At 73.1% G+C, this 55,362-nt stretch carries 55 protein-coding genes (1 of these 55 cut by a window edge); 26 read left to right on the top strand and 29 right to left on the bottom strand.

Annotated features, from left to right (window positions below; genetic code table 11):
• From ACIP37_RS00410 to ACIP37_RS00340, 15 genes are all read right to left on the bottom strand, one after another.
• Nucleotides 1-1,310, bottom strand: partial view of an immune inhibitor A domain-containing protein gene (locus tag ACIP37_RS00410; protein ID WP_400809974.1) — the 5' portion only. Its footprint begins 1,048 nt before the window's first position; only the first 1,310 of its 2,358 coding nucleotides appear in the window; the start codon lies at nt 1,308-1,310; its stop codon lies beyond the left edge, outside the window.
• Between the two features lie 341 nt (nt 1,311-1,651).
• On the bottom strand, nt 1,652-4,171 hold the full coding sequence (locus ACIP37_RS00405) for an ATP-dependent Clp protease ATP-binding subunit (RefSeq protein WP_350878400.1): 2,520 nt from the start codon (nt 4,169-4,171) through the stop codon (nt 1,652-1,654).
• Between the two features lie 650 nt (nt 4,172-4,821).
• The gene (locus ACIP37_RS00400; protein WP_350878401.1) at nt 4,822-5,172 is read right to left on the bottom strand and encodes an Lsr2 family protein; all 351 of its coding nucleotides are present in this window, start codon (nt 5,170-5,172) and stop codon (nt 4,822-4,824) included.
• A 91-nt stretch (nt 5,173-5,263) separates the two neighbouring features.
• Nucleotides 5,264-5,800: an amino-acid N-acetyltransferase gene (locus ACIP37_RS00395; RefSeq protein ID WP_350878402.1), complete on the bottom strand. Its 537-nt coding sequence runs from the start codon at nt 5,798-5,800 to the stop codon at nt 5,264-5,266.
• 10 nt (nt 5,801-5,810) lie between these two features.
• Entirely contained in the window at nt 5,811-6,248 is a 438-nt protein-coding gene (locus ACIP37_RS00390) for a BlaI/MecI/CopY family transcriptional regulator (RefSeq protein ID WP_363589010.1), read from the bottom strand.
• Between the two features lie 262 nt (nt 6,249-6,510).
• On the bottom strand, nt 6,511-8,067 hold the full coding sequence (lysX, locus tag ACIP37_RS00385) for a bifunctional lysylphosphatidylglycerol synthetase/lysine--tRNA ligase LysX (protein ID WP_079135798.1): 1,557 nt from the start codon (nt 8,065-8,067) through the stop codon (nt 6,511-6,513).
• 94 nt (nt 8,068-8,161) lie between these two features.
• Entirely contained in the window at nt 8,162-8,902 is a 741-nt protein-coding gene (locus ACIP37_RS00380) for a hypothetical protein (RefSeq protein WP_363589008.1), read from the bottom strand.
• 156 nt (nt 8,903-9,058) lie between these two features.
• Nucleotides 9,059-9,844, bottom strand: coding sequence for a type III pantothenate kinase (locus ACIP37_RS00375; protein WP_363589006.1), 786 nt, complete (start codon nt 9,842-9,844; stop codon nt 9,059-9,061).
• A 30-nt stretch (nt 9,845-9,874) separates the two neighbouring features.
• Nucleotides 9,875-10,846: a carboxylating nicotinate-nucleotide diphosphorylase gene (nadC, locus tag ACIP37_RS00370; RefSeq protein WP_063348830.1), complete on the bottom strand. Its 972-nt coding sequence runs from the start codon at nt 10,844-10,846 to the stop codon at nt 9,875-9,877.
• Between the two features lie 4 nt (nt 10,847-10,850).
• Entirely contained in the window at nt 10,851-12,524 is a 1,674-nt protein-coding gene (locus ACIP37_RS00365) for an L-aspartate oxidase (protein WP_363617793.1), read from the bottom strand.
• Between the two features lie 16 nt (nt 12,525-12,540).
• Nucleotides 12,541-12,990, bottom strand: coding sequence for an aspartate 1-decarboxylase (gene panD / locus ACIP37_RS00360; RefSeq protein ID WP_363587738.1), 450 nt, complete (start codon nt 12,988-12,990; stop codon nt 12,541-12,543).
• A gap of 78 nt (nt 12,991-13,068) precedes the next feature.
• A complete protein-coding gene (panC, locus tag ACIP37_RS00355) occupies nt 13,069-13,974 on the bottom strand; it encodes a pantoate--beta-alanine ligase (RefSeq protein WP_363587740.1) in 906 nt (301 codons plus the stop codon).
• Complete coding sequence (locus ACIP37_RS00350) at nt 13,974-14,903, bottom strand: DUF2520 domain-containing protein (RefSeq protein ID WP_363587795.1); 930 nt, start codon at nt 14,901-14,903, stop codon at nt 13,974-13,976. The genes panC and ACIP37_RS00350 overlap by 1 nt, the downstream gene beginning before the upstream one ends.
• A 211-nt stretch (nt 14,904-15,114) precedes the next feature.
• Nucleotides 15,115-15,804, bottom strand: coding sequence for a response regulator transcription factor (locus ACIP37_RS00345; protein ID WP_350878413.1), 690 nt, complete (start codon nt 15,802-15,804; stop codon nt 15,115-15,117).
• Between the two features lie 37 nt (nt 15,805-15,841).
• Complete coding sequence (locus ACIP37_RS00340; RefSeq protein WP_363587743.1) at nt 15,842-17,068, bottom strand: sensor histidine kinase; 1,227 nt, start codon at nt 17,066-17,068, stop codon at nt 15,842-15,844.
• 128 nt (nt 17,069-17,196) lie between these two features.
• On the opposite strand from ACIP37_RS00340, the gene ACIP37_RS00335 reads away from it, so the two are divergent.
• Both ACIP37_RS00335 and ACIP37_RS00330 read left to right on the top strand, forming a co-directional pair.
• Nucleotides 17,197-18,213, top strand: coding sequence for an SAM-dependent methyltransferase (locus tag ACIP37_RS00335; protein WP_363587745.1), 1,017 nt, complete (start codon nt 17,197-17,199; stop codon nt 18,211-18,213).
• Nucleotides 18,210-19,379, top strand: a complete 1,170-nt coding sequence (locus tag ACIP37_RS00330; protein WP_363587747.1) for an NADH-quinone oxidoreductase subunit D — start codon at nt 18,210-18,212, stop codon at nt 19,377-19,379. Before ACIP37_RS00335 ends, ACIP37_RS00330 begins: the two co-directional genes overlap by 4 nt.
• Nucleotides 19,380-19,429: 50 nt before the next feature.
• Here ACIP37_RS00330 and ACIP37_RS00325 read toward each other — a convergent pair whose 3' ends face one another.
• Entirely contained in the window at nt 19,430-20,266 is an 837-nt protein-coding gene (locus ACIP37_RS00325) for a hypothetical protein (RefSeq protein WP_363632237.1), read from the bottom strand.
• Between the two features lie 267 nt (nt 20,267-20,533).
• Between ACIP37_RS00325 and ACIP37_RS00320 the strand changes: the two genes are divergently transcribed.
• The 6 genes from ACIP37_RS00320 (at nt 20,534) to ACIP37_RS00295 (ending at nt 27,352) form a co-directional block, all read left to right on the top strand.
• Nucleotides 20,534-21,385: a glycerophosphodiester phosphodiesterase gene (locus ACIP37_RS00320; protein WP_363587749.1), complete on the top strand. Its 852-nt coding sequence runs from the start codon at nt 20,534-20,536 to the stop codon at nt 21,383-21,385.
• Nucleotides 21,386-21,481: 96 nt separating this feature from the next.
• Nucleotides 21,482-22,444, top strand: a complete 963-nt coding sequence (locus ACIP37_RS00315) for a Ppx/GppA phosphatase family protein (protein ID WP_363587751.1) — start codon at nt 21,482-21,484, stop codon at nt 22,442-22,444.
• 608 nt (nt 22,445-23,052) lie between these two features.
• Entirely contained in the window at nt 23,053-23,880 is an 828-nt protein-coding gene (locus ACIP37_RS00310) for a sugar phosphate isomerase/epimerase (protein WP_363587799.1), read from the top strand.
• Nucleotides 23,881-23,926: 46 nt separating this feature from the next.
• Nucleotides 23,927-24,694, top strand: a complete 768-nt coding sequence (locus ACIP37_RS00305) for a class I SAM-dependent methyltransferase (RefSeq protein WP_400809982.1) — start codon at nt 23,927-23,929, stop codon at nt 24,692-24,694.
• A 211-nt stretch (nt 24,695-24,905) separates the two neighbouring features.
• Nucleotides 24,906-26,750 carry a dihydroxy-acid dehydratase gene (gene ilvD, locus ACIP37_RS00300; protein ID WP_363587755.1) on the top strand — a complete coding sequence of 615 codons (1,845 nt, stop codon included), beginning with the start codon at nt 24,906-24,908 and terminating at the stop codon, nt 26,748-26,750.
• A 71-nt stretch (nt 26,751-26,821) separates the two neighbouring features.
• Nucleotides 26,822-27,352 carry a hypothetical protein gene (locus tag ACIP37_RS00295; RefSeq protein WP_363587757.1) on the top strand — a complete coding sequence of 177 codons (531 nt, stop codon included), beginning with the start codon at nt 26,822-26,824 and terminating at the stop codon, nt 27,350-27,352.
• Between the two features lie 3 nt (nt 27,353-27,355).
• On the opposite strand, the gene ACIP37_RS00290 is transcribed toward ACIP37_RS00295, so the two are convergent.
• Nucleotides 27,356-28,720, bottom strand: coding sequence for a hypothetical protein (locus tag ACIP37_RS00290; protein WP_363587759.1), 1,365 nt, complete (start codon nt 28,718-28,720; stop codon nt 27,356-27,358).
• A 132-nt stretch (nt 28,721-28,852) separates the two neighbouring features.
• On the bottom strand, nt 28,853-29,302 hold the full coding sequence (locus ACIP37_RS00285) for a hypothetical protein (protein WP_159398487.1): 450 nt from the start codon (nt 29,300-29,302) through the stop codon (nt 28,853-28,855).
• A 165-nt stretch (nt 29,303-29,467) separates the two neighbouring features.
• On the opposite strand from ACIP37_RS00285, the gene proC reads away from it, so the two are divergent.
• The 3 genes from proC (at nt 29,468) to ACIP37_RS00270 (ending at nt 32,331) form a co-directional block, all read left to right on the top strand.
• Nucleotides 29,468-30,295, top strand: coding sequence for a pyrroline-5-carboxylate reductase (gene proC / locus ACIP37_RS00280; RefSeq protein ID WP_063348845.1), 828 nt, complete (start codon nt 29,468-29,470; stop codon nt 30,293-30,295).
• A gap of 22 nt (nt 30,296-30,317) precedes the next feature.
• Complete coding sequence (locus ACIP37_RS00275; RefSeq protein ID WP_363632228.1) at nt 30,318-30,968, top strand: HAD family hydrolase; 651 nt, start codon at nt 30,318-30,320, stop codon at nt 30,966-30,968.
• A gap of 166 nt (nt 30,969-31,134) precedes the next feature.
• Nucleotides 31,135-32,331, top strand: coding sequence for an MFS transporter (locus ACIP37_RS00270; RefSeq protein WP_400842941.1), 1,197 nt, complete (start codon nt 31,135-31,137; stop codon nt 32,329-32,331).
• 40 nt (nt 32,332-32,371) lie between these two features.
• On the opposite strand, the gene ACIP37_RS00265 is transcribed toward ACIP37_RS00270, so the two are convergent.
• Nucleotides 32,372-32,887 carry a hypothetical protein gene (locus tag ACIP37_RS00265; RefSeq protein ID WP_363587765.1) on the bottom strand — a complete coding sequence of 172 codons (516 nt, stop codon included), beginning with the start codon at nt 32,885-32,887 and terminating at the stop codon, nt 32,372-32,374.
• Nucleotides 32,888-33,007: 120 nt separating this feature from the next.
• Between ACIP37_RS00265 and ACIP37_RS00260 the strand changes: the two genes are divergently transcribed.
• From ACIP37_RS00260 to ACIP37_RS00240, 5 genes are all read left to right on the top strand, one after another.
• Complete coding sequence (locus ACIP37_RS00260; protein ID WP_363587767.1) at nt 33,008-34,204, top strand: acetoin utilization protein AcuC; 1,197 nt, start codon at nt 33,008-33,010, stop codon at nt 34,202-34,204.
• 226 nt (nt 34,205-34,430) lie between these two features.
• Nucleotides 34,431-34,640 carry a helix-turn-helix domain-containing protein gene (locus ACIP37_RS00255; protein ID WP_063351305.1) on the top strand — a complete coding sequence of 70 codons (210 nt, stop codon included), beginning with the start codon at nt 34,431-34,433 and terminating at the stop codon, nt 34,638-34,640.
• A 189-nt stretch (nt 34,641-34,829) separates the two neighbouring features.
• Nucleotides 34,830-34,928: a 30S ribosomal protein bS22 gene (locus tag ACIP37_RS00250; protein ID WP_003948845.1), complete on the top strand. Its 99-nt coding sequence runs from the start codon at nt 34,830-34,832 to the stop codon at nt 34,926-34,928.
• Between the two features lie 146 nt (nt 34,929-35,074).
• Nucleotides 35,075-36,187, top strand: coding sequence for an NAD-dependent epimerase/dehydratase family protein (locus tag ACIP37_RS00245; protein ID WP_363587801.1), 1,113 nt, complete (start codon nt 35,075-35,077; stop codon nt 36,185-36,187).
• Between the two features lie 7 nt (nt 36,188-36,194).
• On the top strand, nt 36,195-37,202 hold the full coding sequence (locus ACIP37_RS00240) for a lysophospholipid acyltransferase family protein (protein WP_363587769.1): 1,008 nt from the start codon (nt 36,195-36,197) through the stop codon (nt 37,200-37,202).
• A gap of 103 nt (nt 37,203-37,305) precedes the next feature.
• On the opposite strand, the gene ACIP37_RS00235 is transcribed toward ACIP37_RS00240, so the two are convergent.
• The 3 genes from ACIP37_RS00235 to ACIP37_RS00225 form a co-directional block, all read right to left on the bottom strand.
• Nucleotides 37,306-38,628, bottom strand: a complete 1,323-nt coding sequence (locus ACIP37_RS00235; RefSeq protein WP_363587771.1) for a DUF5667 domain-containing protein — start codon at nt 38,626-38,628, stop codon at nt 37,306-37,308.
• 270 nt (nt 38,629-38,898) lie between these two features.
• On the bottom strand, nt 38,899-39,720 hold the full coding sequence (locus ACIP37_RS00230; protein ID WP_363587803.1) for an ECF subfamily RNA polymerase sigma factor, BldN family: 822 nt from the start codon (nt 39,718-39,720) through the stop codon (nt 38,899-38,901).
• A gap of 570 nt (nt 39,721-40,290) precedes the next feature.
• Complete coding sequence (locus ACIP37_RS00225) at nt 40,291-41,352, bottom strand: HAD-IB family hydrolase (protein ID WP_400809988.1); 1,062 nt, start codon at nt 41,350-41,352, stop codon at nt 40,291-40,293.
• 119 nt (nt 41,353-41,471) lie between these two features.
• Between ACIP37_RS00225 and ACIP37_RS00220 the strand changes: the two genes are divergently transcribed.
• The 7 genes from ACIP37_RS00220 to hemB all read left to right on the top strand — a co-directional run bounded on the left by ACIP37_RS00220 (nt 41,472) and on the right by hemB (nt 48,841).
• The gene (locus ACIP37_RS00220; RefSeq protein ID WP_063348853.1) at nt 41,472-41,756 is read left to right on the top strand and encodes a glutaredoxin family protein; all 285 of its coding nucleotides are present in this window, start codon (nt 41,472-41,474) and stop codon (nt 41,754-41,756) included.
• A 162-nt stretch (nt 41,757-41,918) separates the two neighbouring features.
• Complete coding sequence (locus ACIP37_RS00215; RefSeq protein WP_363632223.1) at nt 41,919-42,665, top strand: 3'-5' exonuclease; 747 nt, start codon at nt 41,919-41,921, stop codon at nt 42,663-42,665.
• Between the two features lie 107 nt (nt 42,666-42,772).
• Nucleotides 42,773-43,660 (top strand): redox-sensing transcriptional repressor Rex, encoded by an 888-nt coding sequence (locus ACIP37_RS00210; RefSeq protein WP_363587805.1) that lies wholly within the window; start codon nt 42,773-42,775, stop codon nt 43,658-43,660.
• 97 nt (nt 43,661-43,757) lie between these two features.
• A complete protein-coding gene (locus tag ACIP37_RS00205; protein ID WP_363632221.1) occupies nt 43,758-45,095 on the top strand; it encodes a glutamyl-tRNA reductase in 1,338 nt (445 codons plus the stop codon).
• Nucleotides 45,096-45,136: 41 nt separating this feature from the next.
• Nucleotides 45,137-46,147: a hydroxymethylbilane synthase gene (gene hemC / locus ACIP37_RS00200; RefSeq protein WP_363587777.1), complete on the top strand. Its 1,011-nt coding sequence runs from the start codon at nt 45,137-45,139 to the stop codon at nt 46,145-46,147.
• Complete coding sequence (locus ACIP37_RS00195) at nt 46,144-47,793, top strand: bifunctional uroporphyrinogen-III C-methyltransferase/uroporphyrinogen-III synthase (protein WP_363587779.1); 1,650 nt, start codon at nt 46,144-46,146, stop codon at nt 47,791-47,793. The genes hemC and ACIP37_RS00195 overlap by 4 nt, the downstream gene beginning before the upstream one ends.
• Before the next feature lie 67 nt (nt 47,794-47,860).
• A complete protein-coding gene (gene hemB / locus ACIP37_RS00190; RefSeq protein ID WP_400842938.1) occupies nt 47,861-48,841 on the top strand; it encodes a porphobilinogen synthase in 981 nt (326 codons plus the stop codon).
• 100 nt (nt 48,842-48,941) lie between these two features.
• Here the strand turns inward: hemB and ACIP37_RS00185 are convergent, their stop codons facing one another.
• The 3 genes from ACIP37_RS00185 to ACIP37_RS00175 all read right to left on the bottom strand — a co-directional run bounded on the left by ACIP37_RS00185 (nt 48,942) and on the right by ACIP37_RS00175 (nt 50,213).
• A complete protein-coding gene (locus tag ACIP37_RS00185; RefSeq protein ID WP_063348859.1) occupies nt 48,942-49,208 on the bottom strand; it encodes a hypothetical protein in 267 nt (88 codons plus the stop codon).
• A 239-nt stretch (nt 49,209-49,447) separates the two neighbouring features.
• Entirely contained in the window at nt 49,448-49,792 is a 345-nt protein-coding gene (locus ACIP37_RS00180; RefSeq protein ID WP_363587783.1) for a rodlet layer protein, read from the bottom strand.
• A gap of 76 nt (nt 49,793-49,868) precedes the next feature.
• Complete coding sequence (locus tag ACIP37_RS00175; protein ID WP_030232098.1) at nt 49,869-50,213, bottom strand: hypothetical protein; 345 nt, start codon at nt 50,211-50,213, stop codon at nt 49,869-49,871.
• 302 nt (nt 50,214-50,515) lie between these two features.
• Here ACIP37_RS00175 and ACIP37_RS00170 point away from each other — a divergent pair, with 302 nt between their 5' ends.
• Nucleotides 50,516-51,172: a hypothetical protein gene (locus ACIP37_RS00170; RefSeq protein WP_363617823.1), complete on the top strand. Its 657-nt coding sequence runs from the start codon at nt 50,516-50,518 to the stop codon at nt 51,170-51,172.
• A gap of 79 nt (nt 51,173-51,251) precedes the next feature.
• Here the strand turns inward: ACIP37_RS00170 and ACIP37_RS00165 are convergent, their stop codons facing one another.
• The 4 genes from ACIP37_RS00165 to ACIP37_RS00150 form a co-directional block, all read right to left on the bottom strand.
• Nucleotides 51,252-51,632, bottom strand: a complete 381-nt coding sequence (locus ACIP37_RS00165) for a hypothetical protein (protein WP_363632219.1) — start codon at nt 51,630-51,632, stop codon at nt 51,252-51,254.
• A gap of 118 nt (nt 51,633-51,750) precedes the next feature.
• Nucleotides 51,751-52,020, bottom strand: a complete 270-nt coding sequence (locus ACIP37_RS00160) for a chaplin (RefSeq protein ID WP_063348863.1) — start codon at nt 52,018-52,020, stop codon at nt 51,751-51,753.
• Between the two features lie 105 nt (nt 52,021-52,125).
• The gene (locus tag ACIP37_RS00155) at nt 52,126-52,368 is read right to left on the bottom strand and encodes a chaplin (RefSeq protein ID WP_363587789.1); all 243 of its coding nucleotides are present in this window, start codon (nt 52,366-52,368) and stop codon (nt 52,126-52,128) included.
• Between the two features lie 235 nt (nt 52,369-52,603).
• Nucleotides 52,604-52,855 carry a chaplin gene (locus ACIP37_RS00150; protein WP_363374899.1) on the bottom strand — a complete coding sequence of 84 codons (252 nt, stop codon included), beginning with the start codon at nt 52,853-52,855 and terminating at the stop codon, nt 52,604-52,606.
• A gap of 231 nt (nt 52,856-53,086) precedes the next feature.
• On the opposite strand from ACIP37_RS00150, the gene ACIP37_RS00145 reads away from it, so the two are divergent.
• Together ACIP37_RS00145 and ACIP37_RS00140 are read left to right on the top strand one after the other, a co-directional pair.
• Nucleotides 53,087-53,326: a chaplin gene (locus ACIP37_RS00145; protein ID WP_363587791.1), complete on the top strand. Its 240-nt coding sequence runs from the start codon at nt 53,087-53,089 to the stop codon at nt 53,324-53,326.
• 237 nt (nt 53,327-53,563) lie between these two features.
• Nucleotides 53,564-55,240, top strand: a complete 1,677-nt coding sequence (locus ACIP37_RS00140) for an RICIN domain-containing protein (RefSeq protein ID WP_363632217.1) — start codon at nt 53,564-53,566, stop codon at nt 55,238-55,240.
• Nucleotides 55,241-55,362: the final 122 nt, after the last annotated feature.

Raw genomic sequence — 55,362 nt, 5'->3', positions numbered from 1 at the left:
ACCAGGGCCTGCGGGAGGCTGCTGTTGTACTCGACCGGGCCGATGTGGTGGGTCGACTCGGTGCCGGCCTTGGCCTTGTCGAACTTCAGCCAGCCGAGCTTGAGCTTGCTCCAGGCGTCGAGGTCGTTCGGCATGTCACCGATGGCGCCCTTGCCCTCGCCGAGCCAGGAACCGGAGGACATCAGCGACCAGAAGCCGACCGAGTTGTCGATGCCGGTGCCGGCGGTGTCGTAGAGGTCCGGCAGACCGAGGTCGTGGCCGTACTCGTGGGCGAAGACGCCGAGGCCGCCGTTCTCCGGCTGCATCGTGTAGTCGCCGATCCAGAAGCCGGAGTCGCCGACCTGGACGCCGCCGAGCTTGTTGTCGGCCGGGCCCGCCTGGCCGTTCAGGTTGCCGTAGGCGTACGCGCGGTGGGCCCACAGGGCCTTGCTGCCCTGCTTGCCGCCGCCGGCCGACTTGTCCTCACCGGCGTGCACGATCTGGAAGTGGTCGATGTACCCGTCGGGCTGGTTGAAGTTCCCGTCGTTGTGGGAGCCGTAGCGGTCCCACTGGTCGTACGACGCCAGGGTGGCCTTGAGCTGCTCCTTGGTCTGCCCCTTGGCCAGCTGGTCCTTGTACCAGATGTCCACGGCGTCGCGGATCAGGTCCTGGGCGCTGTCGCAGACGTTGGAGCCGCAGTAGTCCGAGCCGTACCGGGCCTCGTTCCACGGCACCCGCACCCAGTCCGAGACCACGCCGTCGACCGAGTAGCGGCCCGAGGACTGCTTCTCGTAGAAGGTCTTCAGCGAGGGCTTGTCCTTGGAGAAGTACAGCTCCTGGAAGTGCTGCTGGTTGTAGTCGGCCTGCCAGGCGGTCGAGTTGTCGTTGGCGCGGTCCGGCTTCTCGATCTCGTTGTGCTTCGGGCCGGGCTCACCGCCGTACATGACCTTGCCGTCTTCGGTCTTGGTGGTGTTGTCCACCTGGTCGCCGAAGTCGACGAGGATGGTGAAGATCTTGTCCGTGCGCTCGCGACCGAGCTCCACGTACTTGTCCTTGCCCAGCTTGATGCTGCTGCTGCCGTTGTGCTGCTCGACCTGGGCGGTGCCCGCGATCAGCTGCTCGGTGGCGGCCTTCTGCTCGGCCTCGACCTTCTCGGTCAGCGGGCCCGGCAGGTTGTGCTCGATGTTGGCGGACTGGACGGCGTCGGCCGGGTCCCTGGGTGCGGGAGCCGAGCCCGCGGCGACGGCGGTGGCCGGGAACAGGCCCGCGCCGAGCGCGACTATGACCGCTGCGGCCGTGGCAGCCGCAGCGGATCTCCTGATGTTCTTCAAAGTTGTGACGTCCTCCCCGACCGGGGCCAGCTCTTGGCCAAAGCCCGGCAAACCAAAATGAAAGACAGGTGGACGTCATTTGATACAAGCGTGGACAGAAAAGATAGCCCTTGACCATGACATGGCCACGGCGCTATCCTGCGCAACTTCCGATCAGCTGACCATATGTCAACCGTATGTCCGTTAAAGCTTACTGAGAAATCGGACGCACCCGCACCAGCCCGCCGCGAGGCCATCCGCCCTCGCCCACGGGCGCCCCCGGTCCGGTCGGCCGGAACGCGCCGAGCCCCCGGCGCGGACGCCGGGGGCTCGGTAGCTGTGAAGTTGTCTGTTAAATGTTGCTACTTCGTCAGGTCCGGGCCGGACGAGGCGACCGCGGCCGGGGTGTCCGCGACGGCCGACTTCTCCTCACCGCGGAAGGTGAACTTGGCCTCCTTGCCCTCACCCTCGACACCGACGACCACGATGTGGCCGGCCCGCAGCTCGCCGAAGAGGATCTTCTCGGAGAGGTGGTCCTCGATCTCGCGCTGGATGGTGCGGCGCAGCGGCCGGGCGCCCAGGATCGGGTCGTAGCCGCGCTTGGCCAGCAGCTTCTTGGCCTCGACGCTGAGCTCCAGGCCCATGTCCTTGTCCTTGAGGCGGCCGTCCACCTTCTCGATCATCAGGTCGACGATCTGGATGATGTCTTCCTCGGACAGCTGGTGGAACACCACGATGTCGTCGACGCGGTTCAGGAACTCGGGGCGGAAGTGCTGCTTGAGCTCCTCGCCGACCTTCGCCTTCATCCGCTCGTACCCGGTCGTGGAGTCACCCGTGGCCGCGAAGCCCAGGTTGAAGCCCTTGGAGATGTCCCGGGTGCCGAGGTTGGTCGTCATGATGATGACGGTGTTCTTGAAGTCGACCACGCGGCCCTGGGAGTCGGTCAGGCGACCGTCCTCCAGGATCTGCAGCAGCGAGTTGAAGATGTCCGGGTGGGCCTTCTCGACCTCGTCGAAGAGGACGACGGAGAACGGCTTGCGGCGGACCTTCTCGGTCAGCTGGCCGCCCTCCTCGTAGCCCACGTACCCGGGGGGCGAACCGAAGAGCCGGGAGACGGTGTGCTTCTCGGAGAACTCGGACATGTCGAGCGCGATCAGCGCGTCCTCGTCGCCGAAGAGGAACTCGGCGAGCGTCTTGGACAGCTCGGTCTTACCGACGCCGGACGGGCCGGCGAAGATGAACGAGCCGCCGGGGCGCTTCGGGTCCTTGAGGCCCGCACGGGTGCGCCGGATGGCCTGGGAGAGCGCCTTGATGGCGTCCTTCTGGCCGATGACGCGCTTGTGCAGCTCGTCCTCCATGCGCAGCAGCCGCGAGGTCTCCTCCTCGGTCAGCTTGAAGACCGGGATGCCGGTGGCGGTGGCCAGGACCTCGGCGATGAGCTCCTCGTTGACCTCCGCGACGACGTCCATGTCGCCGGCCTTCCACTCCTTCTCGCGCTTGGCCTTGGCCTGAAGGAGCTGCTTCTCGTCGTCGCGCAGGGACGCGGCCTTCTCGAAGTCCTGCGCGTCGATCGCGCTCTCCTTCTCGCGGCGCACGTCGGCGATCTTCTCGTCGAACTCGCGCAGGTCCGGCGGCGCGGTCATCCGGCGGATGCGCATTCGGGAGCCGGCCTCGTCGATCAGGTCGATCGCCTTGTCCGGCAGGAAGCGGTCCGAGATGTAGCGGTCGGCCAGGGTGGCGGCGGCGACCAGCGCGGAGTCCGTGATGGAGACCCGGTGGTGGGCCTCGTAGCGGTCGCGCAGACCCTTGAGGATCTCGATGGTGTGCGGCAGCGACGGCTCGGCGACCTGGATCGGCTGGAAGCGGCGCTCCAGCGCGGCGTCCTTCTCCAGGTGCTTGCGGTACTCGTCCAGGGTGGTCGCACCGATGGTCTGCAGCTCGCCGCGGGCCAGCATCGGCTTGAGGATGCTGGCGGCGTCGATGGCGCCCTCGGCGGCGCCCGCGCCGACCAGGGTGTGCAGCTCGTCGATGAACAGGATGATGTCGCCGCGGGTGCGGATCTCCTTGAGCACCTTCTTCAGGCGCTCCTCGAAGTCACCGCGGTAGCGCGAGCCGGCCACCAGGGCGCCCAGGTCCAGCGTGTAGAGCTGCTTGTCCTTGAGCGTCTCCGGGACCTCGCCCTTGACGATCGCCTGCGCCAGGCCCTCGACCACGGCGGTCTTGCCCACGCCGGGCTCGCCGATCAGGACCGGGTTGTTCTTGGTGCGGCGGGACAGCACCTGCATGACCCGCTCGATCTCCTTCTCGCGCCCGATGACCGGGTCGAGCTTGGCCTCGCGGGCGGCCTGGGTGAGGTTGCGGCCGAACTGGTCCAGGACCAGCGAGGTCGACGGGGTGCCCTCGGCGGGCCCGCCGGCCGTGGCCGACTCCTTGCCGCCGCCGGTCTGGTAGCCGGAGAGCAGCTGGATGACCTGCTGGCGCACCCGGTTGAGGTCGGCGCCCAGCTTGACCAGGACCTGGGCGGCGACGCCCTCGCCCTCGCGGATCAGACCGAGCAGGATGTGCTCGGTGCCGATGTAGTTGTGGCCGAGCTGCAGCGCCTCCCGGAGCGACAGCTCCAGGACCTTCTTCGCCCGCGGGGTGAAGGGAATGTGGCCGGACGGGGCCTGCTGCCCCTGGCCGATGATCTCCTCGACCTGCTGGCGCACGGCCTCAAGGGAAATCCCGAGGCTCTCCAGGGCCTTGGCGGCGACGCCCTCGCCCTCGTGGATCAGACCCAGGAGGATGTGCTCGGTGCCGATGTAGTTGTGGTTGAGCATCCGGGCTTCTTCCTGAGCCAGGACGACAACCCGCCGCGCGCGGTCGGTGAACCTCTCGAACATCGTTTATCGCTCCTCAGAGCGGTCGGGCAGTTCGGGGTCGGTCCCCGCCCTGTCCTTCCGCATGCTAGTCCCGCTCAGCGGCGCGGCCCACGGATTCACTCCCCGGTACGGGAGCGAGATGCTGCGCGACCAGCCGACACCAATCCCAACCTGATGCTGGGAAACGGTGTTCCCACAGGTGGCCCGGATGCACCGGATACCGCTACGCCATCGGCGAACAAGAGCCGCCGGGGCGGAGCCGGGCCGTCTCCGGCCGGTCACGCATACTGCCCCTGGACGGGTCGAAGAACCCGTCCACCTGCATTCATACCCGGTATCGGGGCGCTTCTCGCGCAGTTTCCGCGGTGGCGGTGTTCGCCTGGCGAGAAGTCGCGTCGCGGCGACGGCGGTTCGGCACGGCCGGTGCGGCAGGTACGCCGCCCGGTGGTGCCGGCGTTACCGCTTCGCCCTTACAGCGTTGCACAGCTCGTGATTGTTCCGCCGCCCGAGCCCGCGCCCCGGACGCCCCCCGGTACCGGTGGCCCTGCGGCCCCCGGGGTGCGCGCCGCGGGGCGCGGAGGAGAGTCCTCCGCGCCCCGCGCGTGTGTCGTCGGCGCCGTGTGCGGCCGCCGGGGCCCCGCATCCGCTCCGGCGTTCCGGTGGCGCCGGGGTCAGGACGCGTTGGCCTTGTCGTAGGCCTCGCGGACGGTGCTCGGCACCCGGCCGCGGTCGTTGACCTCCATGCCCTGCTCCTTGGCCCACGCGCGGATCTTCGCGGTGTCCGGCGCGCTGCCGGAGGGGCGCGGCGCGGTGCCGCGACCCGGGCGCCGCGGGCCGGCGAGCCGGCCGCTCTGCTTGCGGCCCTTCTCCACGTACGGCGCCAGCAGACCGCGCAGCTTGTCCGCGTTGACGCTCTTCAGGTCGATCTCGTAGGCAACGCCGTCGAGCGCGAACGTCACCGTCTCGTCCGCCGAACCACCGTCGAGATCGTCTTCAAGAATGACCTGCACCCTCTGTGCCACGGGCTTCCCTTTCCGCTAAACGACCCATTGCCTAAGGAAAGGAAAGCGCCTTTCTCCGGAAAACACAAACCCTTGACCGGCGCGGAGCCGCTCAGAGGTGCAGCAGCATGCGCGAGTTGCCCAGTGTGTTGGGCTTCACCCGCTCCAGGTCAAGGAACTCCGCGACACCTTCATCGTACGAGCGGAGAAGTTCTTCATAGACATCCGTAGCGATCGCCGCCGGGTCTGTCGTACCATCATCGGTTTCCTGAAGCTCTCCGATCTCGACGAAACCGTGTTTCGCGAAGAACGGAACCTCGAACGTCAAGCAGAAAATCCGACGGACGCCGAGCCAGCGCGCGGTCTGCAGCAGCTTCTCCAGCAGCAGATGTCCGACCCCGAAGCCCCGGCAGGACGGATCGACGGCGAGCGTGCGGACCTCGGCCAGGTCCTCCCACATCACGTGCAGGGCGCCGCAGGCCACCACCGCACCGGTGTCGTCGCGTTCGGCGACCCAGAACTCCTGGACGGATTCGAACAGTGTGACTGTGGGCTTGTCGAGCAGAATGCCGTCGCGCGAGTAGGCGTCGATGAGCCCGCGTACGGTCCGCACGTCCGTGGTCCGCGCACGGCGGATGGTGACCTCCATGGCCGGGACGTTATCGTGTCGCGCCCGGCGGGGTCTCCCCGGTATCCGGTCCCGGCTCCGCGGATTCGGCGGGGGGCGGATCCGGCGGGAACAGAGCGGTGACCCGCAAGGCGTCCCGCAGCGCCTCGCGCTGCCCGGGCGACATCAGGCCGAAGAAGTGCACCAGGGCCGCGGCCGGATTGTCACTGGTGGCCCACGCGTCGTTCATCAGCGCCGCGGTGTACGCCTCGCGGGACGAGACCGGTTCATATCGATAGGCCCGGCCGACCCGCTCGCGGCGCAGCCAGCCCTTTCTGTGGAGCTTGTCCAGGACGGTCATCACCGTGGTGTACGCGATTTCGCGTTCCGACTGCAGATCCAGGAGAACCTCGCGAACCGTCACCGGCCGGTTCCACTGCCACACCCGGGTCATGATGGCGTTCTCAAGTTCACCGAGTTGCCGGACCATAGTGCGGCCAGGATAGGGAGTGAATGGGGCAAATCTTGTGAAGTGCGCCAAACCGGCGCGCCGCCACCCCCGGAATCGGGAATGGCGGCGCGCCGGTGGTTCGGCGGCTGACGGTGTCAGTCGCGGGTTCGCTCGCGGGTCAGTCGAGGTCTTCCTTGGCCTTCTGGGCTCCGCCCTGGCTGCGGATGATGGCCCGCACCAGGAATCCGAAGCCGATCGCCATGACCAGCGGCGGCACGATCGCGCTGACGTAGTCCATCAGTCACTCCTCCTCGGTCTTCTCCGCCGTCGCGGCGGAAGCCTTCGCCTCCGGCTTCACCAACGGGAAGAGCACGGTCTCCCGGATGTTCTTGCCGGTCAGCAGCATGATCAGGCGGTCCACCCCGAGGCCGAGGCCGCCGGTCGGCGGCATCGCGTACTCCAGGGCCCGCAGGAAGTCCTCGTCGATCTGCATCGCCTCGACGTCGCCGCCGGCCGCCAGCAGGGACTGCGCGGTCAGGCGGGCGCGCTGCTCGACCGGGTCGACCAGCTCGGAGTAGGCGGTGCCGATCTCGGTACCGAAGATCACCAGGTCCCACTTCTCGGCCACGCCCGGCACCGAGCGGTGCTGGCGGGTCAGCGGGGAGACCTCGGTCGGGTAGTCCTTGATGAAGGTCGGCCGGACGGCGTTCTCCTCCAGCAGGCGCTCGACCATCTCCAGCACGATCTGACCGTGGCCCCAGTCCTTGTCGAACGGGATGCCGTGGTCGAAGGCCAGCTTGCGCAGCTCCTCGACGCCGGTCTCCGGGGTGACCTCGACGCCCAGGCGGGCGGAGATGCCCGGGTAGACGGAGACCTCCTCCCACGGCTCGGCCAGGTCGATCTCGTGCTCCACGCCGTGCGCGTCCAGGCCCTTGATCACCGTGGTGCCCAGCGCGTCCCGGGCCGCGTTGACGATCGTCTCGCGGATCAGCTCGGCCTGGGTGTCGTAGTCGCCGTACGCCTCGTACGACTCCAGCGAGGTGAACTCCGGGTTGTGGGTGGAGTCCGCGCCCTCGTTGCGGAAGTTGCGGTTGATCTCGAAGACCTTCTCGGCGCCGCCGACCACCAGCCGCTTGAGGTACAGCTCGGGGGCGATGCGCATGTAGAGGTCGATGTCGTACGCGTTGATGTGCGTCTTGAACGGGCGGGCGTTGGCGCCGCCGTGCACCGGCTGCAGCATCGGGGTCTCGACCTCGATGTAGCCGCGGTCCTCGTAGGTGCGGCGGATCGAGCGGACCACCTTGCTGCGCAGGTGCAGGATCTCGCGGGCCTCGGGGTTGACGATCAGGTCGACGTACCGCTGGCGGACCCGGGCCTCCGGGTCGGTCAGGCCCTTGTGCTTGTCCGGCAGCGGGCGCAGGCACTTGGCGGTGAGCTCCCAGCGGTCCACCATCACGGACAGCTCGCCGCGCTTGGAGGTGATCACCTCGCCCTCGACGCCGACCTGGTCGCCCAGGTCGATGTCCGTCTTCCAGGCCGCCAGCCGCTCCGCTCCCAGCTTGTCCAGGGAGAACATCACCTGGAGGTCGCCGGTGCCGTCGCGCAGCGTGGCGAAGCAGAGCTTGCCGCCGGTGCGGGAGAGGATCACCCGGCCGGTGACGCCGGCCCGCTCACCGGTCGCGGTGTCGGGTTCCAGGTCCGGATGCTTGGCGCGCAGGTCCGCGATGGTGCTGGTGCGGGGGAAGCCGACCGGGTAGGGGTCGACACCGGCCGCCCGGAGCCGGTCCAGCTTCTCGCGCCGGACGCGCATCTGCTCGGGAAGGTCGTCGGTCGCGGGGATGGGGCTCTGATCGCTCACCCCACAAGGGTAGCCAGCCACACACCGTGCTCCGCCACGGGATAACGCAGGAGGGGGGCCGCGTCGGCGGTCCCCCTCCTCGGGTGCGGGCGGCTCAGCCGGTGCCGGTGGCGAGTTCGATCTCGTCGGGGTCCGGCGCGGCCGGGGGCGCGGGGTGGGCGGGGGGCTTGGGGCGGCGCCCGAAGAGTTCGGCCGGGGTGGGCATCCGGTGCGGGCGGGGCGGGTTCTGGGGGGCGGTGGGCCGCTCGGCGGGGGAGTCGGTGCTGCTCATCGTGATCCGTCCTCCAACAGGGGTGGGGAGACTGCTCGGGGGTGCGGCGGGGCTCGGTACGACGACGAGGTGGCGGGGCTGCCCGGTGGTGAGGGCGAGCCGCTCGCGGACGGCGGCCTCGGCCAGCGCGTGGCAGCGGCCGGCCAGCCGGGAGCGGCGGGCGCGTTCGCCGTGGCCGCACGGCTGGCGGGTCAGCCCGCGCAGCGCGGTGAGGTCCTCCGGGCCGGGCAGGTAGCCGTCGGTCACGGCTTCCTCCAGGCGTTCCAGGTAGCCGGGGGCGCTGCCGGGCAGGGCCGCCCGGTAGCGCCCGAGGTCGGCGAGCAGGAAGGCGCGCAGCCGGCCGCCCTCCTGGACGGCCTCGTCGATCGCCTCGGTCAGACGCAGCGCGTCCTGGACGTCCTCCGCCCACAGCTCGGCGCCCGGGCCGGCGAACACCGGACGGTCGGGGAGCTGGAGGTGGACGGGGACGGCGGGGTGCAGGGCTTGGGCGAGGGCGCGGCGCAGCACGCGGACTTCGTCGGCGCTGAAGGCCATGCCGCCGCGCGATCCGTGTGGCGTAGGCATGGGCTGACACTACGTGAGGAATATCCGATTTGTCGGTAGCGTCGCGCCGACGCCCCACGTTCGGCCCGGCGGAATCGGCCGCGGGAGTGGGGGAGGACGCGCGTCGGCGCCCCCCGGACGGACCGGGGGGCGCCGACGGTGGGCCCCGGGGGCCGGTCAGGCCGGGCGGTTGCGCTCGAAGACCAGGCGCAGGCCGATCAGGGTGAGCCAGGGCTCGTGGACGTCGATGGTGGAGGCCTCGCCGAGGACCAGGGGGGCCAGGCCGCCGGTGGCGATCACCTGGACGTCGTCCGGGTCCTTGGACAGCTCCTTGGCCATCCGGTCGACCAGGCCGTCGACCTGGCCCGCGAAGCCGTACAGGATGCCGGACTGCATGCCCTCGACGGTGTTCTTGCCGATCACGTTGCGGGGCCGGGCCAACTCGATCTTGCGCAGCTGGGCGCCGCGGACACCGAGCGCCTCCACCGAGATCTCGATGCCGGGGGCGATCGCGCCGCCCACGTAGTCGCCGCGGGCGTTGACGGCGTCGAAGGTGGTGGCGGTGCCGAAGTCGACCACGATGCACGGGCCGCCGTACAGGTGGTTGGCGGCCAGGGCGTTGACGATCCGGTCGGCGCCGACCTCCTTGGGGTTGTCCATCAGGACGTGCACCCCGGTCTTCACGCCGGGCTCCACGATCACCGCGGGGACGTCGCCGTAGTAGCGGCGGGTCACCTCACGGAGCTCGTGGAGCACGGCGGGAACGGACGAGCAGATCGCCAGGCCCTCCACCGTGGCCTCCCGGACTGCGGTGTGGTTGCCCATCAACCCCTGTAGCAGCACTGCCAGTTCATCGGCCGTGCGGCGCGAATCGGTCGAGATCCGCCAATGTTCCACCACGTCCTCGCCGTCGAACAGGCCGAGCGTGGTCTGGGTGTTGCCGACGTCGATGGTGAGGAGCATGGGGCGCTTTCTGCGAGTCGGGACGAGAGGTCAGGCGCGCAGGTCGAGGCCGATGTCCAGGATCGGCGAGGAGTGGGTGAGCGCGCCCACCGCCAGGTAGTCGACACCAGTCTGGGCGACCTCGCGCGCGGTGGCCAGGGTCAGGCCGCCGGAGGCCTCCAGCTTCGCCCGGCCGGCCACCAGCTCGACGGCCTCCTTCAGCTGCGGGACGGTGAAGTTGTCCAGCAGGATCAGGTCGGCCCCGGCCGCCAGTACCGGCGGGATCTGCTCCAGGGTGTCGACCTCGATCTCGACCGGCAGGTCGGGGTAGGCGGCCTTGACGGCCCGGAAGGCCTCGGCGACGCCGCCGGCCGCGACCACGTGGTTGTCCTTGACCAGGGCGGCGTCGGACAGGGCCATCCGGTGGTTGGCGCCGCCGCCGCAGCGCACCGCGAACTTCTCCAGCGCGCGCAGGCCCGGGGTGGTCTTGCGGGTGTCCCGGACGACGGCGCCGGTGCCCTCCAGGGCGTCGGCCCAGGCGCGGGTCGCGGTGGCGATGCCGGACAGGTGGCAGAGCAGGTTGAGCGCGCTGCGCTCGGCGGTGAGCAGGTCGCGGGTGCGGGAGCGGACCGACAGCAGGACCTGGCCGGCCTCGACCCGGTCGCCGTCCTGGACGTGCCGCTCGACCTCGAACTCCTCCTCGCAGATCAGCGAGACGACCGCCTCGGCGATCCGCAGGCCGGCCACCACGCCGGCCTGGCGGGCGGTGAAGTCGGCGGTGGCGACGGCCTCGGCGGGCACGGTGGCCACCGAGGTGACGTCCTCGCCGCCGGCCAGGTCCTCGGCCAGTGCCAGGGTGGCGATGTCCTCGACCTCGATCGGGTCCAGTCCGGCCTGCTCCAGGAGCTCGGCCAGCTGCGGGTCCAGGCCGGTCTCGTAGCCCTCGCCGTCCCCGCAGGCGCAGCCGTCGCCGCAGCCGCCCTGGGCGTCGGCCAGGGGGAGTTCCTCGTGGGAGTGGGTCATGGTTCTACTGCTCCTCAGGGGTGCTGACGGGGCCGCCGGAGGCGGTGAGGGTGGTGATCAGGTGGCGCCGCCAGTGGGCGTCGTCGCGCTCGGGGAAGTCCTCGCGCCAGTGGCAGCCGCGGGTCTCCTCGCGCTGCGCGGCGGCCGCGACCAGCGCGGTGGCGACCAGCAGCAGGTTGGCGGCCTCCCAGGTCTCCACCCGCGGGTCGGCGGGCTTCTCCTCGGCGACGTGCGCGTGGGCCTGCTCGGTGAGCAGGGCCAGCCCGGCGGCGGTGCCGGCCATCGTGGCGGCCGAGCGCAGCACGCCCGCGCCGCGCGACATCAGCCGCTGGATCTCGGCGCGCGACTCGGGGGCGGGCAGCGGCACCGGCCGTGCGGCGCGGGCGGCGGCGACGTCCACGGCGCGCTCGGGCAGTGCGCCGCGGCGGTGGCGGTCGGCGAGGTCGGCGGCGATCCGCTCGGCGAAGACCAGGCCCTCCAGCAGCGAGTTGGAGGCCAGCCGGTTGGCGCCGTGCACCCCGGTGCAGGCGACCTCGCCGCAGGCGTACAGGCCGGGGACGCTGGTGCGGCCGTGCCGGTCGGTGCGGATGCCGCCGGAGGCGTAGTGCGCGGCCGGGGCGACCGGGATCGGCTCGGTGACCGGGTCGATGCCGTGCGCGCGGCAGGAGGCGAAGATGGTCGGGAAGCGCTGCTGCCACATCTCGGCGCCGAAGTGCCGCCCGTCCAGGTACATGTGCTCGGCGCCCTGCTCCTGCATGCGCCGGGTGATCGCCTTGGCGACGATGTCGCGCGGGGCCAGTTCGGCCAGCTCGTGCTGCCCGAGCATGAAGCGGGTGCCGTGCGCGTCCACCAGGTGGGCGCCCTCGCCGCGGACCGCCTCGGAGACCAGCGGCTGCTGGCCCTCGGCCTCCGGGCCGAGCCAGAGCACGGTCGGGTGGAACTGGACGAACTCCAGGTCGGTGACGGCGGCGCCGGCCCGCAGGGCGAGCGCCACGCCGTCACCGGTGGAGACCGCCGGGTTGGTGGTGGCGGAGAAGACCTGGCCCATGCCGCCGGTGGCGAGGACCACCGCGCGGGCCCGGACGGCGCCGACGCCGTCGCGCTGGCCCTCGCCCATCACGTGCAGGGTGAGGCCGGCGGCGTGCCCGTCGGCGTCGGTGAGCAGGTCGAGGACGAGGGCGTGCTCGATCAGCTCGACGCCGGGGTCGTTGCGGACGGCTTCCACCAGGGCGCGCGATATCTCGGCGCCGGTGGCGTCCCCGCCGGCGTGCGCGATCCGGCGGCGGTGGTGGCCGCCCTCGCGGGTGAGCAGGATCTCGCCGTCGGCGCCGCGGTCGAAGGCGGCGCCGACGGCGATCAGCCGGCGGACGGCGTCCGGGCCCTCGGTGACCAGGGTGCGCACGGCCTCCTCGTCACAGATCCCGGCGCCGGCCACCAGGGTGTCGTCCAGGTGCTGCTCGGGGGTGTCGCCCTCGCCCAGGGCGGCCGCGATGCCGCCCTGGGCCCAGCGGGTGGAGCCGTCGTCCAGCATCGCCTTGGTGACCACCATGGTCCGCAGGCCGGCCTTGCGGGCGTTGAGGGCGACGGTGAGGCCGGCCACCCCGGAGCCGACCACGACCACGTCGGTGGTGGCGGTCCAGCCGGGAGCCGGGGCGGTGAGGCGGTGCGTGGCGGACATGGCGTCAGTGGCTCCTTCAGCGCGCGGCGGTCGGGGCCGCGCCGTTGCCGTCACCGTACGCCCCGTCGCCGCGGAGCAGTCCGGTGCCCTCCGGGGCCTCGGCGGGGTCGCCGCCCAGGCCGGTGATCCGGTTCCGCTCGTCCACGAAGACGATGCTCGGTTCGTAGCCCTTGGCCTCGGCCGTGTCCATCTGCCCGTAGGCGATGAGTATGACCAGGTCGCCGGGGTGGACCAGGCGAGCGGCGGCGCCGTTGATGCCGATCACGCCGGAGCCGCGCGGGCCGGCGATGGTGTAGGTCTCCAGCCGGGCCCCGTTGTCGATGTCGACGATGTGGACCAGCTCGCCGGGGAGCAGGTCGGCGGCGTCGAGCAGGTCCTCGTCCACCGTGACGGAGCCGACGTAGTGCAGGTCGGCCTGGGTCACGGTGGCCCGGTGGATCTTGGACTTGAGCATGGTGCGGAGCATTGCGGGTCACGCCTCCTGTGAGTGCATGCCTGAAAGGGGAGCTCTTGCCGAACGGTTCCGTGCCGGGTGGCCGGTTGCCTAGCGGCAGATGACGTGGACGTTGTCGATCAGGCGGGTGGAACCCACCTTCGCGGCGACGGCCAGCACCGCCGCGCCCTGGAAGTCGTCCGCCGCTTCGCTGAAGTCGTGCGGGTCGATCAGGGCGAGGTAGTCGAGGGTGATGCCTTCGGCCGCGTCCAGGACGGCCGAGGCGGCCTCGCGGACGGCCTTCGGGCCCTGGGCGGCGGCGTCCCGGCCGGCGAACAGCGCCTTGGAGAGGGCGAGGGCCTGCTCGCGCTCGTCGGTGGAGAGGTAGCGGTTGCGCGAGGAGCGCGCCAGCCCGTCCTCCTCGCGGGCGGTCGGCACCCCGACCACCTCGACGTCGAAGTCCAGGTCGGCGACCATCCGCTGGATGATCGCGAGCTGCTGCGCGTCCTTCTCGCCGAAGAACGCGAAGTCCGGGTCGGTGATGTGCAGCAGCTTGGCGACGACGGTCAGCACGCCGTCGAAGTGGCCGGGGCGGGTGGCGCCCTCGAAGCGCTCGCCCATCGGGCCGGCCGACAGGCGCACCTGCGGCCGGCCGTTCGGGTACACCTCGTCGACGGAGGGCGCGAACACCACGTCGGCGCCGTTCTCCTCGGCCAGCTTCACGTCCTCGTCCAGGCTGCGCGGGTAGCGCTCCAGGTCCTCGGCCGGGCCGAACTGCAGCGGGTTGACGAAGACCGTCACCGCCACCCGGCCCTCCTGGCCGACCTGCTTGCGGGCGGCCCGGATCAGCGCGGCGTGGCCCTCGTGCAGCGCGCCCATGGTCATCACGACGGCGTTGTCGACCGGGCGCTCGTCCGGCCAGAACGCGGCCTCGAAGTCGTCCACGGTGCGGGTGACGACGGCCCGGTGGACCTTCGGCGCCCGCTGGGTCCTGACCGGCTGCTTTCCGCGTGCCATTAGCGATTCTCCTCGTTCAGTACGTCCAGCAGCGCCGCCGCCGACGCTTCGTCGATCGTCCCGTTGGCGAGCGCCCGCTGCGCGGTGGCGCGGGCCATCGCCCGGTAGGCCGCCGGGATGTCCGGGGACACCGTACTGAGCTGCGCCAGGTGGCGCCGCACGGTGCCCGCGTCGCCCCGGGCGACCGGGCCGGTGAGGGCCGCGTCGCCGGAGCGCAGGCTGTTGTCCAGGGCGGCGCCGAGCAGCGGGCCGAGCAGCCGGCCGGGCTCGGCGACGCCGGCCGTGCGCAGCAGGTCCATCGCCTGCGCGACCAGGGTGACCAGGTGGTTCGCGCCGTGCGCGAGGGCCGTGTGGTAGAGCGGGCGGACCTGCTCCGGCACCCACTCCGGCTCGCCGCCCATCTCCACCACCAGCGCCTCGGCGACCGGCCGCAGCTCCTCGGGGGCGGTCACCCCGAACGGGCAGCCGGCCAGCCGGTCCAGGTCGACGGAGGTGCCGGTGAAGGTCATCGCCGGGTGCAGCGCCAGCGGCAGTGCCCCGGCCAGGGTGGCGGGCTCCAGGATGCCGACGCCGTGCGCGCCGGAGGTGTGCACCAGCAGCTGCCCGGGGCGGACGGCGCCGGTCGCGACGAGGCCGGCCACCAGGTCGGCCAGCGTGTCGTCCGGCACGGTGAGCAGCACCAGGTCGGCGGCGGCCAGCACCTGCGGCGGGGTGACGATCCGCACCCCCGGCAGCAGCGCCTCGGCGCGGCGGCGGGAGGTGGCGGACACCCCGGAGGCGGCGACCACGGTGTGCCCGGCGAGTTGCAGGGCGGCGCCCAGCGCCGGGCCGACCCGGCCGGTGCCGACCACGCCGACGGCCAGCCGGGCCGGGCGGTTGCCGGGGTCGGTCGGGTCGTCGGCGTAGCCCGGGTAGCTCGGGTCGTTCAGGTGGCTCGGATCGCCGAAGCCGTCGGCGAGCGGGGCGAACCCGCCGTCGGCGGCGTGGTCGGCACTGTCGGACGTGTTCACGGCCCGGCCCTCGTCCTTAGCTCCTCGTTCCGGTCCTCTTCGGGTACCGGACGTACCGGCCCATTCTACGGGCGCTCAGCCGGTCCTCCACGGGGTGCTCCACGGGATGCCCGGGGATGCCCGGGGGCGCTCAGTCCGTCGCCCCGGCCCGGATCAGCCCGGCCTCGTAGGCGAGCACCACGGCCTGGACCCGGTCGCGCAGGCCGAGCTTGGCGAGGATCCGGCCGACGTGGGTCTTCACGGTGGCCTCGGAGAGCACCAGCCGGGCCGCGATCTCGCCGTTCGACAGCCCCTGGGCGACCAGCAGGAACACCTCCCGCTCCCGCTCGGTCAGCGGCCCGAGGGCGTCCGCGCCGGGCGCGCTCTGCGGAGTCGGCAGCACCTCGGCGAAGCGGTCGATCATGCGGCGGGTGGTGGTCGGCGCGACCACCGCGTCCCCGCCGTGCACCGCGCGGATCGCGGCCACCAGCTCGGTCGGCGGGACGTCCTTGAGCAGGAAGCCGCTGGCGCCGGCCTTGAGCGCGGCGAAGGCGTACTCGTCCAGGTCGAAGGTGGTCAGGATGAGCACGTGCGGGGCGTTGGGCACGGGGCTGCCGTCCTCGGCCAGGCAGATCCGGCGGGTGGTCTGCACCCCGTCCAGGCGCGGCATCCGCACGTCCATCAGGATCACGTCCACCTCGGTGTGCCGCAGCTGCTCCAGGGCCCGGGCGCCGTCGCCGGCCTCGGCGACGATCTCGATGTCGCCCTGCGACTGCAGGATCATCCGGAAACCGGTGCGCAGCAGTTCCTGGTCGTCGACCAGCATCACGCGGATGGTCAAGGTGGCTCCTTCGGGGGGCGTCGGGGGGACCGGGGGGTTAGTGGGCCGCCTTGAGCGGCAGGATGGCGCGGATCCGGAAGCCGCCGCCGGGGCGGGGGCCCACGTCGAGGCTGCCGCTGACCATGCCGACCCGCTCGCGCATGCCGATCAGGCCGTGGCCGAGGCCGTCCGTGCCGCCGGTGGCCAGTTGCTCGTCGGTGCTGCCGCGGCCGTCGTCCTCGACGAGGACGGCCAGCTCGCGCTCGCCGAAGTCGACCGCGACCCGGGCGTGCACGTCGGGGCCGCCGTGCTTGCGGACGTTGGTCAGCGCCTCCTGGACGATCCGGTAGACCGTCAGCTCGACGCCGCGCGGCAGCTCGCGCGGATGCCCGGAGGTCGCGTAGTCCACCTGAAGCCCGGCCGTGCGGACCTGCTCCAGCAGCTCCGGCAGTTCCTCGACGCCCGGCTGCGGCACGTACTCCTCGGCGGTGTCGGCGGTGCGCAGCACGCCCAGCAGGCGGCGCATCTCGACCAGCGCCTGCCGGCCGGTGGACGCGATCGTGCCGAGCGCCTCCTTCGCCTGCTGCGGCGAGTTGTCGAGCACGTACGCGGCGCCGTCGGCCTGGACGATCATCACCGAGACGTTGTGCGCGACCACGTCGTGCAGCTCGCGGGCGATCCGGGCGCGCTCGGCGGCCACCGCCACCTTGGACTGGGCGTCCCGCTCGCGCTCCAGCCGGGCGGCGCGGTCCTCCAGCTCGGTCAGGTAGGCCCGGCGCACCCTGGTCAGCCGCCCCCACGCCCAGCACAGGATGAACGGGGTGCTCATCAGCAGCGTGATCAGCGCCGCCTCGCCGAAGGAGTACGGGCGGGTGTGGAAGTCCCCGGCGCCGTTGGAGACCGTCTTCAGCGGGTGGAGCTGCCAGAACACCAGGGGCCCGGCGGCCAGCCCGGCGACCAGCGCCAGCCGGGACGTCCACTTCTGGCCGAAGGCGGCGCCGGTGTACGCGAACACCAGGTAGGCGATGGAGGAGGCGGCCGGGAGGACGTCGGCGGCCACCTGGCCGAGGCCCAGGCCGGTGGCGGCGGCCACGGTGACGTCGGGGAAGCGTCGGCGGAAGACCATGAGCGCGGGCAGCAGCACCGCGATCAGGATCTGTGCGTCGAAGCGCCAGCCGTCGCTGGAACTGTCGTTCGGCAGCAGGCTGGCGAAGAGCACCATCGCAGCCCAGGCGGCGTCGACCACCACGGGGTGACGGCGGAGCCAGGCGTTGAGTCGATGCACGTCTCCAGCCTAGGCAGTCACCTGGCGTGTTCAGGTCCGCCGGTAGGGCGATCCGTCCTACTCCGTAGGTCGGAGACGCACCGTACCGGTGGGGAGGGCGCGCCCGGCTCCGGGTAGCGTCCCGCGCTATGACTTGGATGCGGTGGGCGCCCGCCATGGAGCAGGCCCTGTACGACCCGGACGGCGGCTTCTACCGCAGGCCGGAGGGCCCCGCCGGGCACTTCCGCACCTCGGTGCACGCCTCGCCGAGGTTCGCCCGCGCGGTGGCCCGGCTGCTACTGGAGGTTGACGCCGCCCTGGGCCGTCCGGAGGAGCTGGCCCTCGTCGACGTCGGGGCCGGACGCGGCGAACTGCTCACCGGGGTGCTGGCCGAACTGCCCGGCGAGGTGCTGGCGCGGCTGCGCCCGTACGGCGTGGAGATCGCGCGGCGCCCGGCGGGCCTGCCGTCCACAGCCCTGTGGACGGACGAGGTGCCGCGCGGCCTCACCGGGCTGCTGTTCGCCAACGAATGGCTGGACAACGTGCCGCTGGACGTCGGCGAGGTCGACGAGGACGGGGTGCTGCGCTACTGGGAGGTGGACACCGCGACCGGCGGGGAACGGCTCGGCGGGCCCGCCTCGGCGGCCGACGCGGCCTGGGCCGAGCGCTGGTGGCCGGTCGGGCACCCCGGGGACTTCGTGGAGTTCGGCGGCCCCCGGGACGCCGCCTGGGCGCGGGCCGTCGCCGGGCTGGAGCGCGGCCTGGCCGTCGCCGTCGACTACGGGCACACCGCCGACCGGCGCCCGCTGTTCGGCACCCTCACCGGCTTCCGGGGCGGCCGCGAGGTGTCGCCGGTGCCGGACGGCTCCTGCGACGTCACCGCGCACGTCGCCCTGGACTCCGCGGCGGCGCCCGGCCTCCACAGCCTGTGGACAACCCAGCGGGACGCCCTGCGCGCCCTCGGCGTGAGCGGCGCCCGGCCGCCGCTCGCGCTCGCCTCCACCGACCCGGCCGGCTACCTGCGGGCGCTCGGCGGGGCCGGCGAGGGCGCCGAACTGACCGACCCGGCCGGGCTCGGCGCCTTCGGCTGGCTCGCCCAGGCCGTCCGCATGCCGGTACCGGAGGCCCTGGCCGCCCTGCCGGGGTGGCAGACTCTGACCTCATGAGGGAGACCACGGTCGGCATCGGGGCGGGAGCCGAGAACTTCACCGGCGAGGCGGGCACCACCGACATGGTGCTCAACATCGGCCCGCAGCACCCCGCCACGCACGGCGTGCTGCGACTGCGGCTGGTGCTCGACGGCGAGCGGATCATCACCGCCGAGCCGGTGATCGGCTACATGCACCGGGGCGCGGAGAAGCTGTTCGAGGCCCGCGACTACCGGCAGATCATCATGCTGGCCAACCGGCACGACTGGCTCTCCGCCTTCGGCAACGAGCTCGGCGTCGTCCTCGGCGTCGAGCGGATGCTCGGCATGGAGGTGCCCGAGCGGGCGGTGTGGATCCGCACCCTGCTCGCCGAACTCAACCGGGTGCTCAATCACCTGATGTTCCTCGGCTCCTACCCGCTGGAACTCGGCGGCATCACCCCGATCTTCCACGCCTTCACCGCCCGCGAGGACCTCCAGCACGTCCTGGAGGAGGCCTCCGGCGGGCGCATGCACTACATGTTCAACCGGGTCGGCGGCCTCAAGGAGGACATCCCGGCCGGCTGGCTCGGCCGCGTCCGCACCGCCGTCGCCACCGTCCGCTCCCAGCTGCCGGTCTTCGAGGACCTCGTCCTCGGCAACGAGATCTTCCGTGCCCGCACCGCCGGCGTCGGCGCCCTCACCCGGGCCCAGGCCGAGGCGTACGGCGTCAGCGGGCCGATCGCCCGCGCCAGCGGCCTCGATTTCGACCTGCGCCGCGACGAGCCCTACCTCGCGTACGGCTCCGACGAACTGCGGCAGGTGCTCACCGTGGTCACCCGCGAGGAGGGCGACTGCCTGGCCCGGTTCGAGTGCCTGCTGGAGCAGACCCTCAACTCGCTGGACCTCGCCGACGCCTGCCTCGACAAGATCGCCACCCTGCCGCCCGGCCCGGTCAACCAGCGGCTGCCCAAGGTGCTCAAGGCCCCCGAGGGCAGCACCTACTCCTGGACCGAGAACCCGCTCGGCATCAACGGCTACTACCTGGTCTCGCGCGGCGACAAGACGCCGTGGCGGCTCAAGCTGCGCTCGGCGTCCTTCAACAACGTCCAGGCGCTGACCGAGCTGCTGCCCGGGACGCTGGTCGCGGACATGGTGGCGATCCTCGGGTCGATGTTCTTCGTCGTCGGGGACATCGACAAGTAGGGCCCGGCCCTTCGCGGGCCGGGCCCGCGCGGGCCCGGTGCTTCCCGGGCTCAGCCCTTCTTCGGCCGCTTGGCCGGGTCGGCCGGGTGCGGGGCCACCTTGCGGTCGCCCTTGGTGGCGATCCGCTCCGCGCACAGGCCGGCCAGCACGTCGTACGCCGCCCTGCCCATCAGCTCGGTCAGCTCGGGGCGGTAGCTGACGTACACCGGGTCCGGCCCCTGGTGCGCCGCCGGGCTGCCCGTGCACCACCAGTGCAGGTCGTGGCCGCCCGGGCCCCAGCCGCGGCGGTCGTACTCGCCGATCGAGACCTGGAGGTAGCGGGTGTCGTCCGGCCGGTCGATCCAGTCGTAGGTGCGGCGGACCGGCAGCTGCCAGCAGACGTCCGGCTTCGTCTCCAGCGGCTCCCGGCCCTCCTTGAGCGCCAGCGCGTGCAGCGCGCAGCCGGCGCCGCCCGCGAAGCCGGGGCTGTTCACGAAGATGCAGGCCCCGTTCACCCGGCGGGTCTGGCGGTCGCCGTCCTCGTCGAGCATGGTGACGCCGCCGTCGGACGTGATCCGGCCCGCGGCGTCGGTGCCGTGCGCGAAGTTCTCCCACAGCTCGGGCGTCAGCCGCTTCGCGTGGCCGAGGACGCGCTTCTCGTCGTCCTCGTCCGAGTAGTGCGCGCCCAGCGTGCAGCAGCCGTCCGACTCGCCGCGGCCCTCGCGGATGCCGTGGCAGCCCTGGCCGAAGACGCAACCCCAGCGGGAGGTCAGCCAGGTGAGGTCGCAGCGGAACACCTGCTCCTCGTCGTCGGGGTCGGCGAACTCGACCCAGGCGCGCGGGAAGTCGAGCGGGACCTCGTCACGGGGGATCCCGCCGAGCGGGGCCTCGCCGCGCAGGGTCGGCATCGCCAGGTCGACGGGGGCGGGGGAGGCCTTGGACTTCTTCTTGGACGTTTCTGCTGGTGCCACCCGGCAAGGGTAGAGCCTTCGGGGCGGCCTGCCCGGACCCGTCCGGGTGATCCGGGGTGCGCCGCGGCGCCGGTGGCGGCCGGCCGACCGCAGGCTGGAGGGAACCGGGCGGCACTGTCGGGTTGTCAGATCAGTTTGATGATCTCGCGTTGACCCGTATTGGATGCCCTGGAACACCCCGGATCACCACTGGAGCACCGAGCCGTGACCGCCTCGCCCCGCGCCGCCCAGACGGCCGTCCTCGCCGCCCTCGCGGTCCTGGCCGCCGGGTGCGCCTCCGCGCCCGCGCTGCGGGCCCGGTCGGCCGCCGCCGCTCCGCTGTGCGACGCCCCGGTGGTGATCGGCCACCGGGGCGCCCCGCGCAACGCCCCCGAGAACACCATGGCCTCCTTCGAGACCGCCCTCGACCAGGGCGCCGACTGGCTGGAGACCGACGTCCAGACCACCAGGGACGGCGTCCCGGTGCTGATGCACGACCCCACGGTGGACCGCACCACCAACGGCAAGGGCGCCATCGCCGACCTGACCGCCGCCCAGATCGCCGCCCTGCGGGTGACCGTCGGCCCCGGCCCCACCGAGCCCGTCCCCACCCTCCAGGAACTGCTCAAGCGCCTCTCCGACAGCAACGCCACCCTGCTGATGGAGATCAAGTGGCAGCGCGCCGAGGACGTCACCCGGATCGCCCGGATCGCCGCCGCCAGCGGTGCCCGGGTCGTCCTCTACTCGTTCTCGGCGGAGCACCTGCGCCAGGCCCACGCCGCCGCGCCCGCCCTGCCGGTCGTGCTGATCCAGGGCTCCGCCATCGCCGAGGACCCGGGTGACCTGCCGCTGCGCGGCATCGCTCTGGACGCGGCGCTGGCCAGCGCCTCCCGGATCGCCGCCGAGCGCAAGGCGGGCCGCGAGGTGTACGTCTGGACGCTCGACGACGAGGAGTCCTGGCAGCTGATGTCGGCCCGGGACGCCGACGGCCTGATCACCGACACCCCGGGCCGGGCCCGCCGCTGGGTGGACACCAACTGCCGCCCCGAGCGCCGGGCCGGACCGCGCGGCCACTGACGCGTCCGGTCGCCGGAGGCGGGGTACGGCCGGGACCGGTGTGAAGACGGTCGAGACCGGTTTCGCCCGGGGCCGGATCGCGTAGCGTGGAGAGTTATGCGACTCGGTGTACTCGACGTAGGTTCCAACACCGTCCACTTCCTCGTGGTGGACGCCCATCCGGGTGCCGCCCCGCTGCCCGCGTACTCGCACAAGGCCGAACTGCGGCTGGCCGAACTGCTCGACGGCGACGGCGCGATAAGCGAGGCAGGCGTCGAGCGGCTGGTCGGCCACATCGCCTCGTCGCTGCGGGTCGCGGAGGACAAGGGGGTCGTCGACATCCTGCCGTTCGCCACCTCCGCCGTCCGGGAGGCCGCCAACGGCGAGGAGGTGCTGCGCCGGGTCGCCACGGAGACCGGGGTGGAGCTGCGGGTGCTGTCCGGGCAGGACGAGGCCCGGCTCACGTTCCTGGCCGTCCGGCGCTGGTTCGGCTGGTCCTCGGGCCGACTGCTCAACCTGGACATCGGCGGCGGCTCGCTGGAGATCGCCTGCGGCCTGGACGAGCAGCCCGACGTCGCCTGCTCGCTGCCGCTGGGCGCCGGCCGGCTCACCGCCCGCTGGCTGCCCGGCGACGTCGCCGACCCGGACGGGCTGCGCGGGCTGAGACGCCACATCCGGGCCGAGATGGCCACCGTCGCGGGCGAGGTCGCCCGGCTCGGCGCGCCGCAGCACGCCGTCGCCACCTCCAAGACCTTCAAGCAGCTGGCCCGGATGACCGGCGCCGCCCCCGCCGACGCCGGCCCGTACGCCGACCGTCGGCTCACCCGCAGCGGGCTGTCCGCCTGGCTGCCGCGACTGTCCTCGATGACCGTCGAGGAGCGGGCGCGGATCCCCGGCGTCTCCGAGGGCCGCGCCAAGCAGTTGCTGGCCGGGGCGCTGGTCGCGGACGCCGCGATGGACCTGTTCGGCCTCGACGAGCTGGACGTCTGCCCGTGGGCGCTGCGCGAGGGCATCATCCTGCGCCGCCTGGACGCCATGGACGGCTCCGCCGACCGCCGCCGCCCGGCCCTCACCCCGTAGGGCCCCCGCGCCGCAGGGCTCCACACCGTCGGCCCCATGGCCCGTCCGGCGGCTCCCGCCGGGGCCGGCCGGGGATCCGGTCCCGTTCGGAGCGCGGTCCGCTTACGCTGTCTCCCGTGGCGCAACCAGCGGGCGAGGACGGGACGCGGGAGGGCCGCGCTCCCGGGGACGGGCAGCCGCGGCCGGACGGCCCGCGCCGCAAACTCGGCAAGGCCGTCAAGGGCGCCACCGGGGCGCAGGCCGCGAAGGCCGTCGAGGCGGCCCGGCGCACCGGGCGCAAGAGCGCCGCGCGCAAGGCCACCGAGAAGCCGTCCGCGCCCGAGGCGAAGCAGCCCGCGGGAGGCGCGTCCGAGGCGAAGACGCCCGCCGGGACGAAGTCTGTCGGGACGAAGTCCGAAGTGAGCAAGCCCGCCGGGACGAAGCCCGCGGGGACGAAGCCCGAAGCGAGGAAGTCCGGAACGCGGAAGGCCGCCGCGACCGCTGCCCCCCGGGAGACCCGCACCGCCCGGGCCGCCGGCGCCGCCAAGGCCGCCGTCCAGTCGGTGCGCTCGGTCAAGGCCGCCCGCCGCGACGCCGCCCGCCCGCCGCTGCTGCGGACCACCGACCGGCTGGTGCTGCCCTCGCACCCGGCCCTGCACATTCCCGACACCAAGGTGGTCCTGTCCACCGCGTCGGTGTACCCGGCGGGCACCGCCGTCGCCTTCGAGCTGGCCGCCAAGCTCGGCTACGACGGGGTCGAGGTGATGGTCTGGAACGACCCGGTCAGCCAGGACATCGAGGCCCTGCGCCGTCTCTCCGACGCCCACCAACTGCCGATCCTGGCCGTGCACGCGCCGTGTCTGCTGATCACCCAGCGGGTGTGGACCACCGACCCGTGGACCAAGCTGGTCCGGGCCCGGGCGGCGGCCGAGAAGCTCGGTGCGAGCGCCGTCGTGGTCCACCCGCCGTTCCGCTGGCAGCGCCAGTACGCCCGGGACTTCGTGACGGGCATCAACCGGATGGCGGGCGAGACCGACGTCCGCTTCGCGGTGGAGAACATGTACCCGTGGCGCTACCGCGACCGCGAGGTGCTGGCCTACGCCCCGGGCTGGGACGTCACCGACGAGGAGTACCGGCACTTCACCATCGACCTCTCGCACGTCGCCACCTCCCGGATCGACGCGTTCGCCATGGTCGAGCGGATGGGCGACCGGCTCGCCCACATCCACCTCGCCGACGGCAGCGGCTCCGGCAAGGACGAGCACCTGATCCCGGGCCGTGGCAAGCAGCCCTGCGCCGAACTGCTGGAGCACCTGGCCCGTACCGGTTTCGACGGCCACGTGGTGCTGGAGGTCAACACCCGCCGCTCCGCGTCCCCCGCCGAACGCGAGGCCGACCTGGCCGAGGCGCTCGCCTTCACCCGCTTGCACCTGGCCACCCCCTCGCGCGTACGCTGAGGAACCGCGCCCGGCTGGGTGCGAACTTCCTTGCTTAAGGGGAGAGATGACGGACCAACAGGACTTCCGGGAGATCGCCGAGAGCTTCGGCGGAGTCGCCGCCGAGTACGACCGGGCCCGCCCCGGCTACCCGGACGGGCTGTTCGAGGCGCTGGAGCGGTTGTCCGGTCGCAGCCTCAAGGGGGCCCGGGTGCTGGACGTCGGCGCCGGCACCGGCATCGCCACCCGGCTGCTGGCCGCGCGCGGCGCCGACGTCGTCGCGGTGGAGCCCAACGCGGGCATGGCCGCCCAGTTCCTGGCCTCCTCGGCGGGCCTGCCGCTGGTCAGGGCCGGCGGTGACGAACTGCCGTTCCACGACGACTCCGCGGATCTGATCAGCTACGCCCAGTCCTTCCACTGGACCCGCACCGAACGGGCCATCCCCGAGGCGATCCGGGTGCTGCGGCCCGGCGGCGCCCTCGCCGTCTGGTGGAACGTGCACGACGAGACCGTGCCCTGGGTCCGGGCCCGGGTGGAGCGGCTGAGCGCCGCGCTGCCCAGCTACCACGGCTACGGCCGGATCGCCGAGTTCACCGCCCTGCTGGCCCCGGCCGGGCTGAGGGTCGAACGCGCGGTGCTGCGCTGGGAGCGGCGGATCACCGTCGACCACGTGCTCGACGACCTGGTCTCCCGCTCGTTCATGGCAGCGCTCTCCCCCGCCGAGCGCGAACCGGTGCTGGCCGTCGAGCGGCAGGCGATGATCGCCGAGTTCCCGGACGGCCGGGTGGTCGAGCCCTACGTCCTGGAACTGGCGGTGGGGATCACCCCGGCCTGACCCGCGCCCGGACGGCCCGCGCCCCGCCTGACCCGCACCCCGCCTGACCCGCACCTCGGCCCGACCCGCGCCCGGACGGCCCGCCCGCGTGACCGCATCGCGGACGGACCGTCCGCCGCCTGGACGGCGGGCGTAGGCTCGGTAGCCACAGCGGCCCCCGCATCCTCCTACCGGCGGGGCGCCGGCGAGAGCCCCGAAGGAGTGGAGCACAGTGCCCGAGCTGAGGTCCCGTACGGTCACCCACGGTCGCAACATGGCAGGCGCCCGGGCGCTTCTCCGGGCCGCCGGCGTAGCCCGCGAGGACTTCGGCAAGCCGATCATCGCGGTCGCCAACTCCTTCACCGAGTTCGTCCCGGGCCACACCCACCTCCAGCCGGTCGGCCGGATCGTCTCCGAGGCGATCAAGCAGGCGGGCGGCATTCCGCGCGAGTTCAACACCATCGCCGTGGACGACGGCATCGCGATGGGCCACGGCGGCATGCTCTACTCGCTGCCCTCGCGCGACCTGATCGCCGACTCGGTCGAGTACATGGTCAACGCGCACTGCGCCGACGCGCTGATCTGCATCTCCAACTGCGACAAGATCACCCCGGGCATGCTGATGGCCGCGCTGCGCCTGAACATCCCGACCGTCTTCGTCTCCGGCGGCCCGATGGAGGCCGGCAAGGCCACCCTCGTCGACGGCACCGTGCGCAGGCTCGACCTGATCGACGCGATCTCCCAGGCGGCCAACGAGAACGTCTCCGACGAGGACATCGCGATCATCGAGGAGAACGCCTGCCCCACCTGCGGCTCGTGCTCCGGCATGTTCACCGCCAACTCGATGAACTGCCTCACCGAGGCCATCGGCCTCTCGCTGCCCGGCAACGGCTCCGTCCTCGCCACCCACACCGCCCGCAAGGCCCTGTACGAGCGGGCCGGGCGGACGGTCGTCGAGATCGCCGACCGCCACTACGGCCAGGACGACGCCTCGGTGCTGCCCCGCGCGATCGCCACCCGCGCCGCCTTCGAGAACGCCATGGCCCTGGACATCGCCATGGGCGGCTCGACCAACACCATCCTGCACCTGCTCGCCGCCGCCCAGGAGGCCGAGCTGGACTTCGACCTGCGGGCCATCGACGCCGTCTCCCGCCGGGTCCCCTGCCTGTCCAAGGTCGCGCCCAACGGCTCGTACTACATGGAGGACGTGCACCGGGCCGGCGGCATCCCCGCCATCCTCGGCGAGCTGTACCGCGGCGGAATGCTCAACGAGGACGTCCACACCGTCCACTCCGACTCGCTCGCCGAGTGGCTCAAGACCTGGGACGTGCGCGGCGGTTCGCCCTCCGCCGAGGCCGTCGAACTGTGGCACGCCGCCCCCGGCTGCGTCCGCTCCGCCGAGGCCTTCTCCCAGTCGGAGCGCTGGGAGTCGCTGGACACCGACGCCGCCGGGGGCTGCATCCGCAGCGTCGAGCACGCCTACTCGATCGAGGGCGGCCTCGCCGTCCTGCACGGCAACCTCGCCGAGGACGGCTGCATCGTGAAGACCGCCGGCGTCGACGAGTCGATCTGGACCTTCAGCGGCCCGGCCGTGGTCGTCGAGTCCCAGGACGACGCCGTCGAGGCGATCCTCGCCAAGCGGGTCAAGGAGGGCGACGTCGTCGTCATCCGCTACGAGGGCCCCAAGGGCGGCCCGGGCATGCAGGAGATGCTCTACCCGACGTCCTTCCTCAAGGGCCGCGGCCTCGGCAAGGCCTGCGCGCTGGTCACCGACGGCCGCTTCTCCGGCGGCACCTCCGGCCTGTCCATCGGCCACGCCTCCCCGGAGGCCGCCTCCGGCGGCACCATCGCCCTGGTCGAGGACGGCGACACCATCGCCATCGACATCCCGGGCCGGAGCATCTCCCTGGAGGTGCCCGACGAGGTCCTGGCCGAGCGCCGCCGCGCCCTGGAGGCCGCGGGCGGCTACCGCCCGAAGAACCGCGACCGCCAGGTCAGCCAGGCCCTGCGCGCGTACGCCGCGATGGCCACCTCCGCCGACAAGGGCGCCGTCCGCGACGTCACCAAGCTCGGCTGAGTCCCGCAGCACCGCAGGAGCCGTCCCGCAGGCCGGGGCGGCTCCTCGCGCGTTGGGTGATAATCGACCCCGTGAGCGAGCAGCCCCCCACCCCCGCACCCAAGCCCGCCGGCGCCCCCGAGCCGGAGCCGATCCGCTGGTTCGGCACCAGCTGGGTGAACCGGGACAACGGCTACTGGCTGCGCCGCGTCGCCGTGTCGGCCGGCGCGCTGGTCACGACCGCCGCCGCCGTCCTGCTGCTGCGCTTCGGCGTCGAGGGCGTCGCCCTCTCCGACGGCGGCGGCTTCCTGAACGGGCTGCTGACGGCCGCGATCGCGGTCTGCTCGATGATGTGCGTCATGCGCACCTGGAAGGTCCTCACCGAGGGCAAGGACCAGTTGAGCGGCTGGATGGCCGAGGACAAGTCGCTCGGCGCGGTCTGGCTTATCGGCGGCGCCGGCAGCCTGGCCGCCTACTTCGCCCGCAGCCTGGTCGAGGCCCCCGGTGAGGCGGTCAGGCGCTCCTCGTACGAGCGGGCCGTCGCCCAGTACGAGAAGCGCCAGGCGGGCCGCAGCGGCCGGCCCGGCGCCAAGGCGCCGGGCCGGGGCAAGCGCCGGGGCTGAGCCTCAGAGGCGGCTGGCCGCGCCGCACTCGTCGGCGGTCGACAGGTCCTTGCGGCGGTCGTACGGGTCCGTGGTGGGGCCGGTCGGACGGCTGCCCGGGGCGTCCGGCGACTGCGCCGCGAACTGGTCGAACTGCGGGTGGTAGTAGCCGTCGTAGACGTCGCAGGACGAGTTGGCGGACTCCGAACCGCCGCCCTCGCCGAACACGAGCTTCTTCGGGTTGGTCCGGTAGCGGGCCGGGTCGTAGAAGCGGAAGTTCTCGACCCGGCGCACGATCGTGCGCGTGGTCCAGGTGTCCCCGGTCACGTCGGCCGCTGGCACCAGCAGACCCACCGGCTTGGCCGTGCCGTCCTTCGGCGCGGCCGGCTTCGTCGGCGGTTGTCCGCCCGTCGGCGGCTGGGGTGACGCGGCGCGCTTGGTGGCGTCCGGGCCGGGGCGCATCGCGTACACGTAGCTGAAGTCGGCGTGGACGAGGAGGCCCTTGTCCCCGTCGCCCTCGAAGGTGATCCGGCCCTGCACCTTGACCGCGTCGCCCACCTGGACGGCCTCGCGCTGGTCGAAGCGGCTGAACCAGGTGGTCGGGTCGGTGTCCTTGGAGGGTTTCGCCAGCGCGTTGATCGCGCGGTCCCGGTCCTCCCGGTCCAGCAGCGCCAGGGCGGCTTCCGGCCGGCCGCCCGCGATCACCTGCGGGTCCAGGTTGGCGGCGGTCAGGTAGTCCTTGACCAACTGCAGCTGGGCGCCCACCTGTTCGGCGGAGAACACGCCGGTGGCCCGGGCGTCGGGCAGGACGAAGGCCTCGGCGCCGTTCGGCCAGCCCTCGGCGATGGAACCGGCCCACGGGTGGTCCACGGTCGGCTGCTGCTCGTCGACCTTCGGCGGTGCGGCGGTCGGCTTGGCCGTCTCCGGGGCGACGGTGGGCGCGGGGGCGTGGGCCGTCGAGGAGTCGCCGCCGTAGTGGTCGGAGTACCAGCTGCGCAGCCCGTCGAGGTTCAGGGCCGCGAGCAGCACCGCGATGGTCAGCACGACGTACAGCGGCGCGCGCCAGTCCAGCCGGCGGCGGCGCGGGCGCGGGTTGCCCCACGGGTCGGTCACCGGGGGCTTCGGCGTGCGGCCGAACCGGCGGCCGGCCTTGGCCGGGCCGTCGTCGACCGAGCGGCGGCCGCCCGGGTCGACCGGCGGGGTGTGCTTCCACCGGGCGGCCAGCATCCGGGTGCGCCCGGACTGCTCGGTGACGGCGGCCCCCTTGACGAACTCCTCGTCCAGGACGAGGTCTGCGAACGGGTCCTTCCCGCCCGCTCCGGACGGGTCGGACCCGCCCGGCTCGCGGCCCTCGGCGGGGCGCGGTTGTGGATCTTCGGCTGTCGGCATCGCGCCAGTATGCCGACGGGGTGTGACGATTCGTCGATCGGGGGCACACCTTGTGGTGAACTCGTGTGCGGGCGCGGTGATCCGTCCCGGTCTGTTCCGTTCCGGCCGTTTCCGGCGCGCTCTGCGGGGGCGTCAGTCCTTGGTGCGGGCCTGCTTCACCGATCCCACGATCCCGGCGACGGCCAGCAGGATGCCGGCCGGCAGCAGCGCCAGGAAGAACGCGCCGAACAGGCCCGCGTCCCCGAGCAGCAGTTGCGCCAGCATGTCCAGCACCAGCAGCCCGCCGGCCGCCGGGAGGGCCGACTGCCACGGGTGGTCGTTCGCCCAGCGGCGCAGCCGCCGTTCGGAGGTGTCGCGGCGCAGCTGCCCGCCGACGGTGCCGACCAGGAAGAAGAAGAACAGGGCCCAGCCGGCCGGCCCGGCCAGCATGCCCAGGGACCAGTGCCCGGAGATCGCGTCGATCCCCAGGGCGGTCGCACCCACCACCGCACCGACCCCCGCGGCCGTCCGCCACGGTCCCACGGTCGCCGAGGCGACGGCGAGTTGCCGGTTCTCACGTCGGGACATTTCGTCGTGTGCCATGACTCCACGGTGCTCCCGTGCGGCGCCGGAGGCCATAGGGGAAACCCCCGAGATTCTCCCTAGGGACGAGGTGGGGCAACCCGTCGCCGACCACGGGCTGGACGGTCCCTGCGGGTGCCCCCGTGCGGTGCGAGGATGGCCGCAGTACCGAGGTAAGGAGCGGCCATGGGCGCCAGCGCAGCACACGGACAGAAGATCGCCTTCCTGGGCACGGGCAAGATCGGCGAGGCCCTGCTCTCCGGCCTGCTGCGGGCCGGCAAGGACCCGGCGGACGTCCTGGTGACCGCCCGCCGCCCCGAGCGCGCCGCCGAACTCGCCGCCCGCTACGGCGTGGTGGCCGCCTCCAACGCCGAGGCCGCCAAACTCGCCGACACCCTGATCCTCGCCGTCAAGCCGCAGGACATGGGCACCCTGCTGGAGGAGCTGGCCCCGCACGTCGGCGCGGACCGGCTGGTGATCTCGGCCGCGGCCGGCATCCCCACCGCCTGGTTCGAGGAGCGGCTGGCGGCCGGCACCCCGGTGGTCCGGGTGATGCCCAACACGCCGGTCCTGGTGGACGAGGGGATGAGCGTCATCTCCGGCGGCTCGCACGCCACCGAGGAGCACCTGGAGCGGGCCGAGGAGATCTTCAGCTCGGTCGGCAAGGCGCTGCGGCTGCCCGAGGCCCAGCAGGACGCGGCCACCGCGCTCTCCGGCTCCGGCCCGGCCTACTTCTACTTCCTGGTCGAGGCGATGACGGACGCGGGCATCCTGCTCGGCCTGCCCCGGCAGGTGGCGCACGACCTGATCGTGCAGTCCGCGATCGGCGCCTCGGTGATGCTGCGCGACTCCGGCGAGCACCCGGTGAAACTGCGCGAGGCCGTCACCTCCCCGGCCGGCACCACCATCGCGGCCATCCGCGAGCTGGAGAACCACGGGGTGCGGGCCGCGCTGCTGGGCGCCCTGGAGGCGGCGCGGGACCGCTCCCGGGAGCTCGCCTCCGGGGGGAAGTAGCCGGCTGGGTAGGCTCGACGGCATGGCCTACGACCTGGTGATCTTCGACAACGACGGTGTCCTGGTGGACAGCGAGCCGCTCTCCAACCGGGTGCTGGCCGCGTACCTGACCGAACTCGGCTACCCGACCACGGTCGAGGACTCCTACCGGGACTTCATGGGCTGCGCCGCCCACCGCATCCACGACGTGATCGCCGAGCGGTACGACGCCGCGACGCTGCCGGAGGGCTTCGACGAGCTGTTCCACGGCCGGGTCTTCGACGCGTTCGGCACCGAGCTGACGGCCGTCCGGGGTGCGGAGCAGCTGCTGAAGGAACTGCGGCAGCGCTCCGTCCCCTACTGCCTGGCCTCCTCGGCGCACCACGTGTGGATCCGCACCGCGCTGGACGTCACCGGCCTGCGCGGGTACGTCGCCGAGGAGCGGATCTTCAGCGCCCAGGACGTCGGCGTGGGCAAGCCCGCGCCGGACCTCTTCCTGCACGCCGCCCGCACCCTCGGCGTCGACCCGGCCCGCTGCCTGGTCGTCGAGGACAGCCCCAACGGCGTGCTGGCGGCCCGGGCCGCGGGCATGGACGTGTACGGCTACACCGCGCTCACCGACCCGGCGAAGCTGACCGCCGCCGGGGCCACCGGGCTGATCGCCGACCTCTCCGAGGTCACCGCCCTGCTCTGACCCGCCCTGCTCTGACCCGCCCTGCTCCGACCCGCCCTGCTCCGACCGGTTCCGCCCGGCCCTTCCGTCCGGCTGCGGAAAGTCCCTGCGCGACCCCTCCCGCAATCGCGGTCCACCGCCTACGCTCTCGCCAACATCGTCGTACCGGCCAGTAGCGAGGTTCGCCATGAGTGCCGCGTCACCCGCGATCCCGCCCGGCCTGCGCGCCGGGCGGGCCGCGCTCGCCGTCAGCTTCCTGCTCCAGGGCACCACCTTCGCGCTGCTGGTCACCTGCATTCCGGAGATCCAGCACCGGTACGGGCTGAGCGACGCGCTGCTGCCGCTGTTCCTGGCCGCGGTGCCGATCCTCGCCGGGGTCGGCTCGATCACCTCCGAACAGCTGGTGAAGCGCACCGGCGCGCGGGCCGTGCTGCGGGTCGTCCAGCCGCTGGTCTGCCTCAGCCTCGCGGGCGCCGGCCTCGGCGACACGCTCTGGCAACTCGCCGTCGTGCTCGGGGCGTTCGGCCTGCTGGTGGGCGCGCTCGACGCGAGCATGAACATGCTGGGGGTGGGCCTGCAACACCGCTACGGCCGCTCGATCATGATCGGCTTCCACGCCGCGTTCAGCCTCGGCGGCATCCTCGGGGCGGCCCTCGCCGGCCTCGGCTCGCACTACGGGCTCGGCCTGCCGGTGCTGTTCGGCACGGTCGCGGCGGTGATCGCCCCGCTGGCCCTGCTGACCGGCACCCGATTCGCCGGACCGGCCGAACTCGGGGACGCCGTCCGGGAGGCCGCCGAGGCCGCCGCGCGGTCCATCCCCTGGCGGCCGCTGCTGCCGCTGTGCCTGGCGATGGCCTTCGCGTACATCGCGGACGCCTCGGTCTCCAACTACAGCGTCAAGTACCTCACCGACGGCCTGGGCAGCGCCGCGGACGTCGCCAAGCTGTCCTACCTCGGCTACATGGTCGCGATGCTGCTGGGCCGCGCGCTGGGCGACCGCGCGGTGCAGCGCTGGGGCGCCGTCCCGGTGGTCCGGGCCGGTGCCGGGCTGGCCGCGCTCGGCTTCGCGCTGGCCGCCGCCGCGCCCGCCGCCTGGGTGGGGATCGCCGGGTTCACCGTGCTCGGCTTCGGCATCTGCGCCATCATCCCGCAGGTGTTCGCGGCCGGGGGCCGGCTGTTCCCGGCCGACTCGGACGCCGCGGTGGCCCGGCTGAACCTCTTCAACTACGTGGGCTTCCTAGTCGGTTCGCCGCTGGTCGGGACGATCGCCGACGCGAGTTCGTACCGCTGGGCGCTGCTCGCCCCGATGCTGCTGGTGCTCGCCGTCCTGCCGCTGGCCGAGCGCTTCGCCCCGGCCCCGGCGCTCGCCCCCGCCACGGTGTGACGGGGGCGGGGGCGGGGGCGAGCGGGGGCGGGAAGGGAGGTCAGCCGATCACGGTGGCCAGCTCGGGCAGGCCGTTGGCCCACAGCTGGTCCTTGATGCCACCACCCGACTGGTAGTACTCGTAGTAGACGTACGGTGCCCAGTTCAGGGTGTACGGCCCGGTCCAGGTCGGGGCCGAGGTGATCTGGACGGTGACCGCGACGGTGCGGGTCTCGCCCGGGGCGATCGGCGCCCGGAAGTGGAAGTTCGCGTTGTTCCCGTTGACGGCGCAGTCGGTGGAGTCGCCGGAACACCCGGTGACCGTGAACGCGCCGGCCTCCTGGTTGGCCGGCCAGATCGGCTGGATGAACTCGTAGGCGAAGTAGATGTCGGTGGTCTCGGTGTTGGTGAGCGAGAGCGTCAGGGTCAGCTGGTCGCCCGCCGCCGCCGTCTTCTTGTCGACGGCGAACGAGCTGCCGCTGACCGCGGCGGAGGCCGGCTGGGCGGCAAAGAGCAGGCCAAGTCCCAGTAATGCAGCGAGAATTACCCCAAGGCGTTGCGCGCTGAATGGCTTCATGGCGGAGAGGATATGAAGTCGTGAAGGTTTTGTCTGTAGGGCCTCCGCGGGGGCCCTGAGCCCCGCCCCCGGCGCGCCCTGGACAAGGCCCGGCCACCCCCACCCGCTACGGTGGAGGCCATGCCCGACGCCGAGCGTGACACCCCCTGCGGCCTGCACCTCTTCTGGGACGAGGCCGTCACCGCCTACGACTTCGGCCCCGGCCACCCGATGGACCCGACCCGGCTGGCGCTCACCATGCGCCTGGTCGAGGCCCTCGGACTGGACGCCGGGCCCGGGGTGACGGTGCGGGCCGCACCGCCCGCCGGCGAGTCCACCCTGCGGCTGGTGCACACCCGGGAGTACGTCGAGGCGGTCAAATACGCCGCCGCCCACCCCGACGAGTCGGATCCCCGGCACGGGCTCGGCACCGACGACAACTGGTCCTTTCCCGCTGTGCATTCGGCCTCCGCGCTGATCGCCGGTCAGTCCGTGGCCGCCGCCGAGGCGGTCTGGCGCGGGGAGACCCCGCACGCCGTGAACTTCGCCGGCGGGCTGCACCACGCGATGCCCGCCAAGGCCTCCGGCTTCTGCGTCTACAACGACCCGGCGCTGGCCGTCGCCCGGCTGCTCGAACTCGGCGCCGAGCGGGTCGCCTACGTCGACGTGGACGTCCACCACGGCGACGGCGTCCAGCAGGCCTTCTGGAACGACCCCCGGGTGCTCACGATCTCGCTCCACGAGCACCCCGCCACGCTCTTCCCGCAGACCGGCTGGCCCACCGAGACCGGCGGCCCGGACGCCCCCGGCTCCGCCGCCAACCTGCCGCTGCCGGCCGGCACCGGCGACGCCGGCTGGCTGCGCGCCTTCCACGCCGTGGTGCCCGAACTGCTCACCGCCTTCCGCCCGCAGGTCCTGGTCACCCAGCACGGTGCCGACACCCACCTGGAGGACCCGCTCGCCCACCTCGCCGTCACGCTGGACGCCCAGCGGATGATCGCCGAGGAACTGCACGACCTCGCCCACCGGCTCACCGGCGGCCGCTGGATCGCCACCGGCGGGGGCGGCTACGCCGTCGTGGACGTCGTCCCGCGCACCTGGACCCACCTGGTCGCCACCGCCGCCGGACGGCCCGTCGACCCGGCCACCGAGACCCCCGAGTCCTGGCGCGCCGAGGTCTACCGCCGCACCCGCCGGCCCGCCCCGCTGCGGATGACCGACGGCGCCCGACCGGTCTGGCGCGACTTCGACGCGGGTTACGATCCGGCCGACCGACTCGATCAGGCCATCCTCGCCAGCCGCCGCGCGGTGTTCCCCCACCTCGGCCTCCTGGCCTGAGACCGGCCTCCCCGCCCAGGTGCGGGTGGGCCGTGCGTACGCCCACTCCCGCGTTCCGCCGAGTGACTACGTACTGCAACAGTCCTATCTCTCACCGTACGAGGACCGCACCTCCCCTCTTCCCACTGGTACCACCCATAACTACTCTGGGGATACACGTGTGCCGGTGGAGTCACCGGAGGGGAAGCCGGTGCCTTGCACACGGGTGAAGGGTCGGGTGATGGTCATGAGTTCCGGCGAACGCCCCTTGCAGGAAGTCGTCTTCCTGACCGTGGCGGAGGTTGCCTCGGTCATGCGGGTGTCGAAGATGACGGTGTACCGGTTGGTGCACAGCGGAGAGCTGCCGGCCATCAGGGTCGGGCGGTCCTTCCGGGTGCCCCAGCAGGCGGTGCACGAGTACCTCAAGGAGTCCTACGTGAGGCTTGAGAGCGCGTAGTTCCGGGTGGGCGGGGGTGGGGCCGCAGCTGCGGATCCCACCCCCGTTCGCCGGGGATTCCCCGCGAGTTTCCCGGTCACCGGGAGCACGATTACGGCCCTGGGCCCGTGGACGGTAGGCTAGGCCGTCCGTCAGTCGTATGGACTCCGTCTCTCACGGGCGAGAGTCTCAGTGAGCGAGGGTTGTTCCGTGGGCTCTGTCATCAAGAAGCGTCGCAAGCGTATGGCCAAGAAGAAGCACCGCAAGCTTCTGAAGAGGACCCGCGTTCAGCGTCGCAACAAGAAGTAAGCGCCCCCGGCCGCGCTCAGCGCGCCCGGCGCTTCCACCGCCCGCCCAGGCCTCGGCCTGGGCGGGCGGTGTCGTTTCACGGCCCGGCAGGGCGGCACGGTACGGTGCACGCAGGCCGCTCGGGCCGAGGGAATGGGGTGCACACCGTGGGCGTGGTCGTGCTCGTCACCGGCGTGGCACGCCATCTCGGTGCCCGCTTCGCCGCCGAGGTCCGCCGTCGTCCGGGTGTGGACCTGGTGGTCGGCGTGGACGTGCAGCCGCCCCGGCTGCCGGTCGAGGAGCCGGAGGGACCGGCCGCCGAGTACCGCTTCCACCAGCTCGACCTGCGCCGCCCGGCGGTCTCCCGGGTGATCGCCGAGCACCGGGTCGACACCGTGGTCCACCTCAGCGTCAGCGCCACCGGCCTGGGCTCCACCAACCGCTCCGCGGTGAAGGAGTCCAACGTCATCGGCACCATGCAACTGCTCGGCGCCTGCCAGAAGGCGCCCGGGGTGCGCCGGTTGGTGGTGAAGTCGACCACCGGCGTCTACGGCTCCGCGCCCCGCGACCCGGCGGTGTTCACCGAGCGGATCCAGCCGAAGAACCCGCCCGGCGGCGGCTTCGCCAAGGACGCGGCGGAGGTCGAGGGCTACGTCCGCGGCTTCGCCCGGCGCCGCCCGGACGTCGCGGTGACGGTCCTGCGCTTCGCCAACATCGTCGGCCCCGGCGCGGACACCCCGCTCAGCGAGTACTTCGCGCTGCCCGTGCTGCCGACCGTCCTCGGCTACGACCCCCGGCTCCAGTTCGTGCACGAGGACGACGCCGTCGCGGTGCTCTGCCGGGCCGCCGCCGAGGCCGAGCCGGGCACCGTCAACACCGGGACCTTCAACGTGGCCGGGGAGGGCGTCCTGCTGCTCTCCCAGTGCGCCCGCCGGCTCGGCCGGCCGACCGTGCCGCTGCTGCTGCCCGCGGTCAGCTGGATGGCCGGGCTGGCCCGGCAGACCCGGCTGCTGGACGTCTCGCCGGAGCAGCTGCGGCTGCTCACCCACGGCCGGGTGGTGGACACCGCGCGACTGCGCGAGACGCTCGGCTACCGCCCGGCGTTCACCACCCCGGAGGCCTTCGCCGACTTCGCCGCCGCGCAGGGGCCCGGCCTGCTGCCGCCCGAGCGGCTGGCCGCCGTCACCGACCGGCTGGCCGCCCTGCTCGGCCCGGTGCGGGCCCCGGCCGCCGGCGTCCCCACCGTCCGTACCGACCGCCCCCGCCGACCCAGGAGCTGAACCCGCGATGAGTGCCGCAGCCGAGAACGCGCCGGGCGAGGCCAGGGTCATCCCGATCGAGTCCGCCCCCAGCTGGACCTCGCCCGACGACCCCGGGCCCGCCGACCGGCTCGCCGACGCCGTCGGCGGGGCGTTGTCCGGGCAGCTCGGTTCGGCGGCCACCAGACTGTTCGGCAAGGGCTGGGAGGGCCGGGCCGCGGACGGGCTGGCCTTCCTGCGCCGCCGGATCACCGGCGACTACGAGGTGGACGAGTTCGGCTTCGACCGGGAGCTCACCGAGGAGGTGCTGCTCGCCCTGCTGCGCCCGCTGGCCGAGAAGTACTTCCGGATCGAGGTCCAGGGAGTCGAGAACATCCCGGCCGAGGGCGGCGCGCTGATCGTCGCCAACCACTCCGGGACGATCCCGCTGGACGCCCTGATGACCCAGGTCGCCATCCACGACCACCACCCGCACCACCGGCACCTGCGGATGCTCGCCGCCGACCTGGTGTTCGTGCTGCCGGGCGTCAACGAGCTGGCCCGCAAGGCCGGCCACACGCTGGCCTGCAACGAGGACGCCCAGGCGCTGCTGGAGCGCGGCGAGGTGGTCGGGGTCTGGCCGGAGGGCTTCAAGGGCATCGGCAAGCCGTTCGCCGAGCGGTACAAGCTCCAGCGCTTCGGGCGCGGCGGCTTCGTCTCCTCGGCGCTGCGCGCGAAGGTGCCGATCGTGCCGTGCTCGATCGTCGGCGCCGAGGAGACCTACCCGATGATCGGCAACGTGAAGACGCTGGCCCGGCTGCTGGGCCTGCCGTACGTGCCGATCACGCCGACCTTCCCGTGGCTGGGGCCGCTGGGCGTGCTGCCGCTGCCGACCAAGTGGACCATCCGGTTCGGGGAGCCGATCGCCACCGACGGGTACCCGGCGGAGGCGGCGGACGACCCGATGCTGGTCTTCGACCTGGCCGACGAGGTGCGCGAGACGATCCAGCACACGCTCTACAAGCTGCTGGTGCAGCGGCGGTCGGTGTTCTTCTAGGTTTCCCGCGACCTTCGGGGGCCTCCCGTGGCCTCCGAGGCACGGCCGAGGGCCCCGGCGATCCCTGGAACTCCAGGGATCGCCGGGGCCCCGCGTCGTCCGGTCAGCCGCCGAGGAGCCGCAGCCCGGGCAGCAGGCCCGGGATCAGCGGGGGCACCTCGACGCCCTGCGGCTGGCCGGCGGCCGGGGCGCTGGGCGTGCCGGAGGGCGGCTGCGGTGCCTGCGGCGGGGCCGGGGCGGCGCTCGGCGAGGTCCTGCCGCCGGTGAGCCCGCTGGTGAGGTCCCCGACGAGCCCGTTGACGGCGTCCGGCGCGCTGCTGGGCAGGGTGCTCGGCAGGCCGCCGCCCTTGGCGCCGGTGCCGCCGGGTGTGCTGGCGCCGGTGCTGGCGGGGGCCCGCTCGGTGCCGCCGGGGCGGTTGTTGCCGCCGCTGGTCGCGCCGGTGGCACCGCCCTGGGCCGGGCCGTCGCCGGGCGCGGGGCCGGAGCCGTTCGCCGGGGTGTCGGCGGGGGCGCCGCCGGTGGCCGGGCCGGCCGTGTCGCCGCCCGCTCCGGTGCCGGCCGGGCCACCGCTCTTGGCGGCGGGCTGGGTCAGGCGCAGGGGCGCGACGTCCTCGCTTATGTCGTCGAAGAGCTGGTCGACCAGGTGGGCCTGCTGGGTCAGCTGGACGGGCAGCTGGCCCGCCAGTTCGGTCCAGCGGCCGTCCTCGCCCTGGGCGAAGCCGGCCAGGGCGCGCATCGGGCCGAGCGAGCCGTTGCTGCGGTAGACCGAGCGGAGCAGCTCGCGGCCCTTGATGGCGTCGGCGTGCATGTCGTCCAGCGCGCGGCGGACCCGTTCGACGGTGCCCGGGCTGAGCCCGGTGGCCGGGCCGGGGTGGCCGACCAGGGTCTTGGCCTCGCCGAGCCTGGTGGCGGCGTTGTCGAGCAGCAGTTCGCCGCGCTCGGAGTCGGTGTCCGCCAGGTCGAGCCTGAGCCCTTCGAGGCCGCGCTTCATGCCGTACAGCGTGTCCCCGGGGAGGGCGTTGGAGCTGGCGGCGGCGGCGCCGGCGAGGCTGCCGACGGCCAGTCCGGCGACCAGCCCGCCGATCGCGAACCGGCGGCTCCAGCGGCCGCGCGGCGCCGTCCGGATGGCCCGGTGCCGGCGTTGGCGGGGCACCGTGGCGCCCGGTCCGCCGGCGAAGGCCTGCTCGAACGCGGCCATCAGCTGGGCGCGTTGGACGGTCCGTACCTCCGGGTCCAGCGCCGGTCCGGGCATCGCGCCCAGTGCGTCGGTCAGGCCGACCAGTTGGGCCATCGCGACCGGACCGGCGCCGGTGGCAGCGGTGTTCGCCGATTCGGCGTCCGCTGCGCCGCGCTGCTCCGCCCGGTGGGCCTCCAGCGCCTCGGCGAAGGCCTTCGCCCGTCGGTGCTCCAGCACGTTTGCCGTCACGGGCCACACCTCCCTTCGTCGTTGTCGACACCCCGGCCTGCCGGACGGTTGCCTCGGCGGGCCAAAGCCACTCCATCGGGTGACAGGTCGCAATTCGGCTTGACCGTACGCCTGGTGGGGACTTGCATGCTGGCCAACGAGTGGTGCGGGCGGTGGGTTACGCACGGCTGATCATCGGATCGACCGTTCACCCGGACGTGTCGGTCGGGTGCGGACGGTGACGGCCCGTCGGGCCGCCCGCCGGCTATGCCGCCCCCGGTCACCGCGGCCTCACCGGGCGTCCGGCGGCAGCAGTCGGGCCAGGGTGCGGACGGCGCGGTACTGGAGGGTCTTGATGGCACCCTCGTTCTTGCCCATGATCCGCGCGGTCTCGGCCACCGAGAGCCCCTGGAGGAAGCGGAGCGTCACGCACTCCTGCTGCTGCGGGTTGAGCCGGTGCACCGCGTCCAGCAGGGCGGCGTTGGAGAGCGACTCCAGCACCGACTCCTCCGGGCTGCGCTCGCACTCGTTGGAGTCGAGCATCTCGCCGGTGGTCACCTCCAGCCGGAAGCGGCTGGACTTGAAGTGGTCGGCGACCAGGTTGCGGGCGATGGTCACTAGCCAGGCGCCGAAGTCCCGGCCCTGCCAGGTGAAGGTGCCGATCCGGCGCAGCGCGCGCAGGAACGTCTCGCTGGTGAGGTCCTCGGCGGTGGCCCGGCTGCCGACCCGGTAGTAGATGTAGCGGTAGACGGTGTCCGAGTAGTGGTCGTAGAGCCGGCCGAAGGCCTCGCTCTCGCCGGCCTGGGCCCGCTCGACCAGCTCCATGATCGGGTTGTGCTCGGTCTCGTAGCCGGGGCTCGGCGCGGTCCGGGCGCGGCCGCGGCCGACGCCGGTGCTGCCGGTGCGGCCGCGCGAGCCGGTGCCGGTGGAGCCGGCGGCGGTGGTGCGCAGCGCCAGGCCGGAGCCGTGCGGGTGTCCGAACGGGGCTCCGGCGGGCACGAGTTGGGGCGAGGCGGCGAGCTGGCTGCGGAGCAGGTTGCGCAGCAGGTCCAGGCCGGTGGAGATCTGCCGGTCGGCGACGGGGCGGCCGCGGAGGCCGGTGCGGGGGCGCAGAGGCGCGGACGACGGGCGGGAGGGTGCAGGCGCGTCGTTCCGGACGGGTGGGTACACGGGACTCCCAGAGGCAGAACTGTGGACGGATCACCTCCGCCTGCGCGGAGAGCACTCCCGCGCCGCCCGTTCGAGCGGGGCGCGTGGGTGACGTGCATCCAGGAGAGAATAACGCTTTGTGCAATGACAGCTACACCGTGTGGTCGAAGTGGTCGTTTGGGATCCATTTATCGCGCATATTCGGCTGACACTGACCGGACCTGTCATCGTTCATCCGGCTCAACGTGACCGTTCGGGCGCCCAGGGTGACCAATTCGGCGGTCAGGCCGGTGGTTTCCCAGTCTTGAGGCCCGGCAACCCCCGACTTTCCCGGTCTGGCGAACGATCAGAACCAGTCACCGGGTGACAGGTTCGTTCATTGGGCCGGAAAGCCGTACCGGAAACGGGAGTTCGCCCGTACGAGGGGCCAGGTCAGAGGCCTGGTTGACGGCCGGTCACCCGCGCGGGGAGGCCGTGGGGAGGCCGCGGGCAGGCCTGTCGGCTGGGGGCGCGACCGGGGGTGGCGGAAGCCCGTCAGGCGCAGCGGCGGCGGCGGTTCAGGGCCACCCCGGCGGCCGCCGCACCCGCGAGCACCCCGAGCGCGGCTGCGGCCGGCAGTCCCACCCGGGCCGCCTTCCGGCCGGTCCGGAAGTCCCGCACCCGCCAGCCCTGGGCCCGGGCGTGGCGGCGCAGCGCGCCGTCCGGGTTCACCACGTACGGGTGGCCGACCAGCGAGAGCATCGGGATGTCGTTGGCCGAGTCGCTGTACGCGGCGCAGCGGTCGAGGTCCAGCCGCTCGTGCCGGGCCAGCGCGTGCACCGCGGCCGCCTTGGCCGGGCCGTGCAGCAGCTCGCCGACCAGCCGGCCGGTGTACCGGCCGCCGTCGGCCTCGGCGACGGTGCCCAGGGCGCCGGTCATGCCGAGCCGGCGGGCGATCACCCGGGCCACCTCCAGCGGGGCGGCGGTGACCAGCCAGACCCGCTGGCCGGCGTCCAGGTGCATCTGGACCAGGGCGCGGGTGCCGGGCCAGATCTTGTCGGCCACGACCTGCTCGAAGACCTCCTCGCAGATCGCCTCCAGGTCGGCGGTGCTCTTCCCGGCGACCAGGCCGAGCGCGGTGTGCTGGGCGTCCGAGATGTGCTCCGGGTCCTCGGCGCCGTTCAGCCGGAACCAGGCCTGCTGCCAGGCGAACCGGGCGATGTCGCGGCGGGTGAGGAAGCCGCGCCGGTAGAGGCCGACCCCGAGGTAGAAGATCGCGGCCCCGCGCAGGATGGTGTTGTCGCAGTCGAAGAACGCGGCGGCGCGCGGGTCGCCCGGCTCGGGGGTGTGGTTCTCGGCCGGGGCCTTGGGCGCCTTGCCGGGCCTGCCCGCGGCGGGCGCGGCGCTCCCGGAGCTCTCGGCGCTCTCGGTGCTCCCGGCGGCGACCTCGGCCGGAGCGGTGCTCCCGGCGGGCGCGGTGCTCTCCGCGGGGGCGGTGGCCGACTCCGGCTCGGCCTGCAGCGCAGCTGCCGCCGCCTCGGCGGCAGCCTCGCCCGCCAGGGCGCTCCGCTCGGTGGTGGAACGCTTCGCCTGGGTGAGCCTTCGGAGCACGGCCATGTCATCGAGCATAGCCAGCCGGGCGCGCGGCGGCCGTGACGGCGGCGTGCCCGCGCGGTGAACACCGGGCGGTCCCGGGCCCCGGCGGGGCGGTCGCCGGGCGGGCGGACAATGGCCGGGTGAGCCCACTGCTGCGACGTGACAAGAGCCCGAAGCCCGCGCCGGCCGACCGCACCGTGACCCTGGTCGGCAAGCCCGGCTGCCATCTGTGCGACGACGCCCGGGAGGTGATCGTCCGGGTGGCGGGCGAGCTGGGCGCGACCTTCGAGGAGAAGGACATCACCCAGGACGAGGAGTTGTACCGGCGCTACTGGGAGCAGATCCCGGTGACCCTGATCGACGGGCGCCAGCACGACTTCTGGCGGGTCGACGAGCGCCGCCTGCGCGCCGCCCTCGGCGGCTGACCGCTCCCGCGCACCGCCGCTGCCGCCCCGCCACTCGGCGGGGGCGGTTCGCCGAATCGTTGTCAAAGACACCCCGGTCCGGCTTGGGCCGGGGCCGGTTGGTCGGCTTACGATCGAACGCGTTTGCGCCCGAGGGGGGCTGAGCACGCGAGGAGTGCCGCCATGCTTCCCGGCCCGACCCCTGGGACGCCCGAAGCCCCGCCGGGCGCCAGGGGCTTCGCCGTGGTGGACGTGGAGGCGACCGGCCGCAGCCCGTGGCGGCACCGGGTGGTCGAGATCGCGGTGGTCCTGCTGGACGAGCGGCTGCGCCCGGAGGGGGAGTTCGCCACCCTGCTCGACCCGCTGGGCCCGGTCGGTCCGACCCACGTGCACCGGATACACCAGGCGGACGTCGAGGGCGCCCCGCGTTTCCGGGAGATCGCCCCGCGGCTGCTGGAGCTGCTGGCCGGCCGGGTGCTGGTGGGTCACCACGTCAGCTGCGACCACAAATTCCTGGATCGCGAGTTCGCCCGGATCGGGGTCGCGCTGCCGCCCGTGCCGCTGCTGTGCACGATGCGGCTGGCCCGCGCCCACCTGCCGCAGGCCCGCGGCCACGGCCTGGCGGCCTGCGTGGAGGCGGCGGGCCTGGGCTGGTACCCGGCGCACACCGCGCTGGGCGACGCCCGGGTGACCGCCGAGCTGCTGCGGCACTGCGTCGGCGTCCCGTCCTGCCCGCCGGACGACTGGGCGGGCCCGCTGCGCGAGGCGGCCCGGGTGCCCTGGCCGCGGCTGGGCCGGGCCCGCTCCCGCCCGTCCGGCACGCCCGTCCCGCTGGTGCGCCGGGAGGCGCCGTACGGCCCGTGGCTGCCCGGGGTGCCCGCCCCGGCCGTCCTCCTGACGGAGCGCGGTGCTATGGGCTCGACGGCGTGATGCGCATCACTGTGTGGGGACAAAACGGACACCATCTTTGTGCACACGTTCACAAACGCATAGCCTGGCTGCCAAAGCCCAGCTTCACCCACAGGAGCACCGTGGCAATCGGCCGATCACCACAGAGCAGTTCGCAGACGCCCGACCAGGGCGCCGCGCGCCGACCCTCGCGTGCCCGGGGCATCCCGGAGGCGACCGTCGCCCGCCTCCCCCTCTACCTGCGCGCGCTCACCGCGCTCTCCGAGCGTTCGGTGCCGACGGTCTCCTCCGAGGAGCTGGCCGCCGCCGCCGGCGTGAACTCGGCGAAGCTGCGCAAGGACTTCTCCTACCTGGGCTCCTACGGCACCCGCGGCGTCGGCTACGACGTCGAGTACCTCGTCTACCAGATCTCCCGCGAGCTGGGCCTGACCCAGGACTGGCCGGTCGTCATCGTCGGCATCGGGAACCTCGGCCACGCCCTCGCCAACTACGGCGGCTTCGCCTCCCGCGGTTTCCGGGTGGCCGCCCTGCTGGACGCCGACCCGAACGTGGTCGGCGGCAGCGCGGCCGGCCTGCCGGTGCGGCACATGGACGAGCTGGAGTCGATCGTCGAGAGCCAGCACGTCTCGATCGGTGTGATCACCACCCCGCCCGGCGCCGCCCAGCAGGTCTGTGACCGGCTGGTGGAGGCCGGCGTCACCAGCATCCTCAACTTCGCCCCGACCGTGCTGACTGTCCCGGACGGCGTGGACGTGCGCAAGGTCGACCTCTCCATCGAGCTGCAGATCCTGGCCTTCCACGAGCAGCGCAAGGCCGGCGAGGAGCCGGACCGCACCGAGTCGGTGCTGGACCGCGCCCCGGGCCCGGTCCGGGCGGCGGCGGCCAAGCTGCGCCGCGCGGCGGGCGGCAGCGGCAAGGGCCGCGGCACCGCCGAGACCGCGGCCAAGGACCAGGCCGAGCAGGGCCAGTCCGGCAAGGGCGGGGAGGGCGATCTCCCCGCGGTGATGCCCGCATGAGCGAGCGAGTCAGCCGCAGGACGCAGGTCGTGCGAAGCGCCCGCCGAGCGGTGCGGGGCGGCATGAGTACGGACAACCGTGGGACCTGGGGGCGGGCGTGAGTCTTCTCGTCGTTGGACTGAGCCATCGCACGGCGCCGGTCGGCGTGCTGGAGCGCGCCGCGCTGACCGGTGAGGTGCCGACCCGGCTGCTGCACGACGCGGCCGCCACCGCGACCGTCGCCGAGGCCGCGCTGCTCAACACCTGCAACCGGATCGAGCTGTACGCGGACGTGGACAAGTTCCACGCCGGCGTTGCCGAGCTGTCGCTGCTGCTCGCCCATCACAGCGGGGTGGACCTGGAGGAGCTGACCTCCCACCTCTACGTCCACTACGAGGACCGCGCCGTCCACCACCTGTTCTCGGTGGCCTGCGGCCTGGACTCGATGGTGGTCGGCGAGGGCCAGATCCTCGGCCAGCTGCGCGACGCGCTGGCCACCGCGCAGGAGGAGCACACCGCCGGGCGCGGCCTGAACGAGCTGTTCCAGCAGGCGCTGCGGGTCGGCAAGCGGGCGCACAGCGAGACCGGCATCGACAAGGCCGGACAGTCGCTGGTGACCTTCGGCCTGGAGCAGGTCGCGGCGGGCGCGGGCGAGATCGCCGGCAAGCGGGCGCTGGTGGTCGGCGCGGGCTCGATGAGCTCGCTGGCCGCCGCCACCCTGGTCCGCTCCGGCGTCACCGACGTGCTGATCGCCAACCGGACGCCGGCCCGCGCCGAGCGCCTGGTCGAGATCCTCGGCTCCGGCGTGGCCCGCACCCTGGACCTGGCCAAGGTGCCGGAGGCGCTGGCCGACGTCGACCTGGTGATCTCCTGCACCGGCGCGGCCGGCGTGGTGGTCAAGGCCGGGGACGTGGCCGCCGCGGTCGCCGCCCGCACCGCCGACCAGCCGCTCGCCCTGCTCGACCTGGCCATGCCGCGCGACGTCGACCACGCCGTGCACGAGCTGCCCGGCGCCCTGCTGGTGGACCTGGAGAGCCTCTCCCGCGCGCACGCGGCCACCCCCGGCGCCGGTGACGTGGACCAGGTCGGCCGGATCGTCGCCGACGAGGTGGCCGCCTTCGGCGCCGCCCAGCGGGCCGCCCGGATCGCGCCGACCGTGGTCGCGCTGCGGGCGATGGCCTCCGGCGTGGTCTCCGCCGAGCTGGGCCGGCTGGACTCCCGGCTGCCCGACCTGGACGAGCGCTCCCGCGCGGAGATCACCCAGACCGTCCGCCGCGTCGTCGACAAGCTGCTGCACGCCCCGACCGTCCGGGTGAAGCAGTTGGCCGCCGAGCCCGGCGGCGCCTCCTACGCGGACGCGCTGCGCGAGTTGTTCGACCTCGACCCGGCGGCCGTGCACGCCGTGTCGGGCACACCCGTCGGCGGCCCCCAGCCCTCGGGCGGGGGCACCAGATGAACCGTCAGCCATCCCACGAGTACCACCGGGACGATCACCTCATGAATGGTCAACCGATCACGGAGCAGACTCCGGCCGCCACCGCGACCCTGCGGCTCGGCACCCGGCGCAGCGCGCTCGCCATGGCCCAGTCGGGCATGGTGGCCCGCGAGGTCACCCGGGTCACCGGGCGCCCCGTCGAGCTGGTCGAGATCACCACCTACGGCGACACCTCCCGGGAGGCGCTGGCGCAGATCGGCGGCACCGGCGTGTTCGTCTCCGCCCTGCGGGACGCGCTGCTGGAGGGCCGGATCGACTTCGCCGTGCACTCGCTCAAGGACCTGCCCACCGCCGCCCCGGAGGGCCTGGCGCTGGCCGCCGTCCCCGAGCGCGAGGACGCCCGGGACGCCCTGGTCGCCGCCGAGGGCCTGACCCTGGACGAGCTGGTGGAGAAGCTGGCCGGCGCCGGCCGCCCGGCCCGGATCGGCACCGGCTCGCCGCGCCGGATGGCCCAGCTGAACGCCTGGGCCACCGCCCGCGGCGCCGCGCTGGAGACCGTCGCGATCCGCGGCAACGTGGACACCCGGATCGGCTACGTGACCAGCGGCGAGCTGGACGCGGTGGTGCTGGCCACGGCCGGCCTCAACCGGCTCGGCCGCAGCGCCGAGATCTCCCAGCACCTCGACCCGGAGCTGATGGTTCCGGCCCCCGGCCAGGGCGCGCTCGCGATCGAGTGCACCAGCGCCGACACCGACCTGACCGCCGCGCTCGCCGCCCTGGACCACGCCCCCACGAGGGTCGCCGTGGTCGCCGAGCGGGCCCTGCTGGCCACCCTGGAGGCCGGCTGCTCGGCTCCGGTGGCCGCGCTGGCCACCTGGGTCCGACCGAACGAACTGCGGCTGGAGGGCGTGGTCGGCGACCCCGACGGCGCCGCCCTGCTGAAGATGTCCGCCAACGGTCCGATCGTCCTCGACGAGACCGCCGAGCAGCACGCGACGGCCCTCGGCCGCGCGCTGGCCGCCCGGCTGCTCGACGCGGGCGCGGCCACCCTGATGGGGGAGCGAGCCCGATGAGCCCCACCGCCGCCACCGAAACCCCGTTCCCGGGCGGCCAGTCCGCCACCGGACGGTGCACCTTCCTGGGCGCGGGCCCCGGGGACCCGGGGCTGCTGACCCTGCGCGCGGTCGAGGTGCTGTCCTCGGCCGACATCCTGGTCGCCGACCCGCTGACCGCGGTGGCCGTGCGCACCCACTGCCCGGCCGGTGTGCAGGTGCACACCCCGGCCGCCGAGGGCGCGGACTTCGACCTGGCCCGGCTGGTCGCCGAGGCCGTGCGGGCCGGCAAGCACGTGGTCCGCACCGTCGACGGCGACCCGGGCCTGGACGGCTGCGCCGCCGAGGAGATGCTCAGCTGCGCCGGCGACGGCATCCCCTTCGAGGTGATCCCGGGCGTCGCCCAGTCGGTCGGCGTCCCGGCGTACGCGGGCGTCCCGCTGCGCGGTGCGGCCGGCACCGACGTGCGCTTCGTGGACGGCACCGCGCTGCTGGCCGGCAGCCCGGTGGACCTGGGCGCGCCGGAGACCACCCTGGTGGTCCGGACCACCCTGGGCCAGCTGCCGGCCACCGCGGGCGCCCTGGTCGCCAACGGCCGCAAGCCGGAGTCGGCGCTGAGCGCCACGCTCTCCGGCACCACCACCCGCCAGCGGACCTTCACCTCCACCCTGTCCGGCATCGCCGCCGACCTGAAGGCCGCCCGGGTGCTGCCCTCGCCGGTCTCCGCCCCGGTGGACCCGGCGACCTCGGTGATAGCCGTGGTGGGCGAGCAGGTCGCCCACCGGTCCTCGCACTCGTGGTTCGAGACCAAGCCGCTGTTCGGCTGGAACGTGCTCGTGCCGCGCACCAAGGAGCAGGCCACCGGCCTGTCCGAGCAGCTGCGCTCGTACGGCGCGGTGCCGCAGGAGGTGCCGACCATCGCGGTCGAGCCGCCGCGCACCCCGCAGCAGATGGAGCGGGCCATCAAGGGCCTGGTCACCGGCCGCTACGAGTGGATCGCCTTCACCTCGGTGAACGCGGTCCGGGCGGTCCGGGAGAAGTTCGAGGAGTACGGCCTGGACGCCCGCGCGTTCGCCGGGATCAAGGTCGCGGCGGTCGGCGAGACCACCGCGCAGGCCCTGGTGGACTTCGGCGTGAAGCCGGACCTGGTGCCCTCCGGCGAGCAGTCCGCGGCCGGCCTGCTGGAGGACTGGCCGCCGTACGACCCGGTGTTCGATCCGATCGACCGGGTCCTGCTGCCGCGCGCCGACATCGCCACCGAGACCCTGGTGGCCGGCCTGGTCGAGCTGGGCTGGGAGGTCGACGACGTGACGGCGTACCGGACGGTGCGCGCTTCGCCGCCGCCGGCCGAGACCCGCGAGGCGATCAAGGGCGGCGGCTTCGACGCGGTGCTCTTCACCTCGTCCTCGACCGTGCGGAACCTGGTCGGCATCGCGGGCAAGCCGCACAACGTCACGGTCATCGCCTGCATCGGCCCGGCCACCGCCAAGACCGCCGAGGAGCACGGCCTGCGGGTCGACGTGATGGCCCCGGCGCCGTCGGCGGCCGCGCTGGCCCAGGCGCTGGCAGACTTCGGGGCCAGGCGCCGCGACACCGCCACGGCCGCCGGCGAGCCGGTCTACCGGCCCAGCGAGCGCCGTCCGGGTTCGCGCCGCAAGGCCCGCTGACACCCTCGGGACCGGGGGCGGCGATCCGTCGCCCCCGGCACTGCACAACCGTTCGGAGAGAGAAGCCGTGTCCGCTGAATTCCCGTACGTACGCCCGCGCCGGCTGCGCCAGAGCCCGGCGATGCGCCGCCTGGTCGCCGAGACCCGGCTGCACCCGGCGGAGCTGATCCTGCCGCTGTTCGTCCGCGAGGGCGTCAGCGAGCCCGTCCCGGTCACCTCCATGCCGGGCGTGGTCCAGCACACCCGGGACACCCTGCGCAAGGCCGCGGTGGAGGCGGCCGAGGCGGGCCTGGGCGGCCTGATGCTGTTCGGCGTGCCGGTCGTGCAGGACGCCACCGGCAGCGAGGGCACCAACCCGGACGGCATCCTCCAGCAGGCGATCCGCGACGTGGTCGCCGAGGTCGGCGACGCCCTGGTGGTCATGTCCGACCTCTGCCTGGACGAGTACACCGACCACGGCCACTGCGGCGTGCTGGCCGCCGACGGCAGCGTGGACAACGACGCCACCCTGGAGCGCTACGCCGAGATGGCCCGGGTGCAGGCGGACGCGGGGGTCCACCTGGTCGGCCCGTCCGGCATGATGGACGGCCAGATCGGCGTGATCCGGCGGGCGTTGGACGAGGCCGGGCACCAGGACGTGGGCATCCTCGCCTACACCGCCAAGTACGCCTCGGCGTTCTTCGGGCCGTTCCGCGAGGCGGTCGGCTCCTCGCTCAAGGGCGACCGCAAGAGCTACCAGCAGGACCCGGCCAACGCCCGTGAGGCGCTGCGCGAGCTGGAGCAGGACCTCGCCGAGGGCGCCGACCTGGTGATGGTCAAGCCGGCCATGGCCTACCTGGACATCCTGCGCCAGGTCGCCGACGCCTCCCCGGTGCCGGTCGCCGCGTACCAGGTGTCCGGCGAGTACGCGATGGTCGAGGCGGCCGCGGCGAACGGCTGGATCGACCGGGAGCGGATGATCATGGAGACGCTCACCTCGATCCGCCGCGCCGGCGCCGAGCAGATCCTCACCTACTGGGCGGTCGAGGCCGCCGCGATGCTCAAGTAGTCGGCGGTCACTCGCCCGCTCGCCTCAGGCTCGCTCGGGGCGGTGCGGGCAACGAGAAGGCCGGGCCGTTCCCCGTGGGGGCGGCCCGGCCTTCCGGGTTCTACTTCCAGCCGTTGATGTGCGCGAAGCCCTCGCCGCCGCCGATCACGTCGGTGGAGGTGGCGGCGCCGCCGCCGAAGCCGCCGGCGATGACGTCGCTGGTGTGGCCGACGCCGAAGCCGGCACCGGCCACGAACGGCTGGTCGCCCGAGGCGACGAACTCGCCGCCGCCCGCGAAGCCGACGTGCGCGAACGCCGGGGTGGCGGCACCCGCGAGCGCCAGCGCGGCGGTGGCGGTCAGTGCGGCCTTGGCCAGCTTGCTCTTCATGGAAATGCCCTCTCTTTCGGAGCGCCCCGGCGGGCGCTGCCTCTGACACGTGATCACATCCGGCCGTTCGGGTCGGCACCCCACGCGCCGGTCCGAACGTCCGCTCACCCGGCCGGTCCGCGCCTGTTCGGCGGCGGCCGGCCGGACACCTCGCCCGTGGCGCCTCGAGCGCCCGTAGCGCCCGGAGGGCCCGGGGAGACGTACCTCCCCGGGCCCTCCGTCCGTGCCGTGCCCCTTGATCAGCCGATCAGGTGCGAAACGCCCGCGTCGCCCGAGGACTGGGTGTTCTGGCCGACGTTGCAGATCTGCTTCGGGGTGCTGTTCAGGATCGGCACCTCGACCGGAACCGCGACGCCGACCACGGCGACGGCGATGTTGTGGACCTCCGGCAGGCAGATGTTCGCGTTGTCCAGGGTGTGGAAGTTCGGGCTGCCGTTGCCGTGGGTGCCGGTCTGGTTGGTGCCGCCGTTGCCCTGGACGGAGGTGGCGGCGCCGTCCGAGTCGACGATGGCGGAGGCCGAGCCGGCGGACATCGCGATGGCGGCGGCGGCCAGGCCGGCGGCGGCGAGGGACTTCTTGATCATTTCCGGTTTTCCTCTCGAGGGGTGAATCGGGGAGCGATTCGAAGGGTGGTTCAGGGGAGTGCAGCTGGGGGAACGGTCAGCCGATCAGGTGGGACACGCCCGCGTCGCCGTGGCTCTGGGTGCCCTGGCCCTGGGTGCAGTACTGCTTGCCACCGCTGTTGGCGATCGGGACCTCGACCGGGACGGCCACGCCGAGCACGCCCACCGCGATGTTGTGGATCTCGGGGAGGCAGACGTTCGCGTTGTCCAGGAAGTGGAAGTTCGGGCTGTTGTTCCCGACCGTGCCGGTGAAGTTGGTGCCGCCGTTGCCCTCGATGGAGGCTGCGGCGCCGTCCGCGTCACCGATCGCCGAGGCGGGCGCGGCGGCGGCGGCCAGCGCGGCGACGGCCAGGCCGGCGGCGGCGAAGGACTTCTGGATCATGGGGAGATCCCTCTCTGAAATGCTCTTGGTTTCCGTGCGTACAACGCGTAGAACGCTCAGACCCGGTCTGCAGTCACTGACGTCCAGATCAAAGAATGACGGCACGGAAGGTTACGGGGATTTTTGAAAAGAGTCCGGGAGGCGCGTCGAAGAGTGGTTTCCGGTCGGATTATTAGGCCGAACCGGTTAACCGCCGCAATCCGTACTCACGGTCACTCGTTGAGGCAGATTGCTTTCCGGCTGCGCCCCGCAGCCCCTCCCTTCAGGGATCTCCAGTACGGACAGGCAGAACGGTGAAAAGCATGAAGTTCTCCAAGCGGGCCGGCGCGATGCTGTTGGCGGTCGGTGCGGGCATGCTCGCCTCCCAGGGAGCGGCCAGTGCCGCCCCGGTCAGCCCCGACCAGGTCGGTGCCCTGGAGGACAAGCTGGCCACCCAGCAGGTCCCGGCGGACGTTCCGCTCACCCCGCTCGGCAGCCGCGTCACGGCCGGCATCCCGACCTCGCTGCTCCTGCCGCCGGCGCCCGGCCGCACCACCAGCACCGAGCTCATCCCGGACCGGCTGGTCCCCGAGCTGCAGACCGGGAAGGTCGGCCCGAGCGCCAAGGCCCAGTTGCCGCTCCCGCTGGTCGACCAGGGCGCCGACCTCGGCCAGGTGCTGCTGGAGGCCCCGGCCGCGCCGCTGCACGCCGACACCCCCGGCCTCGCCGTCGGCAAGCCGCTCGCCCTCGTCCAGGACGGCACCGGCCAGCTGGCCGACGGCCGGCTCAAGGTGGGCGAGGTGGACCCGCGACTGGTCACCGGCACGGTGCAGGCCGTTCCGGGTGCCACTGCCAGCCTCGGCGACGACGACCACCCGATCTCGGTCACCGACAAGGTGGGCGACCTGGCCGCGACCACCACCGCGACCACCACCGGCGTGGTGCAGCAGACCGGCCTGACCGACCTGACCCAGCTCTGAGCCCAGCGGCTCCGGGCACGGTGGAGCCCGGCACCCCGGACGCGACCGGGGTGCCGGGCTCCCGCCTGCGCCGGGCGGCTCAGCCCGGCAGCACGCCGGTCAGCCCACCGACCAGCGGGAGGTCCCGGATGCCGCCGCCCGCGCTCAGCGGGCCGGTCAGCCCGCCGGTGCCGACCGGGGCCAGGCCCTGGTCGGGCTTGACGGTCGCGCCGTTGTTGAGCACGTCGGCCGAGGAGTTCGCCCACGGGTCCAGGCGCAGGTCCTTGACCGGCGCGAGCCCGTAGCCGAGGCCGGAGGTCGTCCCGTTCAGCGCCTGACCGACATCGGTCTTCGCCAGCTTGGCCGGGCCCGACGCGGGGGCCGAACCGGTCGTGGTGGCGGCCTGCGCCGAGCCGGTGCCGAGCAGCACCGTGGCGCCGACGGCGACGACCAGGCAGGCCCCGCTCTTCTTCGAAACCATGCGGATCACCCTTCGGTGGATCGGGGGCCGGACGGCCACCGGCCGCCCGGGGATGCCGAACTGCCCCCCGGCCGGCTGGTCGGGGGGCAGTACGGCCGGAACGGGTGCCGATCGGGGATCAGCAGTCGTCCGCGGGCGGCGGGGGGAGCTCCACGTTGGCGCAGCTGTTGCCGAACGCCGGGTTCAGCAGGCCGACGATGTTGATGGAGTTGCCGCACAGGTTGACCGGGATGTGCACCGGGATCTGGACCTGGTTGCCGGAGACGACACCGGGGGAGCCGGCGGCCACGCCCTCGGCGCCGGAGCTGGCGGCGGCGGACCCGGCCGCGCCGAGCACCAGGCCGGCAGCGGCGGCGGACAGGACGGCGGCCTTCTTCACGTTCTGCATGGGGGTTGATCTCCTCGATCACACACGGGTGGAGCGTGCCGCGCCCCGGCGTCGCGGGGCGCGGCACTCGGTGAATCAGCTGTCGACGGTGCGGCGACGGCCGGTTCAGCCGGCGTTGACGCAGGTGTTGCCGAACGCCGGGTTGAGCAGGCCGATGACGTTGATGGAGTTGCCGCACAGGTTGATCGGGACGTGCACCGGGATCTGGATCTGGTTGCCGGAGAGCACGCCGGGGGAGCCGGCGGCCACGCCCTCGGCGCCGGAGCTGGCGAACGCACCGCCGGCGGCACCGAGGACCAGACCGGTGGCGGCCAGGGACAGGACGGCGGCCTTCTTGAAGTTGCGCATGTCTTTCCTCCGTTTTCTGCCCGACGGATGGGAAATGTCGGGAGCCGGGCGAGCACGAATACTCACCCGCTGGCTTCTGGGGATTGCCGTGATTGTCACTCCGGCGGCGCACACCGGCGTGTTTCGCCCATGGCTCGGGCGTCGACGCGGCCGCCGCGTTCTTCCAGCACCTCGCGAACAATTCCCGCACGGCCGGGAGCGGTTCGGGCGGAGGTGCGACCAGGGGAATTCCCGGTCAGGCGCTGAGGCAGTTATTGCCGAACGCCGGGTTCAGAAGGCCCACCACGTCGATCGAGTTGCCGCACACGTTGAGCGGAATGTGCACGGGCACCTCCACTGAGTTGCCCGAGACCACGCCGGCCGAGCCGGCCGCGACACCCTCGGCGGACGCGCCGTGCAGGTGGTGGGCGGATGCGACGCCGGCGCCGGCGGCGAGCAGGGCGGCGCTGGCCGCGGTGCCGACGACGCCGTGGGCGAGCTTGCGCATGGGCGGTACTCGATTCGTGTGAAGGGGACCGGGTGGATCGTGTTCCGCCAGAGAGAACGAGGCACCGCGCGAGGGGAAACGGTCCGGTCCGCTGATCACCCGAATGCCGGTCGCCGTCCCCGTTGGGCCGGATGGGTGACAGTGCGTCCACTGTCGCAACCGGCCCGGGTGGGTGTCGTTCTTGATGTCGCACTCCCCGTGCATCTCTGTATGAACAGTCAGGAGGCTCGTATGAGCATCAAGAAGACCGCCGCCGTCGGCGCGGCCGTGGTGGGCATCGTGGCCGCCGGCGCCGGCACCGCGATGGCCAGCTCCGGCGCCGAGGGTGTCGCCGCGGGTTCCCCCGGTGTCATCTCGGGCAACCAGGTTCAGGTTCCGGTTCACGTGCCGGTCAACCTGTGCGGCAACACCATCGACATCATCGGCCTGCTGAACCCGGCGTTCGGCAACCACTGCGCCAACCTGGGCTGATCCTGCTCCCGGTTCGGCCGGTACGAGCCGCCGTTCCGCGCTTCCCTCCTGGGGCGCGGGGCGGCGGCTCTCCGCATGTCCGGGGGCGTGTCGGGGCGTCAGGTTCCGGCGGTGTCGCAAGCCTTGTTGCGTTACTTGTCAGTACCTAGAATATGAGACCTGCTCACCTTTCTTGCTCCGCGCCGCTCGGCGCCCGGCCGGGCGGCCCCCCACCCCCCCCCCCGCAAGGAGTCGCGTGTGATCAGGTCCCGACTGACAGCGGCGCGGCGGCCCCGGACGGTGGCGCGCCGCTCCCCGTACGGCGCACTGCTCGCCACCGGCGCCCTCGTCGCCGCCCTCGGCCTGGCCGGCGCCCCCGCCGCCCTCGCCGACCCGGCCCCCGCGGCCGGCGCCACCCGCCCGGCCGCCATCGTCGCCCTGGGCGACAGCGCCATCTCCGGGGAGGGCGCCGGCACCGACACCAACGACGGCTACTTCCCGGAGACCGACAGCCCCACCAACTACTGCCACCGGCACCCCAAGTCGGAGATCTTCGTCACCGACATCCCCGGGGTCACCCCGATCGACCTCGCCTGCTCCGGTGCCCAGACCGGCGACCTGGTCAGCGATCCCGAACTCGCCAAGGTCACCGGCTCCGGCAGCGGCGACTTCGGCGAGCCCAAACAGGACGTCAAACTCGCCGACGCGGCGGGCAGGTACGACGTGAAGATGGTCGTCGTCACGATCGGCGCCAACGACGACTTCGACTTCAGCGGGATCATGATGCACTGCCTCGCGCAGTACTTCCCGATCCCCAAGGACCAGGGCTGCCGCGACACCATCGGCAGCGACGAGATCGTCCAGCGCGCCAAGCGGGTCCAGCCCAAGGTCGTCGCCGCGCTCCAGAACATCCGGCAGACCATGCGGAAGGCGGGCTACGCCGACTCCTCGTACCAGCTGGTCTACCAGTCGTACTTCAATCCGATCACCCCGGACATCCGGCGCAACGACTACCTCGGCAAGGTCGCCGACGGCTGCCCGGCCTTCCCCGAGGACCTGGCCTGGGGCCACAACTGGGTGGTGCCGACCTTCAGCGACGCGCTGCGCGGCGCCGCCGAGCAGGTGCCCGGCGTGCGCTACCTCGACCAGCGGCGGGTCGCCTTCGGCCACGAGGTCTGCGCGGAGTGGACCAGTTCCCCGTACGAGTACAGCAACGGGGACGTCATCAACCTCGCCGAGTGGGCCCGCAACGGCTGCGACTCGCAGATCGGCATCCCCGGGCTGTGCATGAACATGGTCCGCCAGTCGTACCACCTGAGGGTGGCCGGCTACCGAGGCGAGGGCGTCTGCCTCGGCCAGTTCTTCGCCAAGCCCGAACTGGCGCAGGCCTACTGCACCCTCAACCAGCAGAACACCACCTCCATCCAGCCGCTCACCCCCGGGCAGCCGTTCGCGGACGTCCCCGAGGACGGCTCCTGGTACCAGCTCACCAACGCGGCCAGCGGCAACGCGCTCGACCTCACCGGCGGCGGCACCTACGGCGACTCCACCAACGGCCGGGCCGCCATCACCTATCCGGCCACCGGCGGGCTCAACCAGTCCTTCGTCCTGGAGGCCAAGGCCGGCGGCAGCTACGAGCTCGACTTCAGCGGCAACCGGGACATGTGCCTGGACGCCAACGCCGCCTCCACCACCGCCGGCACCCGCATCCAGCAGTGGCGTTGCAACGGCGGCGGCAACCAGCACTGGGTCCTCAAGCCGGCCGGTGGTGGCCGCTACAAGATCGCCGACTCCCAGGACCCGACCAAGGTGATCGCCCCCGGCACCACCCTCGACGCCAAGGGCAACCCCGCCGTCGAACTCGCCACCGACACCGGCGCCGCGACCCAGCTCTGGCAGCTCACCAAACTCGGCATCGTCTACCTCCACGGCTGATCCCGGGCACCTCCGCGGCGTGGGCCCCCCCCCCCCGGGGGGGGGGGGCCCCCCGGGGTTTTGGGGGGGGGGGGGGGGGGGGGGGGGGGGGGGGGGGGGGGGGGGGGGAACCAAAAAAACAG

Origin of the sequence: Kitasatospora sp. NPDC088861 (assembly GCF_044750105.1) — a bacterium.
In the GTDB taxonomy this organism is placed as follows: Bacteria; Actinomycetota; Actinomycetes; order Streptomycetales; family Streptomycetaceae; genus Kitasatospora.
This window is presented reverse-complemented; position numbering and strand designations above follow the sequence as displayed.

What these genes read in the sequence shown, in the direction of transcription:
- ACIP37_RS00175 (WP_030232098.1), bottom strand. Translation starts at nt 50,213, where the DNA reads ATGATCCAGAAGTCCTTCGCCGCCGCCGGCCTGGCCGTCGCCGCGCTG.
- ACIP37_RS00365 (WP_363617793.1), bottom strand. Translation starts at nt 12,524, where the DNA reads ATGTCCGCCACGCACCGCCTCACCGCCCCGGCTCCCGGCTGGACCGCC.
- ACIP37_RS00225 (WP_400809988.1), bottom strand. Translation starts at nt 41,352, where the DNA reads ATGGCCGTGCTCCGAAGGCTCACCCAGGCGAAGCGTTCCACCACCGAG.
- ACIP37_RS00395 (WP_350878402.1), bottom strand. Translation starts at nt 5,800, where the DNA reads ATGGAGGTCACCATCCGCCGTGCGCGGACCACGGACGTGCGGACCGTA.
- ACIP37_RS00215 (WP_363632223.1), top strand. Translation starts at nt 41,919, where the DNA reads ATGCTTCCCGGCCCGACCCCTGGGACGCCCGAAGCCCCGCCGGGCGCC.
- ACIP37_RS00405 (WP_350878400.1), bottom strand. Translation starts at nt 4,171, where the DNA reads ATGTTCGAGAGGTTCACCGACCGCGCGCGGCGGGTTGTCGTCCTGGCT.
- ACIP37_RS00155 (WP_363587789.1), bottom strand. Translation starts at nt 52,368, where the DNA reads ATGCGCAACTTCAAGAAGGCCGCCGTCCTGTCCCTGGCCGCCACCGGT.
- proC (WP_063348845.1), top strand. Translation starts at nt 29,468, where the DNA reads ATGGGCGCCAGCGCAGCACACGGACAGAAGATCGCCTTCCTGGGCACG.
- ACIP37_RS00335 (WP_363587745.1), top strand. Translation starts at nt 17,197, where the DNA reads ATGACTTGGATGCGGTGGGCGCCCGCCATGGAGCAGGCCCTGTACGAC.
- ACIP37_RS00145 (WP_363587791.1), top strand. Translation starts at nt 53,087, where the DNA reads ATGAGCATCAAGAAGACCGCCGCCGTCGGCGCGGCCGTGGTGGGCATC.
- ACIP37_RS00170 (WP_363617823.1), top strand. Translation starts at nt 50,516, where the DNA reads ATGAAGTTCTCCAAGCGGGCCGGCGCGATGCTGTTGGCGGTCGGTGCG.
- ACIP37_RS00290 (WP_363587759.1), bottom strand. Translation starts at nt 28,720, where the DNA reads ATGCCGACAGCCGAAGATCCACAACCGCGCCCCGCCGAGGGCCGCGAG.
- ACIP37_RS00180 (WP_363587783.1), bottom strand. Translation starts at nt 49,792, where the DNA reads ATGATCAAGAAGTCCCTCGCCGCCGCCGGCCTGGCCGCCGCCGCCATC.
- ACIP37_RS00185 (WP_063348859.1), bottom strand. Translation starts at nt 49,208, where the DNA reads ATGAAGAGCAAGCTGGCCAAGGCCGCACTGACCGCCACCGCCGCGCTG.
- ACIP37_RS00160 (WP_063348863.1), bottom strand. Translation starts at nt 52,020, where the DNA reads ATGCAGAACGTGAAGAAGGCCGCCGTCCTGTCCGCCGCCGCTGCCGGC.
- ACIP37_RS00240 (WP_363587769.1), top strand. Translation starts at nt 36,195, where the DNA reads ATGAGTGCCGCAGCCGAGAACGCGCCGGGCGAGGCCAGGGTCATCCCG.
- ACIP37_RS00330 (WP_363587747.1), top strand. Translation starts at nt 18,210, where the DNA reads ATGAGGGAGACCACGGTCGGCATCGGGGCGGGAGCCGAGAACTTCACC.
- ACIP37_RS00390 (WP_363589010.1), bottom strand. Translation starts at nt 6,248, where the DNA reads ATGGTCCGGCAACTCGGTGAACTTGAGAACGCCATCATGACCCGGGTG.
- ACIP37_RS00150 (WP_363374899.1), bottom strand. Translation starts at nt 52,855, where the DNA reads ATGCGCAAGCTCGCCCACGGCGTCGTCGGCACCGCGGCCAGCGCCGCC.
- ACIP37_RS00315 (WP_363587751.1), top strand. Translation starts at nt 21,482, where the DNA reads ATGCGACTCGGTGTACTCGACGTAGGTTCCAACACCGTCCACTTCCTC.
- ACIP37_RS00325 (WP_363632237.1), bottom strand. Translation starts at nt 20,266, where the DNA reads ATGCCGACCCTGCGCGGCGAGGCCCCGCTCGGCGGGATCCCCCGTGAC.
- panD (WP_363587738.1), bottom strand. Translation starts at nt 12,990, where the DNA reads ATGCTCCGCACCATGCTCAAGTCCAAGATCCACCGGGCCACCGTGACC.
- ACIP37_RS00380 (WP_363589008.1), bottom strand. Translation starts at nt 8,902, where the DNA reads ATGCCTACGCCACACGGATCGCGCGGCGGCATGGCCTTCAGCGCCGAC.
- ACIP37_RS00270 (WP_400842941.1), top strand. Translation starts at nt 31,135, where the DNA reads ATGAGTGCCGCGTCACCCGCGATCCCGCCCGGCCTGCGCGCCGGGCGG.
- ACIP37_RS00265 (WP_363587765.1), bottom strand. Translation starts at nt 32,887, where the DNA reads ATGAAGCCATTCAGCGCGCAACGCCTTGGGGTAATTCTCGCTGCATTA.
- ACIP37_RS00195 (WP_363587779.1), top strand. Translation starts at nt 46,144, where the DNA reads ATGAGCCCCACCGCCGCCACCGAAACCCCGTTCCCGGGCGGCCAGTCC.
- ACIP37_RS00275 (WP_363632228.1), top strand. Translation starts at nt 30,318, where the DNA reads ATGGCCTACGACCTGGTGATCTTCGACAACGACGGTGTCCTGGTGGAC.
- panC (WP_363587740.1), bottom strand. Translation starts at nt 13,974, where the DNA reads ATGGCACGCGGAAAGCAGCCGGTCAGGACCCAGCGGGCGCCGAAGGTC.
- ACIP37_RS00375 (WP_363589006.1), bottom strand. Translation starts at nt 9,844, where the DNA reads ATGCTCCTCACCATCGACGTCGGCAACACCCAGACCACGCTCGGCCTG.
- ACIP37_RS00260 (WP_363587767.1), top strand. Translation starts at nt 33,008, where the DNA reads ATGCCCGACGCCGAGCGTGACACCCCCTGCGGCCTGCACCTCTTCTGG.
- ACIP37_RS00285 (WP_159398487.1), bottom strand. Translation starts at nt 29,302, where the DNA reads ATGGCACACGACGAAATGTCCCGACGTGAGAACCGGCAACTCGCCGTC.
- nadC (WP_063348830.1), bottom strand. Translation starts at nt 10,846, where the DNA reads ATGACCCACTCCCACGAGGAACTCCCCCTGGCCGACGCCCAGGGCGGC.
- ACIP37_RS00305 (WP_400809982.1), top strand. Translation starts at nt 23,927, where the DNA reads ATGACGGACCAACAGGACTTCCGGGAGATCGCCGAGAGCTTCGGCGGA.
- hemC (WP_363587777.1), top strand. Translation starts at nt 45,137, where the DNA reads ATGAATGGTCAACCGATCACGGAGCAGACTCCGGCCGCCACCGCGACC.
- ACIP37_RS00255 (WP_063351305.1), top strand. Translation starts at nt 34,431, where the DNA reads ATGAGTTCCGGCGAACGCCCCTTGCAGGAAGTCGTCTTCCTGACCGTG.
- ACIP37_RS00165 (WP_363632219.1), bottom strand. Translation starts at nt 51,632, where the DNA reads ATGGTTTCGAAGAAGAGCGGGGCCTGCCTGGTCGTCGCCGTCGGCGCC.